The organism is Planomonospora alba (assembly GCF_039534085.1).
GTDB lineage: Bacteria > Actinomycetota > Actinomycetes > Streptosporangiales > Streptosporangiaceae > Planomonospora_B > Planomonospora_B alba.
In genome coordinates, this window is sequence record NZ_BAAAUT010000042.1 from 1 (window position 1) to 57,671 (window position 57,671).

General features: G+C 73.9%; 49 protein-coding genes (1 of these 49 running past the window's edge). 32 read left to right on the plus strand and 17 right to left on the minus strand.

Annotation, left to right across the window (positions count from 1 at the left end):
• The 9 genes from ABD823_RS23710 to tsaD form a co-directional block, all read left to right on the plus strand.
• Positions 1–1,305: NAD(P)H-hydrate dehydratase (locus ABD823_RS23710; RefSeq protein WP_344863135.1), on the plus strand; the 1,305-nt coding region annotated here is incomplete at its 5' end.
• Positions 1,302–2,429: an alanine racemase gene (alr, locus tag ABD823_RS23715; RefSeq protein WP_344863137.1), complete on the plus strand. Its 1,128-nt coding sequence runs from the start codon at positions 1,302–1,304 to the stop codon at positions 2,427–2,429. The genes ABD823_RS23710 and alr, both read left to right, overlap by 4 nt.
• A 12-nt stretch (positions 2,430–2,441) precedes the next feature.
• Positions 2,442–3,506: an alpha/beta fold hydrolase gene (locus ABD823_RS23720; protein ID WP_344863139.1), complete on the plus strand. Its 1,065-nt coding sequence runs from the start codon at positions 2,442–2,444 to the stop codon at positions 3,504–3,506.
• Between the two features lie 91 nt (positions 3,507–3,597).
• The gene (gene tsaE / locus ABD823_RS23725) at positions 3,598–4,053 is read left to right on the plus strand and encodes a tRNA (adenosine(37)-N6)-threonylcarbamoyltransferase complex ATPase subunit type 1 TsaE (RefSeq protein WP_344863141.1); all 456 of its coding nucleotides are present in this window, start codon (positions 3,598–3,600) and stop codon (positions 4,051–4,053) included.
• A 124-nt stretch (positions 4,054–4,177) separates the two neighbouring features.
• Entirely contained in the window at positions 4,178–4,816 is a 639-nt protein-coding gene (locus ABD823_RS23730) for a hypothetical protein (protein ID WP_344863143.1), read from the plus strand.
• A gap of 5 nt (positions 4,817–4,821) precedes the next feature.
• On the plus strand, positions 4,822–5,388 hold the full coding sequence (locus ABD823_RS23735) for a class F sortase (protein WP_344863145.1): 567 nt from the start codon (positions 4,822–4,824) through the stop codon (positions 5,386–5,388).
• 166 nt (positions 5,389–5,554) lie between these two features.
• Positions 5,555–6,238, plus strand: a complete 684-nt coding sequence (gene tsaB, locus ABD823_RS23740) for a tRNA (adenosine(37)-N6)-threonylcarbamoyltransferase complex dimerization subunit type 1 TsaB (RefSeq protein ID WP_344863235.1) — start codon at positions 5,555–5,557, stop codon at positions 6,236–6,238.
• A gap of 62 nt (positions 6,239–6,300) precedes the next feature.
• The gene (rimI, locus tag ABD823_RS23745) at positions 6,301–6,732 is read left to right on the plus strand and encodes a ribosomal protein S18-alanine N-acetyltransferase (protein WP_344863237.1); all 432 of its coding nucleotides are present in this window, start codon (positions 6,301–6,303) and stop codon (positions 6,730–6,732) included.
• Positions 6,725–7,756, plus strand: coding sequence for a tRNA (adenosine(37)-N6)-threonylcarbamoyltransferase complex transferase subunit TsaD (gene tsaD, locus ABD823_RS23750; protein WP_344863146.1), 1,032 nt, complete (start codon positions 6,725–6,727; stop codon positions 7,754–7,756). Before rimI ends, tsaD begins: the two co-directional genes overlap by 8 nt.
• Positions 7,757–7,846: 90 nt before the next feature.
• On the opposite strand, the gene ABD823_RS23755 is transcribed toward tsaD, so the two are convergent.
• On the minus strand, positions 7,847–8,917 hold the full coding sequence (locus ABD823_RS23755; protein WP_344863148.1) for an alkene reductase: 1,071 nt from the start codon (positions 8,915–8,917) through the stop codon (positions 7,847–7,849).
• A gap of 107 nt (positions 8,918–9,024) precedes the next feature.
• On the opposite strand from ABD823_RS23755, the gene ABD823_RS23760 reads away from it, so the two are divergent.
• The gene (locus ABD823_RS23760) at positions 9,025–9,531 is read left to right on the plus strand and encodes a MarR family winged helix-turn-helix transcriptional regulator (RefSeq protein ID WP_344863150.1); all 507 of its coding nucleotides are present in this window, start codon (positions 9,025–9,027) and stop codon (positions 9,529–9,531) included.
• Between the two features lie 215 nt (positions 9,532–9,746).
• Here ABD823_RS23760 and ABD823_RS23765 read toward each other — a convergent pair whose 3' ends face one another.
• From ABD823_RS23765 to ABD823_RS23775, 3 genes are all read right to left on the minus strand, one after another.
• On the minus strand, positions 9,747–11,201 hold the full coding sequence (locus ABD823_RS23765) for a hypothetical protein (RefSeq protein WP_344863151.1): 1,455 nt from the start codon (positions 11,199–11,201) through the stop codon (positions 9,747–9,749).
• A gap of 193 nt (positions 11,202–11,394) precedes the next feature.
• Positions 11,395–12,561 (minus strand): class I SAM-dependent methyltransferase, encoded by a 1,167-nt coding sequence (locus ABD823_RS23770; protein WP_344863153.1) that lies wholly within the window; start codon positions 12,559–12,561, stop codon positions 11,395–11,397.
• A gap of 46 nt (positions 12,562–12,607) precedes the next feature.
• Complete coding sequence (locus ABD823_RS23775) at positions 12,608–13,429, minus strand: Uma2 family endonuclease (RefSeq protein WP_344863239.1); 822 nt, start codon at positions 13,427–13,429, stop codon at positions 12,608–12,610.
• A 497-nt stretch (positions 13,430–13,926) separates the two neighbouring features.
• Here ABD823_RS23775 and groES point away from each other — a divergent pair, with 497 nt between their 5' ends.
• The 4 genes from groES to ABD823_RS23795 all read left to right on the plus strand — a co-directional run bounded on the left by groES (position 13,927) and on the right by ABD823_RS23795 (position 17,073).
• Positions 13,927–14,238 (plus strand): co-chaperone GroES, encoded by a 312-nt coding sequence (gene groES, locus ABD823_RS23780; protein WP_344863155.1) that lies wholly within the window; start codon positions 13,927–13,929, stop codon positions 14,236–14,238.
• Between the two features lie 95 nt (positions 14,239–14,333).
• A complete protein-coding gene (gene groL, locus ABD823_RS23785; RefSeq protein ID WP_344863157.1) occupies positions 14,334–15,956 on the plus strand; it encodes a chaperonin GroEL in 1,623 nt (540 codons plus the stop codon).
• A 350-nt stretch (positions 15,957–16,306) separates the two neighbouring features.
• On the plus strand, positions 16,307–16,873 hold the full coding sequence (locus tag ABD823_RS23790) for a sigma-70 family RNA polymerase sigma factor (RefSeq protein WP_344863241.1): 567 nt from the start codon (positions 16,307–16,309) through the stop codon (positions 16,871–16,873).
• A 56-nt stretch (positions 16,874–16,929) separates the two neighbouring features.
• A complete protein-coding gene (locus ABD823_RS23795; protein ID WP_344863159.1) occupies positions 16,930–17,073 on the plus strand; it encodes a hypothetical protein in 144 nt (47 codons plus the stop codon).
• On the opposite strand, the gene ABD823_RS23800 is transcribed toward ABD823_RS23795, so the two are convergent.
• Positions 17,034–17,411: a DUF5319 family protein gene (locus ABD823_RS23800; protein WP_344863161.1), complete on the minus strand. Its 378-nt coding sequence runs from the start codon at positions 17,409–17,411 to the stop codon at positions 17,034–17,036. The two genes, ABD823_RS23795 and ABD823_RS23800, sit on opposite strands and share 40 nt — an antisense overlap.
• 49 nt (positions 17,412–17,460) lie before the next feature.
• Positions 17,461–18,462: a helix-turn-helix transcriptional regulator gene (locus ABD823_RS23805; protein WP_344863164.1), complete on the minus strand. Its 1,002-nt coding sequence runs from the start codon at positions 18,460–18,462 to the stop codon at positions 17,461–17,463.
• Between the two features lie 532 nt (positions 18,463–18,994).
• Here ABD823_RS23805 and guaB point away from each other — a divergent pair.
• Complete coding sequence (guaB, locus tag ABD823_RS23810) at positions 18,995–20,476, plus strand: IMP dehydrogenase (protein ID WP_344863166.1); 1,482 nt, start codon at positions 18,995–18,997, stop codon at positions 20,474–20,476.
• Positions 20,477–20,576: 100 nt separating this feature from the next.
• On the plus strand, positions 20,577–21,686 hold the full coding sequence (locus tag ABD823_RS23815; protein ID WP_344863243.1) for a GuaB3 family IMP dehydrogenase-related protein: 1,110 nt from the start codon (positions 20,577–20,579) through the stop codon (positions 21,684–21,686).
• A gap of 43 nt (positions 21,687–21,729) precedes the next feature.
• On the opposite strand, the gene ABD823_RS23820 is transcribed toward ABD823_RS23815, so the two are convergent.
• The 4 genes from ABD823_RS23820 to ABD823_RS23835 form a co-directional block, all read right to left on the minus strand.
• The gene (locus ABD823_RS23820) at positions 21,730–22,554 is read right to left on the minus strand and encodes a class II fructose-bisphosphate aldolase (RefSeq protein WP_344863168.1); all 825 of its coding nucleotides are present in this window, start codon (positions 22,552–22,554) and stop codon (positions 21,730–21,732) included.
• A 154-nt stretch (positions 22,555–22,708) separates the two neighbouring features.
• On the minus strand, positions 22,709–23,689 hold the full coding sequence (locus tag ABD823_RS23825) for a 1-phosphofructokinase family hexose kinase (RefSeq protein WP_344863170.1): 981 nt from the start codon (positions 23,687–23,689) through the stop codon (positions 22,709–22,711).
• A complete protein-coding gene (nagA, locus tag ABD823_RS23830) occupies positions 23,690–24,835 on the minus strand; it encodes an N-acetylglucosamine-6-phosphate deacetylase (protein WP_344863172.1) in 1,146 nt (381 codons plus the stop codon).
• A 35-nt stretch (positions 24,836–24,870) separates the two neighbouring features.
• Positions 24,871–25,755 (minus strand): SIS domain-containing protein, encoded by an 885-nt coding sequence (locus tag ABD823_RS23835; protein WP_344863174.1) that lies wholly within the window; start codon positions 25,753–25,755, stop codon positions 24,871–24,873.
• Positions 25,756–25,855: 100 nt separating this feature from the next.
• Between ABD823_RS23835 and ABD823_RS23840 the strand changes: the two genes are divergently transcribed.
• The 4 genes from ABD823_RS23840 to ABD823_RS23855 all read left to right on the plus strand — a co-directional run bounded on the left by ABD823_RS23840 (position 25,856) and on the right by ABD823_RS23855 (position 29,324).
• Positions 25,856–26,626, plus strand: a complete 771-nt coding sequence (locus ABD823_RS23840; protein ID WP_344863176.1) for a DeoR/GlpR family DNA-binding transcription regulator — start codon at positions 25,856–25,858, stop codon at positions 26,624–26,626.
• Positions 26,627–26,835: 209 nt separating this feature from the next.
• Complete coding sequence (locus ABD823_RS23845; RefSeq protein ID WP_344863178.1) at positions 26,836–28,578, plus strand: glycerol-3-phosphate dehydrogenase/oxidase; 1,743 nt, start codon at positions 26,836–26,838, stop codon at positions 28,576–28,578.
• 120 nt (positions 28,579–28,698) lie between these two features.
• The gene (locus ABD823_RS23850) at positions 28,699–28,932 is read left to right on the plus strand and encodes a FitA-like ribbon-helix-helix domain-containing protein (protein ID WP_344863180.1); all 234 of its coding nucleotides are present in this window, start codon (positions 28,699–28,701) and stop codon (positions 28,930–28,932) included.
• Positions 28,929–29,324: a type II toxin-antitoxin system VapC family toxin gene (locus ABD823_RS23855; protein ID WP_344863182.1), complete on the plus strand. Its 396-nt coding sequence runs from the start codon at positions 28,929–28,931 to the stop codon at positions 29,322–29,324. The genes ABD823_RS23850 and ABD823_RS23855 overlap by 4 nt, the downstream gene beginning before the upstream one ends.
• 52 nt (positions 29,325–29,376) lie before the next feature.
• On the opposite strand, the gene ABD823_RS23860 is transcribed toward ABD823_RS23855, so the two are convergent.
• Both ABD823_RS23860 and ABD823_RS23865 read right to left on the minus strand, forming a co-directional pair.
• Positions 29,377–32,301, minus strand: coding sequence for a M36 family metallopeptidase (locus ABD823_RS23860; RefSeq protein WP_344863184.1), 2,925 nt, complete (start codon positions 32,299–32,301; stop codon positions 29,377–29,379).
• A 213-nt stretch (positions 32,302–32,514) separates the two neighbouring features.
• Positions 32,515–34,686: a beta-propeller domain-containing protein gene (locus ABD823_RS23865; protein ID WP_344863186.1), complete on the minus strand. Its 2,172-nt coding sequence runs from the start codon at positions 34,684–34,686 to the stop codon at positions 32,515–32,517.
• 87 nt (positions 34,687–34,773) lie between these two features.
• Here ABD823_RS23865 and ABD823_RS23870 point away from each other — a divergent pair, with 87 nt between their 5' ends.
• From ABD823_RS23870 to ABD823_RS23880, 3 genes are all read left to right on the plus strand, one after another.
• Positions 34,774–36,339, plus strand: coding sequence for a succinic semialdehyde dehydrogenase (locus ABD823_RS23870; RefSeq protein ID WP_344863188.1), 1,566 nt, complete (start codon positions 34,774–34,776; stop codon positions 36,337–36,339).
• A gap of 85 nt (positions 36,340–36,424) precedes the next feature.
• Entirely contained in the window at positions 36,425–38,146 is a 1,722-nt protein-coding gene (locus ABD823_RS23875) for a GMC oxidoreductase (protein ID WP_344863190.1), read from the plus strand.
• Positions 38,147–38,198: 52 nt separating this feature from the next.
• Positions 38,199–39,629, plus strand: coding sequence for a pyridoxal phosphate-dependent decarboxylase family protein (locus ABD823_RS23880; protein WP_344863192.1), 1,431 nt, complete (start codon positions 38,199–38,201; stop codon positions 39,627–39,629).
• Positions 39,630–39,744: 115 nt separating this feature from the next.
• On the opposite strand, the gene ABD823_RS23885 is transcribed toward ABD823_RS23880, so the two are convergent.
• Together ABD823_RS23885 and ABD823_RS23890 are read right to left on the minus strand one after the other, a co-directional pair.
• Positions 39,745–40,497 carry an N-acetyltransferase gene (locus ABD823_RS23885; protein WP_344863194.1) on the minus strand — a complete coding sequence of 251 codons (753 nt, stop codon included), beginning with the start codon at positions 40,495–40,497 and terminating at the stop codon, positions 39,745–39,747.
• Between the two features lie 157 nt (positions 40,498–40,654).
• Positions 40,655–41,725 (minus strand): DNA alkylation repair protein, encoded by a 1,071-nt coding sequence (locus ABD823_RS23890; protein ID WP_344863196.1) that lies wholly within the window; start codon positions 41,723–41,725, stop codon positions 40,655–40,657.
• A 143-nt stretch (positions 41,726–41,868) separates the two neighbouring features.
• Here ABD823_RS23890 and ABD823_RS23895 point away from each other — a divergent pair, with 143 nt between their 5' ends.
• Positions 41,869–43,383 (plus strand): DUF885 family protein, encoded by a 1,515-nt coding sequence (locus ABD823_RS23895; RefSeq protein ID WP_344863197.1) that lies wholly within the window; start codon positions 41,869–41,871, stop codon positions 43,381–43,383.
• A 124-nt stretch (positions 43,384–43,507) separates the two neighbouring features.
• On the opposite strand, the gene ABD823_RS23900 is transcribed toward ABD823_RS23895, so the two are convergent.
• Complete coding sequence (locus ABD823_RS23900; RefSeq protein WP_344863199.1) at positions 43,508–47,170, minus strand: response regulator; 3,663 nt, start codon at positions 47,168–47,170, stop codon at positions 43,508–43,510.
• A 298-nt stretch (positions 47,171–47,468) separates the two neighbouring features.
• Between ABD823_RS23900 and guaA the strand changes: the two genes are divergently transcribed.
• Positions 47,469–49,031 (plus strand): glutamine-hydrolyzing GMP synthase, encoded by a 1,563-nt coding sequence (guaA, locus tag ABD823_RS23905; protein WP_425566650.1) that lies wholly within the window; start codon positions 47,469–47,471, stop codon positions 49,029–49,031.
• Positions 49,032–49,152: 121 nt separating this feature from the next.
• Positions 49,153–50,394, plus strand: a complete 1,242-nt coding sequence (locus ABD823_RS23910; RefSeq protein ID WP_344863203.1) for an acyltransferase family protein — start codon at positions 49,153–49,155, stop codon at positions 50,392–50,394.
• A gap of 68 nt (positions 50,395–50,462) precedes the next feature.
• On the opposite strand, the gene ABD823_RS23915 is transcribed toward ABD823_RS23910, so the two are convergent.
• Positions 50,463–51,326: a polysaccharide deacetylase family protein gene (locus ABD823_RS23915; RefSeq protein WP_344863205.1), complete on the minus strand. Its 864-nt coding sequence runs from the start codon at positions 51,324–51,326 to the stop codon at positions 50,463–50,465.
• A 263-nt stretch (positions 51,327–51,589) separates the two neighbouring features.
• Here ABD823_RS23915 and rffA point away from each other — a divergent pair, with 263 nt between their 5' ends.
• Positions 51,590–52,786, plus strand: coding sequence for a dTDP-4-amino-4,6-dideoxygalactose transaminase (gene rffA, locus ABD823_RS23920; protein ID WP_425566651.1), 1,197 nt, complete (start codon positions 51,590–51,592; stop codon positions 52,784–52,786).
• Positions 52,786–53,652: a GNAT family N-acetyltransferase gene (locus ABD823_RS23925; protein WP_344863209.1), complete on the plus strand. Its 867-nt coding sequence runs from the start codon at positions 52,786–52,788 to the stop codon at positions 53,650–53,652. Before rffA ends, ABD823_RS23925 begins: the two co-directional genes overlap by 1 nt.
• Here the strand turns inward: ABD823_RS23925 and ABD823_RS23930 are convergent.
• Complete coding sequence (locus ABD823_RS23930) at positions 53,576–54,583, minus strand: glycosyltransferase family 2 protein (RefSeq protein ID WP_344863211.1); 1,008 nt, start codon at positions 54,581–54,583, stop codon at positions 53,576–53,578. The two genes, ABD823_RS23925 and ABD823_RS23930, sit on opposite strands and share 77 nt — an antisense overlap.
• Before the next feature lie 102 nt (positions 54,584–54,685).
• Between ABD823_RS23930 and ABD823_RS23935 the strand changes: the two genes are divergently transcribed.
• The 4 genes from ABD823_RS23935 to ABD823_RS23950 form a co-directional block, all read left to right on the plus strand.
• Positions 54,686–55,159: a GtrA family protein gene (locus ABD823_RS23935; RefSeq protein WP_344863213.1), complete on the plus strand. Its 474-nt coding sequence runs from the start codon at positions 54,686–54,688 to the stop codon at positions 55,157–55,159.
• A gap of 143 nt (positions 55,160–55,302) precedes the next feature.
• Positions 55,303–56,370: a glucose-1-phosphate thymidylyltransferase gene (locus tag ABD823_RS23940; protein WP_344863215.1), complete on the plus strand. Its 1,068-nt coding sequence runs from the start codon at positions 55,303–55,305 to the stop codon at positions 56,368–56,370.
• Positions 56,367–57,401 (plus strand): dTDP-glucose 4,6-dehydratase, encoded by a 1,035-nt coding sequence (rfbB, locus tag ABD823_RS23945; protein WP_344863217.1) that lies wholly within the window; start codon positions 56,367–56,369, stop codon positions 57,399–57,401. Before ABD823_RS23940 ends, rfbB begins: the two co-directional genes overlap by 4 nt.
• Positions 57,377–57,671, plus strand: partial view of a class I SAM-dependent methyltransferase gene (locus ABD823_RS23950; RefSeq protein WP_344863219.1) — the start only. 401 nt of this gene lie beyond the right edge of the window; 295 of the gene's 696 nt are visible here — the first part of the coding sequence; the start codon lies at positions 57,377–57,379; its stop codon lies beyond the right edge, outside the window. Before rfbB ends, ABD823_RS23950 begins: the two co-directional genes overlap by 25 nt.

Below are 57,671 nucleotides of genomic sequence, written 5' to 3' on the forward strand. Positions count from 1 at the left end.
GGCGGCCGGGTGCTGGAACCGCGGGGCGGCGCCGCGCCGGACGGCGCCGCGCGGAACGGCGCGGCCGGCGGCGGTACGGCGGGCGGTCCCGCGGGCCGGGCCGGGGTGCCCGCCGAGGTCGCCCGGCTGGTCGCCGCCGCCGACCTGGTCGTGGACGGGCTGGTCGGCATCGGTGGCTCCGGCGCCCTGCGCGAGCCGTACGCGGCGCTGGCGCGGATCGCCGCGGACGCGCCCTGCGACGTGGTCGCGGTGGACGTGCCGAGCGGGGTGGACGCGAGCGACGGGCGGGTCGAGGGCGCGGCGGTGCGGGCGGACGTCACGGTCACCTTCGGGGCGCTCAAGACGGGGCTGCTGGTCGACCCGGGCGCGGAGCGCGCGGGCCGGGTGGAGTTCGTCGACATCGGGCTGGGGCCGTACCTGCCGGACCCCGACGTGGCCGCCCTGACCGATGAGGACGCGGCGCTGCTGCTGCCGCGGCCGGACGCCCGCTCCGACAAGTACCGCCGGGGGGTCGTCGGCGTCGTGGCGGGCAGCCGCCGCTACACCGGTGCGGCGGTGCTGTGCGTGGGCGGAGCGGTCCGGGGCGGGGCGGGCATGGTGCGTTACGCGGGGGTCGCCGAGCCGGTGGCGGGGGTGCGGGCCCGCTGGCCGGAGGCCGTGGTCACCGAGCTGGCGCCGGGCGAGGGGGTCGGCGGGGTCGGTCGGGTGCAGGCGTGGGTGCTCGGCCCGGGCCTCGGCACCGACGCGGACGCGTTCGCGCTGGCCCGCTCGGTGCTGTCGAGCGATCTGCCGGTGCTCGTGGACGCCGACGGCCTGACGCTGGCCGCCGAGGACCGGTCGCTGCTGCGGCGCGCCGCGCCGACGCTGCTGACCCCGCACGCGGGCGAGCTGGCCCGGCTGCTGGGCGTGAGCCGGGCGCGGATCGAGGCGCGGCGGCTGGAGCACGTACGGCGGGCGGCGCGGGAGCTGGGCGCGACCGTGCTGCTGAAGGGCTCGACGACGCTGGTCGCGGAGGAGGGGCGGCCGGTGCGGGTCAACCCCACGGGCAGCCCCTGGCTGGCGACCGGGGGGACCGGGGACGTGCTGGCCGGGCTGGCGGGCGCGCTGCTGGCCGCCGGGCTGAGCTGCTACGACGCGGCCTCCTGCGCGGCGTACGTGCACGGGCTGGCCGGCCGGGAGGGCCCGGTGTCCGCCGGGGACGTCGCCGAGGCGCTGCCCGCGGCCGCCAGGGCGGTGGTCGGGGCGGTGGTCGGGGCGGCGGACCGGCTCCGGCACGACGGCGGAGCTGCCAGACTGGGAGGATGAGCTCCCCGATGACCCCCGCCGAGGCACGAGTCGACCTGTCCGCGATCAGGGAGAACGCCGCGCTGCTGCGGGAGCGCGCGTCCGGTGCCCTGGTCATGGCCACGGTGAAGGCCGACGGGTACGGGCACGGGATCGTCCCGGCCGCGCGCGCCGCCCTGGAGGGCGGGGCCGACCGGCTCGGCACCGCCTACGTGCGCGAGGCCCTGACCCTGCGGGCCGCGGGGGTCACCGCGCCGGTCCTGTCGTGGCTCATCCCGCCGGGCGAGCCGCTGGAGGAGGCCGTCGCCCGCGACGTGGAGCTGGCGGCCGGGGCGCCGTGGCTGGTGGACGAGATCGCCGGGGCGGCGGGCCGGGCCGGGCGCCCGGCCCGGGTGCACCTGAAGATCGACACCGGCAACGGGCGCGGCGGCGCGACCGCCGCGGACTGGCCGGCCCTGCTGGACCGGGCGCTGGCCCGGCAGGCGGAGGGGACGGTCGAGGTCGCCGGGCTCTGGTCGCACCTCGCCTGCGCGGACATCCCCGGCCACCCGTCCGTCGAGGCGCAGCTCGACGCCTTCGACGAGGCGGTGGCCGTCGCGGAGAAGATGGGCGCCGGGGGTCCCGGCGTGCTCCGGCACATCGCCAACTCCGCCGCGACCCTGGCGGTCCCGCGGGCCCGTTACGACATGGTGCGGCCGGGCATCGCGCTCTACGGGCTGAGCCCGGTCCCGCAGCTGGGGGGTTTCGGGCTGCGCCCGGCGATGACGCTGGTGGCGCGGGTCGCGCTGACCAAGCGGGTTCCGGCGGGTTCCGGAGTGTCCTATGGACACCTTTATGTCACAGATTGTGAAACAACGCTTGCTCTTGTCCCTCTCGGGTATGCGGACGGCATCCCCCGGCACGCCACCAACCAGGCGGAGGTGCTGGCGGGAGGCCACCGCCGGCGCATCGCCGGCCGCGTCTGCATGGACCAGTTCGTGATCGACGTGGGGGACGACCCGCTGACGGAGGGAGACGAGGTGATCCTGTTCGGTGACGGCTCACACAATGAGCCGACCGCGCAGGAATGGGCGGATTCCCTCGGCACGATCACGTATGAGATCGTGACCGGGATCGGTTCGCGCGTACCACGCGTTTACCGGTAAAGGGGGTACGCGATGGCTACTACGACACGGCGCAAGGTGGGGATCGCGAGCGCGGTCTTCGGCGCGGCGTCCGCCGGAGTCGCGGCCGCGACCTTCGCCAAGCGGTACGCCGTGGGCCGGATCAGGCTCCGCCCGGATCTGGAGGCGAGCGAGCCGCTGGGCGAGCTGCGCGGACGCCCGCACACGGTCAGGACCTCGGACGGAGTCTCCCTGCACGTCGAGGTGGACGGCCCGGAGGACGCCGCGCTGACCGTGGTGCTCTGCCACGGTTACACGCTCAACCTGGACTCCTGGCACTACCAGCGGCGCGACCTGCGCGACTCCTACCGCCTGGTGCTGTGGGACCAGCGCTCGCACGGCCGCTCCCAGCGCATCAAGGTCGACGACTCCACGATCGACCGGCTCGGCGAGGACCTGTACGAGGTGCTCCAGGAGCTGGTCCCCGGGCCGTGCGTGCTCGTCGGGCACTCCATGGGCGGCATGACGATCATGGCGCTCGCGGACCGGCACCCCGAGCTCTTCGGTGACCGGGTCAAGGGCGTCGCCCTCATCTCCACCTCCGCCGGGAAGCTGGCCGAGGTCTCCCTGGGCCTGCCCGCCCTGCTCTCCAAGGCCGTGCACATGATCACGCCGGGGACGGTGGCGATGCTCGGCCGCCGGGGCGCCCTGGTGGACAAGGGGCGCCAGGCCGGCAGCGACGTGGCCTTCCTGGTCCTGCGCCACCTGGGGTTCGGCGACTCCGAGAACGTCAGCCCCACCGTGGTGGACTTCGTCGAGTCGATGATCCGCTCCACCCCCTTCGAAGTGATCGCGGACTTCTACCCGGCGCTGATGTCGCACGACAAGCTGAGCGCGCTGGGCGTGCTGGACGGTGTGCCCACCTCCATCGTGGTCGGCGACGGCGACTGGCTGACCCCGGTCGAGCACAGCAAGGCGATGGCCGCGGCCCTGCCGCGCGCGTGGTACACCGAGGTGCCGGACAGCTCGCACCTGGTCCAGCTGGAGCGGCCGGGCGCGGTCAACGACGCCCTGCGCGACCTGCTGAAGCGGGTGGCGGCCGACGCCGCCGGGGAGTGAGGATGGGCGGCGGCGGGCGCCGGGACGCGCGGGCGGCGGAAGCGTGCGGTGAGGGCGGCGGCGGCCGCCGGTGAGCGAAGGTGAGCGGGCAGTGAGAACGGTGGCGACCGCCGAGGAGATGCGGGAGCTGGGCGCGGAGCTGGCCGGGCTGCTGCGCCCGGGCGACCTGGCGGTGCTCTCCGGGCCCCTGGGCGCGGGCAAGACGACCCTGGTCCAGGGCATCGCCGAAGGGCTCAAGGTGCGCGGCCCCATCACCTCGCCGACCTTCGTGATCGCCCGGGTGCACCCCTCGCTGGTGGGCGGCCCCGCGCTGGTGCACGTGGACGCCTACCGGCTCGGCGGCGGCCTGGAGGTCGACGACCTGGACCTGGACGCCTCCCTGGAGGAGTCGGTCACCCTGGTGGAGTGGGGCGAGGGCCTGGTCGAGGGCCTCGTCGAGGACCGGCTGGAGATCCGCATCGACCGGGGAGCCGCGGGCGAGGAGCGCACCGTACGGCTCCGCGGGGTCGGTGCCCGGTGGGAGACGATTCCCCCGCACTTGGTATAGATCATCTTTACCGATGATCGACTCTGGCGGCCTTGCCCATGTTTAATGGGGAACAGGCGGGAAGTCGTGTCGGCCGAGGGTCGTCGGTCGGGCTGCGGAGTGGGGTGCGACGGTGCCAAAGGTCATGCGTGTCGCTGCTGTCGGGGCCATCGCCCTGATCGGGATGACCGGTTGCACGGCGGAGCCGGAGGCGGAGAACGCCGCGGCGACCTCCTCGCCCGCCGCCTCCACCACGGCGGTCGGCCGGGCCGACATCGAGGTCCAGCTCCAGCCGGCCCGGGCGAGGGCCGGGGAGAAGGTCTGGGTGCTGGCCAACTGCCCGATCCCGCAGGGCGGTCCCGAGCACCGGGGCACGGCCTCCTCGGAGGTCTTCCGCACCCCCGTCACCCTCGACCCGATCCTGGCGACGCCCACCCCCTCTGCCCCCGGCACCGCCACGCCCACGCCGCGCCCGTGGGTGCGCGGGCAGGCCACGGTCGCCGACGGCGTCAAGCCCGGCGTCTACGACATCAACGCCCGCTGCGACGGGACCAACGACACCGGTACGGCGAGCCTGCGGGTGGTGGCCGACAGCACGCCCAGCGCCCGGCCGACCACGACCCGCACCCCGGTCAGCACCAAGGCCCCGCACACCGGCGGCGGCGGCACCGCGGCCGGCGGTCCGGCGGACTCGGGTGCGCCGATCGGCACGGCCGGGATCCTGCTGGCGGCGGCCCTGGCGGGCGGCGTCGGCTTCGCGGTCGTACGGCGCCGCCGCCCGTAGTCCCGATGGCCGAGTCCCCCCGCTGGTCGCGCGTGGTCGTGGCCGGAGTGCTCACCGGTGCCGCCATGGTGGTCTTCGGCCAGGGCGGAGACCGGGACGCCGGTCCCGTCCGGTCCCGGGTGGTGCCGGAGCGCATCGACATCCCGTCGCTGGGCCTCAAGGCGCCCCTGATGAGGCTGGACGTGAAGGACGGCGAGGTGGAGCTGCCGCCGTACGACGAGCCGGACGTGGCGGGCTGGGTGGAGGGCACCGCGGTCCCCGGCGACGAGGGGCCCGCCGTCATCCTGGGGCACGTCGACACCAAGGACGCCCCGGCGGTCTTCTACAAGCTCAAGACCATGCGTGAGGGCCAGGTCATCAAGGTCGCGCGCAGCGACGGCAAGGTCGCCCAGTACCGGGTGGACGCCATCGAGCAGGTGTCCAAGGACAGCTTCCCCGCGGACAAGGTCTACGTGGAGGACGGGCTGCGCCTGGTCACCTGCGGCGGGGAGTTCGACTGGGACAGGAACCAGTACGACGACAACGTGATCGTCTACGCCACGCTGGTGAAGCCCGCCGACTCCGCGGCCTGACCGGCGGGCGCGCCGCCCGCGTGGTCCCGGCCCGGACGGTCGCGTCCCGCCGGCCGCCCCGCCCGCGGCGGAGCCCGCTGCGCGGGGTGCGCACCGGGTTCCCGGCGCGGTCCGCACCGAAAGCCCGGTGCGGTCCGCACCGTCCGACGGACTAGGCTTGACGACCGTGCTGGTCCTGGCCTTTGACACCGCCACCCCCGCCGTCACCGCAGCGCTGCACGACGGCACGAGGGTCCTCGCCGAGTCGACCACCGTGGACGCGCGCCGCCACGGAGAGCTGCTCGTGCCCGCGATCGAGCGGGTCACGGGCGAGGCGGGGGTCGCGCTCGCGGACGTCACGGTGATCGCCGTGGGCGCGGGCCCCGGTCCCTACACCGGCCTGCGGGTCGGCCTGGTGACCGCGCAGGCCCTGGCCACCACGCTCGGCGTGCCCGCCTACGGCGTCTGCACGCTCGACGCCCTCGCCTACGGCAGCGGCCTGGCGGGGCCGTTCCTGGCCGCCACCGACGCCCGGCGCAAGGAGGTCTTCTGGGCCCACTACGCCGACGCGCGGACCCGGCTGTCCGGCCCCGCGGTGGACAAGCCCCAGGACCTGCCCGCGGACCTGCCGGTCGTCGGGGCGGGCGGGCGGATGTACGCCGAGGTCGTCGGCGCCTCCCGGCAGGCGGACGCGCCGGACCTGCCGAGCGCGGGGGCGCTGGCCGCGCTCGCCGTCGAGCAACTGGCGCAGCCCGACGTGGCGGAGGTCGTGGCGAGCGGCACGCATCCCGTGCTGAGCCTGCCCCGTCCGATCTACCTGCGCCGTCCCGACGCCCAGGTGCCCGCCGCGCCGAAGAAGGTCACCCGGTGAGCGGCCCGGCGGACGCCCGGCCGACCGGGGGGAACGGCGCCGCGCCGGTCGTGCTGCGCCTGATGACCGAGGGCGACCTGCCCGAGGTGATGGAGCTGGAGCGGGCGACCTTCCCCGCCGACGCGTGGAGCGAGGGCATGCTCCGCGGTGAGCTGGCCGACCAGCCCAGGACCCGGCACTACGTGGTGGCCGTGGCCGACGGCCGCATCGTCGGTTACGCCGGTCTGGCCGCGGCCGGAGACCAGGCCGACGTGCAGACCATCGCCGTGGCGGCGGGCCGCCGCCGGGCCGGGATCGGCGGCGCCATGCTCTCCGAGCTGCTGGCGGAGGCGCGGCGGCGGGGTGCCCGGTCGGTCTTCCTGGAGGTCCGGGCCGACAACCCGGACGCCCAGGCGGTCTACGACCGGTTCGGCTTCGAGCGCATCGGCCTGCGCCGGGCCTACTACGCCGACGGCATCGACGCGATCATCATGAAGAAGGATCTCAATGCGTGACGAACCGCTGGTCCTGGGGATCGAGACCTCCTGCGACGAGACCGGGGTCGGCATCGTCCGGGGCCACACCCTGCTGGCCAACACGATCGCGTCCAGCGTCGAGGAGCACGCCCGCTTCGGCGGGGTGGTCCCCGAGGTGGCCTCGCGGGCGCACCTGGAGGCGATGGCCCCGACCGTCGAGCGCGCCCTGGAGCAGGCGGGGCTGCGCCTGTCGGACATCGACGCGGTCGCCGTGACCGCGGGCCCCGGCCTGGCCGGGGCGCTGCTGGTGGGCGTGGCGGCGGCCAAGGCCTACGCGCTGGGCCTGGGGGTGCCGCTCTACGGGGTCAACCACCTGGCCGCCCACGTGGCCGTGGACCAGCTGGAGCACGGCGCCCTGCCCAAGCCGTGCATCGCCATGCTCGTCTCGGGCGGGCACTCCTCGCTGCTGCTGGTGCCGGACGTGGCGCGGGAGGTCGTCCCGCTCGGCTCGACGGTGGACGACGCGGCGGGCGAGGCGTTCGACAAGGTGGCCCGGGTGCTCGGCCTGCCCTTCCCGGGAGGCCCGCACATCGACCGGGTGGCCGCGGAGGGCTCCGGCACCGCGGTGGCCTTCCCCCGGGGCAAGTACGACGACGGGACGCTGGACTTCTCGTTCTCGGGGCTGAAGACGGCCGTGGCGCGGTGGGTCGAGGCCCGGGAGAAGGCGGGCGAGCCGATCCACGTGCCCGATGTGGCCGCCTCGTTCCAGGAGGCCGTGGTCGACGTGCTGACCCGCAAGGCCCTGGCGGCCTGCCGGGAGCACGGGGTCTCCGACCTGCTGATCGGCGGTGGGGTGGCCGCCAACTCCCGGTTGCGGGCGCTGGCCGCCGAGCGCTGCGAGGCGGCCGGGGTCCGGCTGCGCGTCCCCCGGCCGGGCCTGTGCACCGACAACGGCGCGATGGTCGCCACGCTCGGGTCCGACCTGGTCGCCGCGGGCGTGGCCCCGTCCCCGCTGGACATCCCGGCCGACTCCTCCCTGCCCGTCACCGCCGTCCACATGTGATCGGCCCCGCCCCCGTGGCGGGCCGCCGGCCGGGGGCGCCGCCGGGTGCGCTCCCTCCGCGCGGTTCCCGGTCCTCGGCGTGGCCCGTGCTCAGACGGCTTCCGCGACCGGGTGCAGGGAGAGGGCGGGGTAGTCGGTGTAGCCGCGGTGGTCGCCGCCGAAGGCCGTGCCGAAGTCGGGTTCGTTGAGCGGCGCGCCGAGGCGGAGCCGGAGCGGCAGGTCGGGGTTGGCCAGGAAGTACTTGCCCAGCGCGACCAGGTCGGCGCCCCGGCCCAGCCACCGCTCGACGGCCTCGTCCGGATGGCCGGCCGACGGGTCGTTGACGATGAGCGTGCCCGGCCACAGGTCCCGGATCCGCCCGTCGAGCTCGGCGGAGCCGCCCGCCACGACGTGCACGTAGGCCGGGCCGATCCCGGCGAGGGCGGACAGCAGCGCGGGGTAGACCTCGTCCGCGTCGTCCTCGACGAGGTCCTGGGCGCCGGTGGCGGGGGAGATGCGGATGCCGACCCGGTCGGGGCCGATCGCCTCCGCCACCGCCCGGGCGGTCTCCACGGCGAACCGGATCCTGCCCTCGACGGACCCGCCGTAGCGGTCGTCGCGCAGGTTGGCGTTGCGGGACAGGAACTGGTGGATGAGGTAGCCGTTCGCGCCGTGCAGCTCGACGCCGTCGAAGCCGGCCTCCACGGCCCGCCGGGCGGCGTCCGCGAAGTCCCGTACGGTCGCCTCGACCTCGGCGGTGGACAGCTCCACCGGGACGGGGACGTCCTGCAGGCCGGTCGGGGTGAAGATCTGCGCCGCCGGCCGTACGGCGGAGGGCGCGACGGGGGCCAGCCCGGTGTTGTCCGGGTGGCCGATCCGGCCGGCGTGCATGATCTGGGCGAAGATCCGGCCGCCGGCCGAGTGCACGGCGTCGGTCACCTCGCGCCAGCCGGCGACCTGCGCGTCGGTGTGGAGGCCGGGCGTGTCCATGTAGCCCTTGCCGGCCGGGCTGGGCTGGACGCCCTCGCTGACGATCAGCCCGGCGGAGGCGCGCTGGGCGTAGTAGAGGGCGGTCAGGGTGGAGGGGATCCCGTCCACGTAGGCGCGCGACCGGGTCATCGGGGCCATCACGAGCCGGTTGGGCAGGCGCAGGCGGCCGAGCTCGAACGGGGTGAACGGCATGACTCGCTCCTTTCTTGGCTAACCAACTTGGTTGGCCAACGGAGACAGTTCTACAACTTGGTCGGCCAATATGCAAGGGGTAGGCTGGCTCCGAAGGGAGGGCGGAGATGACGGAGACGATGTCGCGGGCGGAGGAGACCTGGGCGGACCCGTGCGGTGCGGGGGACCCCTACGACCTGAGCTGCCTGATGGCGCAGGCGTCACGCGGTCACCGGGTGCTGCTGGCGTCCCTCCTCGCGGAGATCGACCTCTACCCCGGGCAGGACCGCGCGCTATACATGCTCTGGGAGCACGGCCCCCAGTCGCAGAACGCCCTGGCGCGGCTCCTGGGCATCGACGTGTCCACGATGACCAAGATGCTGCAGCGCCTGGAGCGGAGCGGGTTCGTCAGCCGGAGCCCGTCCCCCGTCAACCGGCGGATCAGCATCGTGAGCACGACGCCGGCGGGCGACGCCCTCCGGCCGGCGCTGGACCGGGTCGGGACGGAGCTGCACGCCCGGATGACCCGGGGGTTGACCCCCGAGCAGGTGGGGACGCTGGTCGGCCTGCTCGGCGCGGTGCGGGGCAACCTCTGCCGTGAGGCGGGCGCCGGCGACGACTCCTGCGGCGTCTAGCGGGGAGCCCGCCGAGGGGTCTCCCGCCGAGGGGTCTCCCGCCGGGGAGCCCGCGGAGGGCCTGCTGCCGAGGAGTCCGGAGGGGTCTCCTGCGGAGGGCCTGCTGCCGGGTGCGGCGCACGGCAGGACCCCGGTCTCGGATGAGGGCCGGGGTCCGGGAGCGGCGGGGCCGGCGGACCCGCGGGGCCGTCCCCGCGGGCACCGCCCGGCGCTCGTCAGTCCTTCGCGCGCGTGGGGCGCAGCAGCGCCTCGGCGAGGGCGAGCATGGTCTCCTCCAGTGCGCCGAGCCTGCGGGTGAGGTCGCTGCGGACGGGGTCCACGACCTCGCCGAGCGCCTCGGCGAGCTGCTCGCGGTCCGGCTGGGCGCGGAGCATGTCGGCCAGCGGCGCGAGGGCGGCCTCGGCCCGGGCGAGACGCTCGTCCAGGGTGTCGAAGCGCCTGCCCTGGTCGTCGCTCTGGCCCGCGATGAGCTCGCCGACGCGCTGGTGCACCTCGCCGAGGTTGAGGGCGGCGGGGAGCTGGCCGACGCGCCGGTTGACGGCCTCGACGTGGTCGTCCACGGCGTCGAGCCGCTCGCTGGCCTTCTCCGCCCGGCTGTCCAGCGAGCACAGCCGGGCGTCGATGACGTCGATCCGGGTCGTGACGCGGCCCTCGATGTCGTCGAGGCGCTCGTCCAGGCCGTCGAACCGGCCGTCCTGCCGGGTGGCGACGTCGCCGATGCGGGTGTTCAGCCCGCCGATGCGCGCCTCCACGCCGCCCAGGCGGGTCTCGACGCCGCTCATCCGGCTGTCGATGTCGGCCAGGCAGCCGTCGGCGGTCTCGATGCGCCCGTCCACCGCGGCCAGATGGGTGTTGACGCCGGTCAGATGGGTGTCCACCCGGTCGAGACGGCTCTCGATGCCGTCCACGCGGTCGTCCATCCGGACCACCGCCTGGTCGATCTTCTCGTTCACCTGCCCGACGGCGCCGATCAGCAGGTCGGCCGCGGTGTCCACCGCCTCCCGCACGCCCGCGGGCAGCTCCTGCAGACCGCTCTCCAGGCGCTCGGCGCGCTGGGAGAGCTCGGCCACGGCCTTGTCCAGACGGGTGAAGCGGCCGGCCGCGGCCTCCATGCCCTCCTGGAAGCGCTCCAGGCAGCGGGCGAACTCGTCCATCCGCTGGCCGACGCCCCGGGTGCCGTCCAGGAGCGACTGGAGGCGGGTGAGCGCCTCGTCCATGTTCTCGCCGACGGTACCGAGGTCGGCCCAGAGGCTCGGCAGCTCCCCGACGGGGGTGACCCGCTCCCCGACGGTGTCGACGCGCCGGCCCAGCGAGTCGACGCTCTGACCGACCGAGCCGATGTGCTCGCCGACGGCGTCGACGTGCTCGCGCACGGCCTCGACGTGCTGGGCGAGGCCCTCGGCCCAGGCCGGGGCCCGCACGGCGAGGTCGTCCAGCCTGCCGTGGACGGACTCCAGCGTGCCGTTCAGCCCGCCGAGCTCGCGCTCCCTGACCTCCCGGAGCAGCCACTCCATCCCTTCGAGCCGCTGGCGGATCTCGTCCAGCACGGCCCCCTGGGTGCGCTGCTCGTAGACGTGGTCCTGCGCGGCGCGGGCGAGGAGCTCCCGCATCCGGTCCGAGATGGCGGTCTGGCCGCCGGGCTGCAGCAGGGTCTGATTGGAGTGGTCCACCGAAAAGCTCCTTCACTCGCCGACGGTCCGCCGCGCGGTGGGATTGGTCCGGTATTGCTGATGAACGCGGTTGAACCGCAGACGGGAACGACTCCCGGGCGGTAACCATAGCGGCCGGGGCAACGCCCTCAGAATACGGATTTGAAAAGATCGCGATTGGCGACGGATTTCCAGAATCGGCGGTTAGGACAGATCAGCACGGGTCGCAAACGAGGGCAAACGGTCTGTCGATGACCCGCGTGAGAATAACCGTTGTGGATTTCTTTCCTGAAAGCCGGAGGTCTTTCCTGAGCCGTTCGACGTCGACCGCGGAGCCGCGCTTCTTGATCGTCACGTTCCCCGCGCCGCGCTCGCGGAGCGCCGCCCGCAGCCGCTTGAGCGAGAACGGCAGCACCTCGTGGACCTCGTAGCAGGCCGCCCAGGGGGTCCGCGCGGGGGAGTCGGAGGTGATGTAGGCGATGTGCGGGTCGATCAGGCGCCCGCCGACCAGCGCGGCGACCTCGGCGACCAGGTGGGCGCGGATCGCCGCGCCGTCCGGCTCGTGGACGTAGCGGCCGACGGGACCCGCCTCGGCCGGGCCGAGACCGGGGTCGGGCGTCAGCGTCAGGCCCGACGGGAGCATCGTGGCCCGCCGCTCCGGCCCGCCGGCCAACGCGCCCGCCCAGATCACCGCCTCCTTGACGTCCCCCCGGTGGGAGACCCACTCGGCCTCGGCCCCGGCCGGGATGAACTCGTACGGGATGCCGGGCGCGACCTTCAGGCAGGCGGCCCCGGCCCGGTCCACCATGTCCAGCACCTCGGGCCAGGCGGGGGAGTAGGCCAGCGGGTCGAAGGTCCGGCCGCGCGCCGTACGGCGGGCCGGGTCGGCGAACAGCACGTCGAAGGCGGCGGGGTCCACGGTGTCGGCGCCCGCGGCGCGGACCGAGACGCGCTCGCCGAAGCCGAGCGCCTCGGCGTTGGCCCGGGCGACGGCGGCGGTGAGCGGGTCGGCGTCCACCGCCTCCACCGTGCAGCCCGCCCGGGCCAGGGCGAGCAGGTCCCCGCCGATGCCGCAGCAGACGTCGGCGACGCGGGAGCCCGCGGGGATGCGGCGGGCGCGGTGGTCGGCGACCTCGCGGCGGGTGGCCTGCTCCAGTCCGTCCGGGGTGAAGTACATCAGGTCGGCGTCGGCGCCGAACTTCTCCCGCGCGCGCCGCCGGAGCCCGGCCTGGGTGAGCGCCGCGGAGGTGAGGCCGGCGTCGTAGGTCTTCCTGAGCCGGGTCACGGCCGCCACGGGGTCGTCGGCGGTCAGCTCGGCCGCGGCGGCGAGGGCCTCCTGGCCGCGCGGCGTCAGCAGCTCCCGGAATGCGTCGAGGTCCACGCCGCCCGACGCTACCGCCTGGCGCCGGACCGGACGGACCCGCCGGTCACCGTGCGGCGCCGCCCCGGCCCAGCAGGTCGTTCAGATCGATCTCGGCGTGGAACGGCGCATCGACGGAGATCCGCCCGTGGTGGATGCCGGTGGGAGCGTACAACCGGGTGGCGGGGTCGGGTTCGTACACGTACACGACGGGCTCGTCCCCCTCCGCCTCGATACGCCAGAAGTGGATGAGCCCTGCTGACGCGTAGCGCTCGGGCTCGACCTTGCGGTCGCGGAACCCCGACTCGGGTGAAACCACCTCCACCACCGGGTGGACCTCGGCGGGGGCACAGGAGGTCCGACTGTTGTCGTCCGCGACGTCGGCGTCGATGACCAGGACGTCCGGGCGGGGCCGCTGGAACCTGCCGATCCTGACGTCCATCTGGCTGACGGCGGCCAGACGCTCGGGGGCCTGGTCGTCGAGGAGGTCCGTGAGCCCGCGGATCGGCCGTTCGCGGAGAGGCGTCCGGGGGGACAGGAAGCTGAGGGCTCCGCCGGGGAGTCCGACGCGTTCGAAGAAGTCCGGCTCGCCGTTCGGACCGCCCTGGGGGAGCAGGCCGAGGTCGTCGGCCGTCCACCCGCCGGGCGGGGGTAGGGCCAGCCGGCGAGCGGGTCGCGGCGGTTCTCCGCGGCGGTCTCCCCGCCCGTCCCCGCGGCGCGGCCGGAGCGGGGTGCCTCGCGCCGGTGCGGGCGGGCGGTTTTCCCGGGTCGTTTCCCGGTCCGCTCCGAAGTATTGTGCGGCCGCCTCGGCGTCCTTTTGCCGGGAACGGGGAAAAGGAATGCCCGGTGATGGGCCGCGGCCGCCCTCCCCGGCACCTCGGGGGTGAATTCACGGGTGAACCGCGGCCCGGTGTTCGCGAATGCTTTATCCGCGGAAGCCGTCCGCTCGGCCGTACCGTGAACGGACGCCGGCGGGCCGGGGCGGGTGCGGAGGAGGGGTGCCGGGCCGGGACGGCGATGAGGCGGGGGCGGGTGCGGAGGGAGGGCCCGGGCCGGGACGGCGGGGGCCGGTGACGGCGGGGGCGGGTCGGTAACGGGCCGGCGTGGGCCGGCGGCGGAGTGGCGGGCCTCTCCCGGACGCCGGGCGGGAGGCGGGGCCGGCGGGATCCGGCGGGGTCCGTCGCCGCACGTCGGGCGGGGGCGAGTTCGCTCCGGGCGCAGAAAGGCGCTTCGTGTTGACTGTCAAGCCCTCCTTGCATACTGTTCCGTATTGGCACTCTCCCGGTGAGAGTGCCAACACACGCGACGAGGTCAGGTCTGGCACCCGCGACGGCAGACCGCTGGTCGCCTCTTCTAGATCATTCAAATCAGAAGGGGAGGTCCGACGTGACGACCGCCACCAAGGTTCCCGTTAAGCCGCTCGGCGACCGCATCGTGGTCCAGCCGCTCGAGGCGGAGCAGACCACCGCTTCCGGTCTGGTCATCCCTGACACCGCCAAGGAGAAGCCCCAGGAGGGCCGAGTCCTCGCGGTCGGCCCCGGCAACTGGGACGACGAGGGCAGCAAGCGCATCCCGCTCGACGTCAACGAGGGCGACATCGTCCTCTACAGCAAGTACGGCGGCACCGAGGTGAAGTACGGCGGCGAGGAGTACCTCGTGCTCTCCGCCCGTGACGTGCTCGCGATCATCGAGAAGTAGTCAACGCTTCACCGACGATGTGACGTATCGAGCCCCGGGCCGCGCTCAGCGCCCGGGGCTCTGATGCGCCGACGTGCTTTTCAGAGAGGACTGTCATGCCCAAGATCCTGTCCTTCGAGGAGGACGCGCGCCGCGCTCTCGAGCGTGGGGTGAACGCCCTCGCGGACGCCGTCAAGGTGACCCTCGGCCCGCGGGGCCGCAACGTCGTCATCGACAAGAAGTTCGGCGCGCCGACCATCACCAACGACGGTGTCACCATCGCGCGTGAGATCGAGCTGGAGGGCGCCTACGAGAACCTCGGCGCCCAGCTGGCCAAGGAAGTCGCCACCAAGACCAACGACATCGCCGGTGACGGCACGACCACCGCGACCGTCCTCGCCCAGGCGATGGTCCGCGAGGGTCTGCGCAACGTCGCCGCCGGCGCCCAGCCGCTCGCGCTCAAGCGCGGCATCGACCAGGCCGCCAAGGCGGTCAGCGACAAGCTGCTGGAGTCCGCCCGCCCGGTCGCGGACAAGAAGGAGATCGCGCACGTCGCGACGATCTCCGCGCAGGACGCCAGGATCGGCGACCTGATCGCCGAGGCGTTCGACAAGGTGGGCAAGGACGGTGTCATCACCGTCGAGGAGTCCAACTCCATGGGCATGGAGCTGGAGTTCACCGAGGGTCTCCAGTTCGACAAGGGCTACCTGTCGCCCTACATGGTGACCGACCAGGAGCGGATGGAGGCGGTCCTGGAGGACCCCTACATCCTGATCCACCAGGCCAAGGTCTCCTCCGTGGCGGACTTCCTGCCGCTGCTGGAGAAGGTCGCCCAGACCAAGAAGCCGCTGCTGGTCATCGCCGAGGACGTCGAGGGCGAGGCCCTCGCGGTCCTGGTCACGAACAAGATCCGCGGCACCTTCACCTCCGTCGCCGTCAAGGCGCCGGGCTTCGGCGACCGCCGCAAGGCGATGCTGCAGGACATGGCCATCCTGACCGGCGGCCAGGTCGTCAGCGAGGAGGTCGGCCTCAAGCTGGAGCACGTCGGCCTCGAGGTGCTCGGCACGGCCCGCCGCGTCGTGATCACCAAGGACACCACCACCATCGTGGACGGCGCCGGCGACGCGCAGGCGATCGCGGACCGCGTCAAGGAGATCAAGCTCGCCATCGAGCAGTCCGACTCCGACTGGGACCGCGAGAAGCTCCAGGAGCGCCTGGCCAAGCTCTCCGGCGGCGTGTGCGTGCTGCGGGTCGGCGCGGCCACCGAGGTGGAGCTCAAGGAGAAGAAGCACCGCCTCGAGGACGCGATCTCCGCGACCCGCGCCGCGATCGAGGAGGGCATCGTCTCCGGCGGCGGCTCCGCGCTCGTGCACGTCTCCAAGGCCCTGGACGACCTGAGCCTCACCGGTGACGAGGCGACCGGTGTCGCCGTGGTCCGCAAGGCGCTCGTCGAGCCGGCCCGCTGGATCGCCGAGAACGCCGGCCTGGAGGGCTACGTCGTGACCTCCAAGGTCACCGACCTGCCCGTCGGCCACGGCCTCAACGCCGCCACCGGCGAGTACGGCGACCTGATCGCCCAGGGTGTCATCGACCCGGTCAAGGTCACCCGCTCGGCCGTGCAGAACGCCGCCTCCATCGCCGGCATGCTGCTGACGACCGAGGCCCTCGTGGTGGACAAGCCCGAGGAGGAGGCCCCGGCCACCGGTGGTCACGGCCACGGCCACGGCCACGGTCACTGATCCCCGTCCGGATCTCCGGTACGGCCCGCACCCCGCCGGGGTGCGGGCCGTACGCGTTTCGCAGGAATGTGAAAGAGATCGCAAAGCACCTCGGTCGGTACGGGCCACCATCGATGGTGATTTATCACGAATAGAAGAACGCATTCCGCAATTGCGCGAAATATCTGACGGCCCGGGAAATCCCAGTGTCATCGTCCGATTACACTCCGCCGATCTCGCCTCAATGTGACCAATCCGTAGCCGTTTGCCATGACGACAGGTCGGATCAGTGCGGGCATCATGCCTACGTGACCGAGGGATGCGTCGCCGACGCCAAAAGTGGGGTAAGGCTTGCGACGAGATCTGACGGGATCGTCCACAAGGACGATCTCAAGGATCTGACAAGCCTCGCCGTTCAGGGGGATCGCAGCGCGATCGAATCCTTGCTCGCGCAGTTGCGCCCGATGGTGGTGCGCTATTGCCGCGCCCGCCTCGGGCGGTTTTCCGGCCAATATCACATTGCGGACGACGTGGCGCAGGAAGTGTGCATCGCGGTTCTGGCCGCCCTGCCCCGCTACCGGGACATGGGGCGCCCGTTCGCGTCGTTCGTCTTCGGCATCGCCTCCCACAAGGTGGCCGACGCGCTGCGCAGCTCCGTGCGCTCCGCCGTGCCCACCCAGGACCTGCCGGACGGGCCGGACGAGGGGCCGGGCCCGGAGGAGACCGTGGTGCGCTACGTCGAGGCCGAGCACGCGCGCCGGTTGCTCTCCCGGCTCCCCGACAACCAGCGTGAACTGCTGATGCTCCGGGTGGTGTCGGGACTGTCGGCGGAGGAGACCGGTAATGTACTCGGTATGTCACCAGGTGCGGTTCGCGTCGCCCAGCATCGGGCGCTCGCCAGGCTGCGGGCGCTGGCGGAGCTGGAGTCGATAGCTTGACGGCGCTCCATCCACGGTGCCCGACGCGGCGGTGCGGGCCGGAGAAGGACCCGGCCGTGGCCGAGACCGACGCCGTGCTGCAGGCGCTCGCCCGGAGGGAGCCCGTCCCCGGGCCGGACCCCGCAGTCCGGCTGCTCGCGGCGCTGGTCGAGGACGTCGATCAGTGCCTGTCCTCGGTGTCGATCACACCGTCGGCGTAGCCCTGCGCGTAGTCCCAGCTCACGTAGTCCGTGGGGTTGGGCTGGTAGGCGGGCTCGTGGACCTGGGGCCTGCCGTTCTCGATCATCTGCCGGAGGTTGCCCCGGAGCAGCTCCCAGTTGAAATAGTGCTGCTCGCCGCACTCCGGGCAGTCGAGGACCAGGCCGAAGACCCCCTGCGGCTCCAGCAGGGAACGGAAGACCTCCACGTCGGCGAGGTCGGTGACGGCCTCGTCGCGCTCGGCCTGCGTCAGAGGCTCGGGGTCGTCGACACCGCCCAGCGCCGCCGCCGGGTCGTCGGGGTCGTCCGCGAACGGATCGCGGGGGACGTCTTCCAGCACGATTCCACTTTATGGCCTCGCCCCGGGGATCAGGGGGCGAACCCGGGCGTTACGCGAGCCAGCCCCGGCGTGCGGCCTCCACGCCCGCCTGGAACCGGGAGTGCGTGCCCAGCGCGGCCATCGCGTCGGCGAAGCGGGCGCGGACCGTCCGGACCGAGACGCCGAGCTGCCGCGCGATCGCCTCGTCGGACACGCCCTGGGCGGCCAGCCGGAGCACCTGGACCACGCCGTCGCCCGCGCGCGCCCACGGCAGCGGGGTGGCGCGCGCCCACAGCTCCTCGAACAGCGCGCGCAGCGCCTCCACCACGACGCAGGCGCGGACCAGCGTGAAGCGGTAGGCGCTCTCCGCCAGGGTCCCGCCCCACTGCGCGGGCAGGCCCGCGACCTCGCTCCCGGCGACGAGGAACCAGCTCGGCACGGACGGGACGGTGCGGACCCGCGCCCCGGCGCGCTCGAACCGGACGAGCTTGTCCCGCAGGCCGGGCATCTGGAGCAGGTCCACCGGGATGAGGGCCCGGCAGGAGAGCAGGCCGCGGCGCTGGGCCGCGATCCACGGGTCGGCGTAGCGCTCGGTGAAGTCGCTCATCGTCCGCTGGTCAGGGACGGCGGTGAGCAGGCCCAGCGGCGGCGCCTGGACCGCCATGCCGATCACGCTCTCGTAGAGCTCGTCGGCCCCGCCGACCAGCTCGACCGGGAACCGGCCGGTCTGGTGGTCGCGGCCGGCGTCGTACTGGTGGATGAGGTGGCGGATCGAGCCGAGGACCCGGTCGATCCGCCGGCTCTCCTCGGCGAGGCGGTCCAGCCGGTCGGCGATCAGGTGACCGAGCGCGGCGGCCGGGTGCCGGGCGAGGTACTCACCGGCCTGCTCGTCGACCACCCCCATCCGGACCAGGGCCGCCAGCTCGCGGGCGAGCAGCTCGGGCGAGTCGCCGGTGGCCTCGGCCAGCTTGGCGCAGGTGGCCCGGTGCAGCCGGAGCACCGCGGTGTAGAGCGAGGTCTGGGCCGGAGTCAGACCCAGGGCGGCGAGCGGCTCGGAGGTGTCGGCAGGCATCGACGGGGGCTCCCGGGACGGGCAGGACGTGACGCGAGGATAGCCCGCCGGCCCGCTCCTGTCCGGGGCTTGGCGCGACCGGTGGTCCGGCGCCCGGTACGGCAGGGGCGGCGGTCGCGGGACGGGCTGCAACTTCGTGCAGTTGCAGCTTCGACCATTGCGCGTCGCCGAGCGTGAGGACACCATGACAGGGCGTCGGTATCTCGATACGAGAAGCGTCGCCGCCCGGACGCGGAGGGGGGTCCGGCGGCATCGGGCGCCTCGTGGTGTTGCCGGTGACGGGAGGCCGAGCGGGTCACCGACCGCTCGGCCTCCCGGGGACCCGCCGCCCGTCCGCCGCTTCTCCGGGTCCGCCCGGACCCTGCGGCGCCCGGCGTGCCCCCGCCCGGAGGCCGCCCGGACCGCGCCGGGTGCTCCGCCGCCTCCGGCGGAACCCCTGCCGTCCGCCGCGGGCGGGCCCAGACCCTAAACTGTGCGGGGGGCTGGCGCCTTTCCCCACCCAGAGCGCGCCGTGGCAGGAGGTTGCACGACAATGGCCAAGTTCACCGAGCCGGGGCTGACGTTCGACGACGTGCTCCTCGTTCCGGCCTACTCCGATCTGCAGCCCGGTGAGGCCGACACGACCACGCGTCTCTCGCGCGGGATCACCCTGCGCATCCCGCTCGTCTCGGCGGCGATGGACACGGTCACCGAGGCGCGGATGGCGGTCGCCATGGCCCGCCAGGGCGGCATCGGCATCCTGCACCGCAACCTCTCCGTCGAGGAGCAGGCCGAGCAGGTCGACCTGGTCAAGCGCTCCGAGGCGGGGATGGTCACCAACCCGATCACCTGCTCGCCGGACGACACCCTGGCCGACGTCGAGCGCCTGTGCGCGACCTACCGGATCTCCGGCGTCCCGGTGACGGACGCCGACGGCGTGCTGGTCGGCATCGTCACCAACCGCGACATGCGCTTCGAGACCGACCAGCGCCGCCCCGTGCGCGAGGTCATGACGCCGATGCCGCTGGTCACCGCGCCGGTGGGGGTCTCCAAGGACGAGGCGTTCGCGCTGCTGCGGAAGAACAAGATCGAGAAGCTCCCGCTGGTCGACGCCGCCGGGCGGCTGCACGGCCTGATCACCGTCAAGGACTTCACCAAGAGCGAGCAGTACCCGCTCGCCACCAAGGACGCCGACGGCCGGCTCGTCGTGGGGGCGGCCATCGGCGTCGGCGGGGACGCCGAGCAGCGGGCGGCGGCCCTGATCGAGGCCGGAGTCGACGTGATCGTCGTGGACGTGGCGCACGGCCACTCCAAGGGCCTCGCCGACATGATCGCCAAGGTCAAGGCCAACAGCCGGATCGAGGTGATCGGCGGGAACATCGCCACCCGGGCGGGTGCGCAGATGCTGGTCGACGCGGGCGCCGACGCGGTCAAGGTCGGTGTCGGCCCCGGCTCCATCTGCACCACCCGCGTGGTCGCCGGCGTCGGTGCCCCGCAGGTGACGGCCATCCACGAGGCCTCGCTGGCGTGCGGCCCCGCCGGGGTCCCGGTGATCGGCGACGGCGGTCTGCAGTACTCCGGCGACATCGTCAAGGCGATCGCGGCCGGGGCCGACACGGTGATGCTGGGCTCGCTGCTGGCCGGCTGCGAGGAGTCGCCGGGCGAGCTGATCTTCATCAACGGCAAGCAGTTCAAGTCCTACCGGGGCATGGGCTCGCTCGGCGCGGTCCGCAACCGCGAGCGCGGCGGCGCCTCCTTCAGCAAGGACCGCTACGCCCAGGCCGACGTCGGCGGCGAGGACAAGTACATCCCCGAGGGCATCGAGGGCCAGGTGCCCTACCGCGGTCCGGTGGCCGCGGTGGCCCACCAGCTCGTCGGCGGCCTGCGCCAGGGCATGTGGTACTCCGGATGCCGCACGGTGGAGGAGATGCACGCCAAGTGCGAGCTCATGCCGATCACGGCCGCGGGCCTGAAGGAGAGCCACCCGCACGACATCCAGATGACGGTCGAGGCGCCGAACTACCACCGCCGCTGACACCGGGCCGTGCGGACCGGTCGGACACACAGGTACGGCCCGCGCCACCAGGCGTGGGCCGTACGCGCGTGAGATGGGAAAGACATAGCACATGACTCAGGTGGAGATCGGCCGCGGCAAGAACGGACGCCGTGCCTACGCGCTGGACGAGATCGGCATCGTCCCCTCCCGGCGGACCCGCGACCCCGAGGAGGTCTCGATCTCCTGGCAGATCGACGCCTACCGGTTCGACCTGCCGCTCGTGGTGAGCCCCATGGACAGCGTGGTCTCGCCGAGGACCGCGATCGAGGTCGGCCGGCTCGGCGGTCTGGCGGTGCTGGACCTGGAGGGCCTGTGGACTCGCTACGAGGACCCGGAGCCGCTGCTGGAGGAGGTGGCCTCGCTCCACGGCGAGGCGGCCACCAGGCGCCTGCAGCAGATCTACGCCGAGCCGATCAAGGAGGAGCTGATCGGCCGCCGGATCGAGGAGATCCGCGAGGCGGGGGTCACCACGGCGGTCCGGCTCTCCCCGCAGCGCACGGTCCAGCACCACAAGGCCGTCATCGACGCGGGTGTGGACATCTTCGTGATCCGCGGCACCACGGTCTCGGCCGAGCACGTCTCGGGCCGGGCCGAGCCGCTCAACCTCAAGCAGTTCATCTACGAGCTGGACGTCCCGGTGATCGTCGGCGGTTGCGCCACCTACACCGCGGCGCTGCACCTGATGCGGACCGGCGCGGCGGGCGTGCTCGTCGGCTTCGGCGGCGGGGCCTCGCACACCACCCGCACGGTGCTGGGCGTGGCGGTGCCGATGGCCACCGCGATCTCCGACGTGGCGGCGGCGCGCCGCGACTACATGGACGAGTCCGGCGGCCGGTACGTGCACGTCATCGCGGACGGCGGCATGGGCACCTCCGGTGACATCGCCAAGGCCATCGCCTGCGGGGCCGACGCGGTCATGGTCGGCTCGCCGCTGGCCCGCGCGGCCGAGGCGCCCGGCCGGGGCTTCCACTGGGGCTCGGAGGCCCAGCACCCCGAGCTGCCGCGCGGCAAGCGGGTCCACTTCGGCACGATCGGCACGCTGGAGCAGATCCTGCACGGCCCGTCCTCGGTGGCCGACGGCTCGATGAACCTCATGGGTGCGCTCAAGCGCACGATGGCCACGGCGGGCTACTCCGACCTGAAGGAGTTCCAGCGGGTCGAGGTGGTCGTCGCCCCGCAGCAGTCCTGATCCGGTGAACCCGGCCCCCGCCCGGTGCGGGGGCCGGCGCGCATCAGCCCCGGAGCACGCCGAGCAGGTGGGCGACCTCGGCGGCGACGGCGGCCCGGCCCTCCTTCACGTACACGCGGGGATCGACGACCTTCTCGTCGGCGGCCAGCCGGTCGCGGATCGCCCGGGTGAACGCCCTGTTCAGGTGCGTGGCGATGTTGATCTTCTTCATGCCGTGCCGTACGGCGGCGCGCAGGGTCTCGTCGGGCACGCCGGAGGAGCCGTGCAGCACGAGCGGCACCGGGACGGCCCGGCGCAGCTCGGCGATCAGGGCGAGGTCGAGGACGGCGTCGCGCGTCGTCATGGCGTGCGAGCTGCCGACGGCGACGGCCAGGGCGTCGACACCGGTGCGGGCCACGTAGCCGGCGGCCTCGTGCGGCCTGGTCCGCGCCCCGGGCGCGTGCACGCCGTCCTTGCCGCCGATCTCGCCGAGCTCGGCCTCCACCCACACCCCCCGGTCGTGGCACCAGGCGGCCACCTCGGCGGTGAGCGCGGCGTTCTCCTCGTCGGGCAGCGCCGAGGCGTCGAACATGACCGACCCGATGCCCAGCTCCACGGCCTCCTCGACGAGCGCGCGGTCGCAGGCGTGGTCGAGGTGGACGGCCACCTCCACCGAGGAGGCCCGGGCGAGGGCGAGCGCGGCGGCGGCGATCGGAGCGAGGGCGCCGTGGTAGCGCACGCAGTTCTCGCTGATCTGCAGCACGACGGGGGCGCCGGCGGCCTCCGCCCCGGCGACGATCGCCTCGGCGTGTTCGAGCTGGACGACGTTGAAGGCGCCGACGCCCGCGGGGGCGTCGCGGACGATGTCGCCGATTCCGACGAGGGGCATGACGGGGCCTTTCACGGGGTGAACGGGTGCGTGCGCGGTGGCTCCGGACGGGCCGGGGAGCCCGCGCGGGTGCGGCTCCGCCGGGGAGCGGGCCGGGATCAGGGGTCCACGGGCGGGGAAGGGCCGGGGCCAGGGGTCCACGGGCGGGCCGGGATCAGGGGTCCACGGGTTCGATCCGGATCCGCGGGCGGACGTCCTGGAAGACCTCGGGGTCGACGTCCCCGGCGACGGGAGCGGCCACCGCCGCCGCCCCCAGCGCCGCCGCGCGGCGGAGCCGCTCCGGCCAGGGCGTGCCCTCCACCAGGCCCAGGGCCAGCCCGGCGACCAGGGCGTCCCCGGCGCCGGTCGGGTTCCCCTCCACCCGGTACGGCATGGCGGCCCGCCAGCGGCCCTCGGGCGTCACGGCCAGCAGCCCGCCGGCGCCGAGTGAGACGACGACCGCCCCGGCCCCGGCGGCCCGGAGCGCCTCGGCGCCGCGGAGCACGTCCCCGTCCGGGAGCCCGCCCTCCCCGGTGGCGGCCAGGGCGCGGGCGAGCTCCTCGGCGTTGGGCTTGACGATCTCCGGGCGGCCGGCCGGGGAGCGCCGGAGCACCTCGCCGTCGGCGTCCACGATCACCGGGACGCCCCGGTCGCGGGCCCGGGCGGCGAGGACGGCGTAGAAGTCGGCGGGGACGCCGCGGGGCAGGCTCCCGGAGACCACCACGGCCGCGGCCGATCCGAGCCGGGCGTCGAAGCCGTCGAGGAAGGCGGCCAGCTCCCCGGCGGAGACGACGGGGCCGGGCTCGTTGAACAGGGCCGTCCGCCGGGGCCCGGACGGGGCGGTGTCGCAGACGGCGAGGGTGGTGCGGGACTCCCCGGCGATGCGGGTGAGCGCGGCGGGCAGCCCGGCCGCGGCGAGCTCCGCCTCGGCGGCCCGGCCGCCCGGGCCGCCGGACAGGCCGGTGACGAGGACGTCGCGGCCGAGCCAGGCGAGCACCCGGGCGACGTTGACCCCTTTGCCCCCCGCCCGGCGGTGCACGGTCCGCACCCGGTTGACGCCGTCCCAGTCGACGCCGTCGGCGGTGTAGGTGACGTCGAGGGCGAGGTTCAGCGTGACGGTCAGGACCGTGCCGCGGGGGGAGGGGGGAGAGGGCATCTAGGGTTCCGTGATCCAGGTTCCGTGTCTCATGACGCCGGCGACCTCCAGGTCGTCGGTGAGGACCACCAGGTCCGCCTGCTTGCCGACGGCGACGGAGCCGACGCGGTCGCCGAGGCCGAGCACCCGGGCGGGGGTGAGCGAGGTGACCTCGGCGGCCTCGGGCAGGGACAGGCCGAGCTCGCGGACGGCGCGCCGGAAGGCGACGTCCATGGTCAGGGTGGAGCCCGCGATGGAGCCGAGCCCGCCGTCGCCGTCGACGAGCCGGGCGACGCCGCCGGTCACGTCCACCTTCAGCGCGCCGAGGTCGTAGGTCCCGTCGCCCGCGCCGGCCGCCGCCATCGCGTCGGTGACGAGCGCGGTACGGCCCGGCCCCGCCGCGCGGCAGGCGAGGCGGAGCATCGCCGGGTGGACGTGCACGCCGTCGTTGACCAGCTCCACCGTGACGCGCTCGTCCTCCAGCAGCGCCGCGATCGGGCCGGGGGCGCGGTGGCCGAGCTGCGGCATGGCGTTGTAGAGGTGGGTGGCGACGCGGGCGCCCGCCTCGATGCCCGCGACCGTCTGCCCGTAGTCCGCGTCGCTGTGCCCGAGGGCGGCGAGCACGCCGCTCGCGACCGCCTCCCGGATGGTGTCCGGCGCGCCCGGCAGCTCGGCGGCGATGGTGAGCATCCGCACGTGCCCGCGCCCGGCCTTGACCAGGCGGGCGAGCTCCTGCGGGGAGGGCTCGCGGAGCAGGGCGGGGTCGTGCGCGCCGCAGCGGGAGGCGGCGATGTAGGGGCCCTCCAGGTGGATCCCGGCCAGCAGGCCGTCCTCGCACAGGTCGGCGAGGGCGGACACGGCCCTGGTCAGGTGGTCCAGGGGCGCGGTGACCAGGCTGGCCACGAGCGTGGTGGTGCCGTGCCGGGCGTGCAGGGCCGCGGCCCGGTGCGCCTGCCCGGGGTCGCCGGTGGGGAAGGAGGCGCCCGCCCCGCCGTGGTTGTGGATGTCGACGAAGCCGGGCACGACGTACCTGCCGCCGAGGCCGAGACCCGGACCCGGGGCGGTCCCCCGGCCGACGTGGGTGATGCGGCCGTCTTCGATGGTCAGCCAGCCGTCGTGGACACCGCCGGGGGTGACGACGCGGGCGTCGGCGAGTGTGATGCTCATGGCCTCATCCTCCCCCTCCGGCCGCAGGGGGGCGATCATCGGGTTTCCGGGGCGGGGAGGATCACCGAGCGGGTCAGATGGAGCGGCCGGTCCGGGTCGAGGCCCTGCGCCAGGGCCCTGGCCACCGCCACCCGCTGGACGCGCACCAGCTCGGCCATCGGGTCCAGGCCGCCGGCCAGGAACGTGCCGCCGGTCGCCTCCACCTCCTCGCGCAGCCCGCCGGGGGCGTCGCCGAGCATCCAGGTGATCCGGCCGGGCCCGGCGATGCTGATCGGGCCGTGCCGGTACTCCATGGCGGGGTAGGCCTCGGTCCAGGCGCGGCAGGCCTCGCGCATCTTCAGCCCCGCCTCCAGGGCCAGGCCGTAGCTCCAGCCGCGGCCCAGGAAGGTGAACTGCTCGGCGGCCGTCAGCTCGGGGGCGAGCGGTTCGGCGAGCGCGCGCTCGGCGTCGGCGATCGCGGCGGTCAGGTCCTCGCCGAGGTGGGCGCGGAGCAGGGCGAGCTGGGTGGTGGCGAAGCGGGTCTGCACGACCGAGGCCTCGTCGGCGAAGTCGAGCACGACGACCCGGTCGGCCAGGGTCATGACCGGCGTGTCCGGGTCGGCGGTGATCGCGGTGGTCCGGGTGCCCGCGCTCCTCAGCAGCTCCAGCACCTCGGTGGTGGTGCCGGAGCGGGTCAGTGCGAGCACCCGGTCGTAGGAGCGGCCGGACGGCGCCTCGGACGCGGCGAAGGCGTCGGTCTCGCCGTGCCCGGCGCGTTCGCGCAGCACGGCGTAGGCCTGGGCGATGAACCAGGACGTGCCGCAGCCGACCACGGCCACCCGCTCACCCGGCTGCGGGAGGGCGTCCGCCGGGACCGCGCCGACGGCCCGGCGCCAGCAGTCCGGCTGGGACGCGATCTCTGCTTCGGTGTGGGTGGTCACGGCGGCCTCCGGTTCGGTCCATTTGTGAGTGATTTATAGCAGAAATGAGCATGATTGTGCAGAGATGGGTTTTGATCCGGTGGTGTGACAGGCTGATGCCGTGAGCAGGTACGAGCGCTGGAACGCGATCCTGGAGTTGCTCGCGCGGGAGGGCCGCCTGAGCGTGGAGCGGGCCGCCGAGGCGCTGGACGTCTCCGCCGCGACGATCCGGCGCGACTTCGACCAGCTGGCCCAGCAGCAGATGCTCATGCGCACGCGGGGCGGGGCGGTCGCGCAGAGCGTCAGCTACGACCTGCCGCTGCGCTACAAGACCGCGCGCCACGCCGACGAGAAGCAGCGCATCGCCGAGGCGGCCGCCGCGCTGGTCGCGCCCGGGGCGATCGTCGGGATGAACGGCGGCACGACCACCTCGGAGGTCGCGCGCGCCCTGGCGGTCCGGGCCGATCCGGAGGCGGGCTTCACCATCGTCACCAACGCCCTGAACATCGCCGCCGAGCTGACCGTGCGCCAGAACGTCAAGATCGTCGTGACGGGCGGGGTGGCGCGGCCGCAGTCCTACGAGCTGATCGGCCCGCTGGCCTCGGAGGTGCTGGAGCGGGTCACGCTGGACATCGCGTTCCTGGGCGTGGACGCGATCGACGCCGACGGCGGCGCCTGGGCCCACCACGAGGGCGAGGCGAGCGTCAACCACCTGCTGATCCGCCGGGCCGCCGAGGTCGTCGTGGTCGCGGACGCCTCCAAGATCGGACGGCGCGCCTTCGCCCGGATCTGCACGCTGGACGCCGTCGGCACCCTGGTCACCGACGAGGGCCTCTCCGACGAGGCCGCGGCCCGCTTCACCGACGCGGGGGTCAAGGTCGTCCGCGCCTGACGGCCCCGCGCCGTGCCGCAGCTCCGCCGTCCGCCGTACCGCGCCGTGCCGCCCTGCGGCGCGCGGGACCGCCGGGACCGCCGGGGCGGCGGGTCCGGTCGTGGCGCGAATCACCATGAGCAGGACTACCCGCTGGTAGTGATACACACAGTGCAGGGGTACATATCCCGGACAAGACGAAGGTTCGCGTACCCCGGGGGGAAGGCAGCATGACGGCGCGCATGGGCACCGCACGGCTCGGCCCGGCCGAGAGGTCCGCCGCACTGGCGAAGATGGCGTCCGCCGAGCTCGACGTGGTGGTGATCGGCGGCGGGGTCGTCGGCGCCGGGGTCGCGCTCGACGCGACGACCCGCGGGCTCAGCGTCGGGCTCCTGGAGGCGCGCGACTTCGCCTCGGGCACCTCGTCCCGCTCCTCCAAGCTGATCCACGGCGGCCTGCGCTATCTGGAGCAGCTCAACTTCGACCTGGTCAGGGAGGCGCTGCAGGAGCGCGCCCTGCTGCTGCAGCGGATCGCCCCGCACCTGGTGCGGCCGGTGCCGTTCCTGTTCCCGCTCACCCACTTCGGCTGGGAGCGGCCGTACGTCGGCACCGGCCTGGTGATGTACGACACGCTGGGCTACTCCGCCGGGCTCACCCGCGGCGTGCCCGGCCACCGCCACCTGTCGCGCAGGCGCGCGCTCCGGCTGGCCCCCGCGCTGCGCCGTACGGCCTTCTCCGGCGCGGTGCAGTACTGGGACGCACAGGTGGACGACGCCCGCTACGTGATGACCATGCTCCGGACCGCCGCGGGGTACGGCGCGCACGTCGCCTCGCGGGCGCAGGTGACGGGTTTCCTGCGGGAGGGGGAGCGGGTCACCGGGGTCCGGGTGCGCGACCTGGAGAGCGGGACCGACCTGCGGGTGCGGGCCCGGCAGGTGGTCAACGCCACCGGGGTGTGGACCGACGAGATCCAGGAGCTGGTCGGCGGGCGGGGGCAGATCCACGTGCGCGCCTCCAAGGGCGTGCACCTGGTCGTGCCGCGCGACCGGATCCACTCGCTCACCGGGATCATCCTGCGGACCGAGAAGTCGGTGCTGTTCGTGATCCCCTGGGGCCGGCACTGGATCATCGGCACCACCGACACCCGCTGGGACCTGGACAAGGCCCACCCCGCGGCCTCCCGCTCCGACATCGACTACGTCCTGGAGCACGTCAACGCGGTGCTGTCGGTCCCGCTCACCCGCGACGACGTCGAGGGCGTCTACGCGGGCCTGCGGCCGCTGCTGTCGGGGGAGTCGGAGGAGACCTCCAAGCTCTCCCGCGAGCACGTGGTGGCCCACCCGGTGCCCGGGCTGGTCATGGTGGCCGGCGGCAAGTACACCACCTACCGGGTCATGGCCAAGGACGCGGTGGACGCGGTCGCGCACGGCCTGCACCAGCGGGTCCCGCCCTCCTGCACCGACCGCATCCCGCTGGCCGGCGCGGAGGGCTACCAGGCCCTGTGGAACTCCCGGGAGCGGCTGGCCCGCTCCTCCGGGCTGCACGTGGCGCGGATCGAGCACCTGCTCCAGCGGTACGGTTCCATGATCGACGAGGTGCTGGCGCTGATCGAGGAGGATCCGGCGCTCGGCCACCCGCTGACCGGGGCCGACGACTACCTGCGGGCCGAGGTCGTCTACGCCGCCACCCACGAGGGCGCCCGGCACCTCAACGACGTGCTGACCCGGCGCACCCACATCTCCATCGAGACCTTCCACCGCGGCCTGGCCGTGGCGGAGGAGGCGGCCGGGCTGCTCGCCGGTCCGCTGGAGTGGGACGACGAGCAGGTCAAGAGGGAGATCGAGCACTACACCAAGCGGGTGGAGGCCGAGCGGCTCTCCCAGGAGCAGGATACCGACCACGAGGCCGACGCCATCCGCCTCGGCGCCCCCGACATCGTCCCCGTCGCGGCCCCGGAGACGAGCACGGCGTGATCCGGCGGGTCTTCCGGACGACGGGCGGGCGCCGGTAGAGGAACCGGACCTCCGGGGTCAGCGGTCCCGTGATGTCCCCGTTTCGCTCGTGGGATGCATACAAATGCATACCATGGGGTCATGGCACTGCTACAGGTACGTGATGTTCCCGAAGCGACGGTCCGGGCGCTCAAAGAGCAGGCGGCTGAGCGTGGTCTCACCCTGGCGGCCTATCTCCGTACGGAACTGGAGCGCATGGCCGCCCGCCCGACGAACGCCGAGATCGCCGCGCGTCTGGCGCGGCGGAACCGCACCGGTGGCCCGACCGCGGAAGAGACCGTGAACGAGATCAGGCGTATCCGAGAGGCATCGTGATCGTCATCGACTCCTCCGCCGTGGTGGAGGCGCTCGTGGGCGATCCCGTCAACTCCGATCTGCTGACCGTCATCGCGGAGGAGGAGCTTCACGCACCCGCGCTGCTGGATTTCGAAGTCTCCGGCGCGCTGAGAGGTCTCGTCCTGGGCAAGAAACTCGACGAGCGGAGATTGGACGAAGCCGTCGAGGACTTCGGCCTGCTGCACATCCGGCGTTACCAGATGACCGAGCTCCTGGGCCACGTGCTCGGGCTCCGCGAGAACTTCACGACATACGACGCGGCCTACGTGGTGCTCGCCCAGGCGTTGGACGCGTCGCTCGTGACATCCGACACGGAGATGAGGGAAGCGGAGAAGTTCGGCGTCGACGTGCGCGTACTGCGGCCGGAATGATCCGCCGTGCGGCTCCCGCCCCGGACGGGGCGGGAGCCGCAGGTGACGGCCGTCAGCGGGTGAAGGCCTGGAACTCGGCGGCGCGCACCTGGTCGCGGGCGGGGCTCGCGGTGGCGCAGTCGGTGGCCGAGCGCGGGTCGGCGTCCTGCTCACCGGCGTAGCGCGGGTTGCCGGTGCACTGGGTGGAGACGGCGCGCAGGGCCAGGTGGGTGGCCTTCGTGGTCGGGATCCTGAAGGACTCGATCAGCAGGTCGGCGCCCCGGGGGCGGGGCAGCCGGGTGTCGAACGCGTCGGCCGGGCTGGTGTAGACGACCGAGAAGGACTCCGGCTTCGAGCAGTCCTTCTGCGTGGCGTCGCAGGCCAGGACCTCGAAGGCGCGCAGGGCGCTGAAGCGGTTCTGGCCGCCCGGGTCGGCGGGGTCGTTCACGTTGGGCCGGAGCATGGCGCTGACCTGCACCCGGCGGACCTTCACCGGCTCGGTCCCGGCCAGGTCCACGGTCACGGTCTTCCCGGCGACCGGCCCGGTCAGCGAGGCCCAGTTCGTGGCCTCGGTCTCGTCGATCAGCTTGTCGTGGTTGACGCCGTCGCCCGTGGCCGTGGCGCCCCGCGCCGCCGAGGCGACGTTCTCCGCCGGTGCGAGCGGGAGCGGGAGCGTCACGCCGGGCAGCACCGCGGACCTCACCCGGGTGTGGCCGTGGCCCGCGCCGACGACCAGGAAGTCGTAGACGCCCGGGGTCATCTCCACGGTGTCGCCGAGCTCGGTGGCCGGGTCGGTGTCGGCGACCGGTACGGCACGGCCCTCGTAGTGGCCGACGTAGAGCCGGAGCGCGGCCTTCTTCGCCTCGCCGAGCGGCGTGAGCCTGAGCGTGCCGTTCTTCCCGACCGGGTCGGCGAAGCCCGGCGTCGGGTCGGGGTCGTTCTGGTTCAGGCTGGCCGCGCCCTCGCCGAGGCCGTGCCGGGCGAACGCCCGCCACATGATGTCCTGGTTCTTCCCGCCGAAGCGGATGGCGTCGGCGGCCAGCAGCGCGTCGCGGTGGTCGACGTAGCTGACCGCGCCGGAGGCCATCAGCAGCAGCGCGTCGAAGGACAGCTGCGCCCAGCGGCGGTTGCCGGGGCACTTGTGCACCGGGGTCCTCCCGTCGGCGCACGCCCGCTGGAGGGCCGCGGTGCCCTTGCCGTACCGCTTGAGGAACGCCTCGCGCACGGAGAACTGGGCGGCGCTCCAGATCTCGCCGTCGGCGTGGACCTGCTGCCCGACGAGGTCGTAGCCGATGTCGCTGTAGTTCAGCGGGGACTTCGACATGTCGTAGTTGCGGATGCCGGCCTTCTTGTCGCCGGTGACGTAGCCGCCGGTCACGTACGGCGTCTCGCCCGCGGGGCGGAAGCCGTACTCGTAGAGGTACTCCATGGCCAGCAGGTCGGAGGTGCTCTCGTTCATGGCGCCGGGCTGGGCACCGCTCCACCCGGCGTTCGGGCCGGCGATCATGCGGCCGGAGATCGCGTGCGTGTACTCGTGGCCGATCACCGACATGTCGTAGTCGCCGTCCACGCAGGGCGCGTAGAACGAGCCCGCGATCGGCTGCCAGAGGTACATGTTGGTGATCGGGGCGACGCCGTCGGGGCCGGTGATCTGGTTGGCGTTGTCGCGCACGTCGGCGTGGCGCGCCCCGGCCTGGGCGTTGCCCTGCTCGGGGTCGCCGCCGAGGCCGCCGCGCTCGCCGTTCTCGTCCTGCATGTTCCAGGCCGTCTCGGTGAAGCCGAGCCGGTAGGACCAGTCGTGCATGCGGTTGTGCATGGCGTGCAGGTTGGCGATCGCGGCCTCCAGGTCGGCCTCGCCCGGCCGGTCGAGGACGGCGGGGTCGCACTTGGCGGTGTACCAGGCGTTGGTCCAGGGGTAGGCGTAGTTCCGGTCCGGGGTGGCGGCGTTGCCGCGGGTGCCGACCGCGTAGGGGTTGTCGCTCGCGCGGTTCTCCACCGTCCTGGCCGCGTTGCCGGAGCTGGTGCCGGTGGGGGCGTCCGCGGCGTGGTCGACGTCCCACGCCTTGCCGGTGGCCGGGTCGCCGCCCACGACGAGGTCGCAGCCGGGGCCGGCGGCGGCGCACCACCGCGAGCGGGTGTCGGCGGAGGAGTAGTCGGCGGGCGGGTTGGCCGGGAAGACCTCCCACTGCGGGCCGTCCGGCTCGGCGTGGTGGTCCACCAGGTTCTCGCGGGTCAGGATCTCACCGCTGACCGCGTCCACGTGGGTGGTGTAGGCGGCCGGCTCGCCCTCGCCGCCGCCGATCAGGACCACCTGGTAGGCCCGGTGCGTGCCGTCGGGCGCGGGCACGGCCACCGGCGCGGCCCGCTTGACGGTCGCGGTGGCCAGGTCGATGCCGCCGTCGCGGGCGGCGATCTCCAGGGCCTGCTGCTCGGTGAGCGCGGCGGCGGGGGGAGCGGCGGCGGAGCGGGACAGGGTCGAGGTGACGTGGTGGACCCTGCCGCCGGCCACGCCGACCACGACCTGGCCGTCCACGCCCGCGGGCAGGTCGCCGAAGCGCTGCCGGAGCAGGACGGCGTGGCCGTCCCCGATCGGGTTGACCGCGACCTTCTCCAGCGCGTCCACGGCCTCGGGGGACAGGCCGAAGAGGTTCTCGTTGGCCTTCAGGTAGGCGCGGGCGGCCTGCTCGGGGTCGTCGCCGAGCCCTTCGGCGAGCGGGGCGGGGCCGGTGACGACGGCCGGGGTGCCGAGGGCGTTCCAGCGGATCGTCGCGGCGCCCGCCTTCTTGGCGAGCGCGGCGGCCGGGGGCGCGACGGTGCCGCGCCGGTTGTCGACGTCGGGCTTGCCGTGCTGCTCGGCCTGGAAGTCGTGCAGGTCGGAGGAGCGGTCGGCCGGGCCGCTCCGGGCGGCTCCGGGGAGGGGGAGGGCGAGGGACGGGAGTGCGAGGGACGCCGTCGCGGCGGCGATGACGGTGAGACGTGACCAGGATTTGGTCGACACCGGGCCTCCTGCGGGGGGTCGGCCGTCGTTGGCCGTGCCACGCGTGGATCACGTGCGCTGCGCAAGAGGTAACACCGGTTCACATCTTCTGACAAGATCTTGTAAAGGGTGAGATGTCGGTGTTATAGAGGTTTACGGCGCCGGGTGCCGCCCGGCGCGGCCACCGTACGGCGCGGCCCCGGCCTGGGAGCGGGGCCGCGCCGTGCGGCGGGGTCAGTCGAACGGGATCCAGTCCCGCTCCGCCAGGCCGTCCAGGGAGTGGACCGCCAGGCCGAGCTCGGAGACCGTCCACAGGTCGCCGCCGATCACGACCGAGCGGCGGATGCCCGGGTCGTAGGGGGCGAAGCGGGTGCTGTCGACCGGCTTCGGCCTGGGGTGGACGACCGTGCCGGCCTCGGTGACGGCGGAGTCGCCGATCTTCAGCACCAGCGCGGCCCCGGTGGTCTGCCCGGTGCCGTCCCAGGTGCTCAGCGGCAGGACGGCGGTGCCCGCCGGCGCCCAGTAGAGGAAGGCGTGCGGGTCCCACTCGGCCTCGGAGCCGGAGTCCTTCTGGAAGAACCGCGCCAGCCGGCGCGGGGCGGCCGGGTCGGAGACGTCGAAGAGGGAGACCTGGGTGCCGAGCGTGCGGCCCTGCTCGCTCGCCTCCTGGCCGATGCCGATCAGCCGCCCGTCGCCCGCCGGGTGCAGGTAGGCGGAGTAGCCGGTGATCTTCAGCTCGCCGGTCCTCTTCGGCGCGGCCGGGTCGCGCAGGTCGAGCACGTAGAGCGGGTCCACCTGCCGGAACGTCACCACGTAGCCGACGGGGCCGAGGAAGCGGACCGAGTAGATGCGCTCGCCCTCGCCCAGGCCGCCGACCTCGCCGACCTTCGCCAGGGTGTCGGCGCGCAGCACGTAGACGGCGCTGGAGCTGCTCCTGTCCGTCTCCGAGGTGGTCGCGACCCGCAGGTGCCCCTCGTGCTCGGACAGCGAGTACTGGTTGAGCAGCCGGCCCGGGACCCTGCCCGAGGCGACGTAGCGGGGCGCGCCGGGCGCGGTGACGTCGAACCGGTGGATCTCGGTCTCCTCCGGGGGCGGGGCCGGGGCGACGGGCGCCTCGGACGCGGCGGGGGGCTCGGTGGCGGGCGGGACGGCCGTCGGGGTGGCCGCCCCGGTGGCGGCCGGGGACGCGGCGGCCGTGGCGGCGGGGGACACGGTGGCCGTGATCTCCACCGGGCCGCCCGGGGTGGCCGTGCTCTCCACCGGGAGCGGGACGGTGGCCTCGGCCGGGGTCGGCTCGTCCCTCGGCGCGGCCACCCGCCCCGGCCGGGGCTCCGGGGCCTCGTCGACGATCACGTCGACCGGCCGCGCCGACCACCAGTGCGGGTTGCTGGTCACGTACAGGCTGGAGCCGGTGCCGTAGACGGTGTCGCCGTCGGCGACCAGGCTGATCGGAGCGCTCCCGTCCAGGGCCCGCGCCCCGGCGCCCAGGTCGAGGCTGTGCACGGTCAGCAGCGAGGTCCCGGTGTACTCCGCCGGGTGGCTGACCCGCGCGCAGTCGACCGTGCGCTTCTCCGTCCGGCCGTCCGCCCCCGTCACCTCGTACGTCGGCAGCCACGCCTCGATGGGCGCGTTCCGCACGGCCTCGGCGTTCCTGCGGGTCCGCTCGGCGTCGCCGGCGTCGGGACCGGCGTCCGGGAAGGTGATCGCGGGCTGGCTGCGGACCACGAGCCGGACCGTCGAGCCGACCATGCGCGCGTCCACGTGCGCGCCGTCCGGGGTGATCGAGCCGATCACCTCCGGCTCGCCGGACAGGTCGACGAGCACGTAGCGCGGTCCCGGGCTCGGGGCGATCTTGGCGGTCGCGCCGTACGGGATGATCCCGCCGCCGGAGAACAGCACCAGCGCCCTGTCCCCGCTGACCAGCAGGTCGGCGGGGGCCCACGCCTGCTCCCGGTCGGTCAGCCGGAGCGTGCCGGTCACCTTCCGGGTGGCGGCGTCCACCACGCGCAGCACGCCCCGGCTCACCGTGATCACGCGCCTGCCGTCGGTCTTGACCAGGTCGGGCTCGTCGACCCCGGCCTCGTGGGTGTTGGTGGTGGAGTGCCCGGGCGCGGCCTGCTGCTTGGCGGCGCCGGCGTCGGCGCGCGCCTCGGCCGCCGCGAACGGGACCGGCCCGCCCAGTCCCCACGGCCCGACGCGCCCGGCCGCCGCGGCGCGCAGCCCGGCGAGCATGTCGTCGCAGCCGTCGTAGGCGACCAGCCGCACGTCGCCCAGCTCCACCGGCGCCGTACGGCCCGCGCCGGAGCCCGCCGGGGCCGAGGTGCACGCCGCGGCGACCAGGACGGCCGCCAGGGCGGCCGCACCGGCGCTCGCCCGGGCGCCGGCCGTACGAATCGATGTCCTCATGCCCCTGTGAACGGATCGGGGGCGGGGCAGGTTCAGTCTCCTACCGACCGGTAGCCGCACGCCGTCCCACCGAATACTCTTCGGTCCATGGCTGTCACTCTCGGAGCGACCCGGACCCTCGACCCCCGCATGATCGAGCGTGTGGTCCGGCAGGTGACCTCCGGCGGGAAGACCCACCGGATCACCGCCCCCTTCACCGAGGAACCCCTCGCCGAGCTGCCGATCTCGACCGCGGCGGACGTCCGCGAGGCCCACGCCCGGGCCCGGGAGGCGCAGCGGGCCTGGGCCGGGCTGCCCGCCCGGGAGCGGGCCCGGCCCTTCCTGGCGCTGCACGACGCGATCCTGGACCGCCGCGAGGAGATCCTCGACATCGTCCAGTGGGAGACCGGCAAGGCCCGCAGGCACGCCTTCGAGGAGGTCTGCGACGTCGCGGGCTGCACCCTCTACTACGCGCGGCGCGCCCCCGGCCTGCTGGAGACCAAGCGGCGCTCGGGGCTGTTCCCGCTGGCCACCCGGGTCACCGAGACCCGCCACCCCAAGGGGGTCGTGGCGCTGGTCTCGCCCTGGAACTACCCGCTCTCGCTCGGCGTGACCGACGTCGTCCCGGCCCTGCTCGCCGGGAACGCCGTGGTCCACAAGCCCGACACCCAGACCGCCCTGTCCGCCCTGTGGACGATCGACCTGCTGGCCGAGCTCGGCATGCCCCGCGAGATCTGGCAGGTCGTGCTCGGCGACCCCGCCGAGATCGGCGACCCGCTGCTCGACGGCGCCGACTACGTGGCCTTCACCGGCTCCACCCGGACCGGCCGCCGGATCGCCGAGGAGGCCGCCAAGCGGCTCATCGGCTGCTCCCTGGAGCTCGGCGGGAAGAACCCCATGATCGTCCTGGACGACGCCGACCTCGACGTGGCCGCCCAGGGCGCGCTGCGCGCCTGCTTCAGCAACGCCGGGCAGCTGTGCATCTCCATCGAGCGGCTCTACGTCCACGACAGCGTGTACGACGCGTTCACCGAGAAGTTCGTCCGGCTGGTGAAGAACATGAAGCTCGGCGCGGGCCTCGACTGGGACGTGCAGATGGGCTCGCTGACCTCCCGCCGCCAGCTGGAGGCGGTCACCGCCCACGTGGACGACGCCGTGGCCAAGGGCGCCCGCGTGCTGGCCGGCGGCAGGCCCCGCCCCGGGGCCGGGCCGCTGTTCTACGAGCCGACCGTCCTGGCCGACGTGGACGAGAGCATGGACCTGTGCCGGGAGGAGACCTTCGGGCCGGTCGTCTCGCTCTACCGCTTCTCCACCGACGACGAGGCCGTCCGCCGGGCCAACGACACCGTCTACGGCCTCAACGCCTCGATCTGGACGCGGAACCCGGCGCGCGGCCGGGCGCTGGCCGCCCGGATCAAGGCCGGGACCGTCAACGTCAACGAGGGGTACGGCGCCGCCTTCGCCTCCTACGACGCGCCCATGGGCGGCATGAAGTCCTCCGGCCTGGGCCGCAGGCACGGGGCGGAGGGGCTGCTGAAGTACACCGAGGCGCAGACAGTCGCCGCCCAGGCCACCTGGCTGGGCCTCGAACCGCTGCCCGGGATGACCTACGAGAGGTACGCCGAGGTCGTCACGACGCTGCTGAAGACGTTGAAGAGGGTCCGCCTCAAGTGACCGCCCCGCCCCGGCCCGTGCGGGCCGGGGCGGGGCGGCAGCCCGGCGGGGGCCGGCGCAGATCGACGAGGGTCCGCGAGGACCGGTGAAGGGAGTCCCCGGGGTGTTCGACTACGACGTGCTGGTGATCGGGTCGGGGTTCGGCGGGAGCGTCACCGCGCTCCGCCTGACGGAGAAGGGCTACCGGGTCGGCGTCCTGGAGGCCGGGCGGCGCTTCGACGAGCGCACGCTGCCGAAGACCTCCTGGCGGGTCCGCGACTTCCTGTGGGCGCCCGCCCTCGGCTGCACGGGCATCCAGCGCATCCACGTGCTGCGCGGCGTCAAGGGCACCGGCGTCATGGTGCTGGCCGGAGCCGGGGTCGGCGGCGGCTCCCTGGTCTACGCCAACACCCTCTACGAGCCGCTGGAGCCGTTCTTCGCCGACCCCCAGTGGGCGGGCATCACCGACTGGAAGGCCGAGCTGGGGCCGTACTACGACCAGGCCAGGCGCATGCTCGGCGTGGTCGTCAACCCGACCCTCACCCGCGCCGACGAGATCATGCAGAAGGTCGCCGACCGGATGGGCGTGGGCGGCACCTTCCACCGGGCGCCGGTCGGCGTCTTCTTCGGCACGCCCGGCCAGGAGGTGGACGACCCCTACTTCGGCGGAGCCGGGCCGCGCCGCCGGGGCTGCACCGAGTGCGGCGAGTGCATGACCGGCTGCCGGCACGGCGCCAAGAACATGCTGACCAAGAACTACCTCCACCTCGCCGAGAAGGCGGGGGCGAAGGTCCACCCGGAGACCACGGTCACCGGGGTCCGGCCCCTCGGGAAGGGCCGCCGCGGGTACGCCGTCGAGGTCAGGAAGACCGGCGCGCCGTGGCGGCGCCGCACGCTCACCGCCGAGCAGGTGGTCCTCGCCGCCGGCACGTACGGCACGCAGCGCCTGCTCCACCGGATGAAGGCCACCGGTGCGCTGCCCCGCCTGTCCGACCGGCTCGGCACGCTGACCAGGACCAACTCCGAGGCGCTGCTCGGCTTCGAACGGCTGGGCGTCACGGGGGACAAGCTCAACCGCGGCGTGGCGATCACCTCCTCCATCCACCCCGACGCGCACACGCACATCGAGCCCGTCCGCTACGGCGACGGCTCCAACGCGATGGGCATGCTCCGCACCCTGCTCATCGACGGCGGCGGGGCGCCGCGCTGGCTGAAGTTCCTCGGCGAGGCCGCCAGGCGCCCCCACCTGCTCCCGCGCCTGTTCGACCACCGCAGGTGGTCCGAGCGCACGATCATCGCCCTGGTCATGCAGGCCAAGGACAACTCCATCACCCTGTCGGCCCGCAGGGGCCTGCTCGGCGGCTGGAAGCTGCGCTCCCGGCCCGGCCACGGCGAGCCCAACCCCACCTGGATCCCGGCCGGGCACACCTTCGTCCGGCACGCCGCCGAGGAGATCGGCGGCATGCCCGGCGGCTCCTGGCTCGACCTGTTCGACATCCCCGCCACCGCGCACTTCCTGGGCGGCTGCGCCATCGGGGACTCGCCGGAGACCGGGGTGATCGACCCCTACCACCGCGTCTACGGCCACGAGGGCCTGCACGTCGTCGACGGCTCGGCGGTCTCCGCCAACCCGGGCGTCAACCCCTCGCTGACCATCACCGCCCAGGCCGAGCGCGCCATGGCCCTGTGGCCCAACCGCGGCGAGGCCGACCCCCGCCCGGCCCTCGGCTCCCCCTACGCGCGGCTGACACCCGTCGCCCCGAGAAACCCCGTCGTCCCCGCGGCCGCCCCCGGCGCCCTGCGCCTGCCGATCGTCGGCATCAGCTGACGCCCCGGCACCCCCGTGCCGGCGCCGCCGGGGAGTCCGGCACAATCCCGGTGTGATCTGGGACGTCGAGGAGTTCACCCGGGCCGCGGAGGCCACCGTCGGGCGGCTGGCCGCCTACGTGGAGGAGAGCCAGTGCGGCCTGCCGCCGGTCATCCGCCGCAGGCCCCCGCGGGAGCTGGCCGAGCGGCTCGGACTCGCCCGCTGGATCCGCGAGGGCGGGATGACGCCGCAGACCCACGCGGAGTTCCTCGCCGCCTACCTGGAGGAGGGGACCCGGATGCACCACCCCGCCTCCCTCGGCCACCAGATCGCCTCGCCGGACTTCCCCGCCGCGCTCGCCGACCTCGTGCACGGCGCGGCCAACAACCCGATGGCGGTCTACGAGATGGGCGCCGCCGCCGCGACCGTCGAGCTGGAGGTCGTGCGCTGGATGCTGGAGAAGACCGGGTACGGCGCGGCGGGCGGCGGCGTGCTCACCCACGGCGGCTCGCTGGCCAACCTCACCGCGCTGCTCGCCGCGCGGGCGGCCGCCGCGCCGGACGCCTGGGACGGAGGCGTGCCCGGCGACCTCGCCCTGCTCGCCCCCGCCGCGGCGCACTACTCGCTCGCCCGCGCCGCGGCCGTCCTCGGCCTGGGCGCGCGGGCCGTGGTGCCGCTGGAGACCGACCCGCTCGGCCGGATCGACGTCGCGGCCCTGCCGGAGGCCCTGGACCGGGTGCGCCGGGCCGGGCGGCGGCCGATGGCCCTGGTGGCGAACGCCTGCGCGACCGCGACCGGCCTCTACGACGACCTGCGCGCGGTCGGGGAGTTCTGCGCCTCCCACGGCGTCTGGTTCCACGTGGACGGCGCCCACGGCGCCTCGGCGCTGCTCAGCCCGGAGCACCGGCACCTGCTGGACGGCGTGGAGCTGGCCGACTCGCTGATCTGGGACGCGCACAAGATGCTGCGCACCTCCAGCCTGGCCGCCGCCGTGCTGACCCGGCGGGCGGCCGACCTGGACGCGGCCTTCCGCCAGGAGGCGAGCTACCTGTTCTACGGCGACCGGGACCCGGACGCGCACGAGGACCCCTCCGGCGCCGGGCCGGGTGCCGCCCCGGGCATCGACTCGATCGGCAGGACCGTGGAGTGCAGCAAGGCCGAGCTGGGCCTGAAGATCTTCCTGAACCTCGCCTGGCGGGGCGAGCGCGGCCTGGGCGCGTACGTGGCGCGGCAGTACGCCGCCGCCCGCCGGCTGTGGGAGCTGGGCCGCGACCGGCCGGGCTTCACATTCCCCTACGAGCCGGAGAGCAACATCGTCTGCTTCCGGTACGGCACGGGCGACCAGCCGGCGATCCGCGAGCGGCTGATGACCGAGGGGACCTTCCACCTGACCTCGGCCGAGATCGGCGGCGTCCGCCACCTGCGCGCCACCGTCATGGCCCCGGCCACCGACGACAAGACGCTGGAGGCCCTGCTCGACGCGGTCGCCGGGGGCGCGGGCTGACCCGTCGCCGGGCGCCTTCGGGGATCCCGCCCGGCACGGACGCCGCGCGGCCCCGGGCAAGGGGCACGGACACCGGGAAGGCCCTGCGGCCCGGCACCGGGACCCGGCCGGTGGGTCAGGTCAGCCGGTGCCGCACCCAGACGTTGGGCTCGACGTAGACGGCGTGGTCCTGGTCAGGGTCGCAGTGGACCGGGACCAGGGCGCCGGGGACCTCCACCGGGCCGGGCGCGTCGAACGGCAGGCCGGTCCACCCCCGCCACTCGGCCAGCGTGCCGGAGATCGTCATCGACCGGGGCGCGACCTTGACGATCTCACCGCCCGCCCGGACGTGCACCCGCAGCCACGGGTCGGCAGGGAGCCCGTCGGGCCGGGTGCGCGAGACGTACTCCGCCATCGGAGTGCGCGGCTCCAGGTGCTTGGCGTTGGGCCGCACCGGGGCCAGCAGCTCGGTGAAACCGAGGCGGCCGGCGTTCTCCCGGAGCGCGGCCAGCATGACCGGGGACAGGCCGGTGCCGAGCAGGTCGGGCCGGACGGCGATCTCCAGCGCGGTGACCGTGTCCGGCTTCTCGCCGGTCCGCCGGGCGCGCCAGGCCCGCAGGATCGCGGTGTCCCACCCGCCGTCCGGCAGCTCCTCACGACCCCAGGCGAACGGCACGCTGAACCCCTTGGCCACCGGCCGCCCCGGTTCGGCGTCGTCCTCGGCCACCAGCACGAACTCCGGGTAGGAGTGTACGCAGACGTCGTAGTAGAGGGCGGCCGCCGGGTCGTGGAGCATGAACGCGGGCCAGGAGTCGTCCATCGCCCAGAGGGCGTCGGCGAGCTCCGGCCGTTCGGCGAGGGTGCTGATGCGCAGGGTCACCCGGGTCATCCTTCCCGCTCGGACCTCCGCGTTTCGATCGGTTTTTCCGGCGTCGCCCGGGCCGGCGGGCGGGATCGGCGGCGCCGTCCGGGCGGCGGCTCGCGGCGCACGCCGCGGACGACCCGCCCGGGACGACCCGCCCGGGAGGGCGCGCGAGCGGACAGGGTCAGGACTCGGTCAGGGTGAAGGGGGCGGTCGCCCGGACGGCGCCGTTGACGACGATCTCCAGGACGCGCGGGCCGGGCGGCTCGGTCCTGGTGGTCACCGGCCGGAACGAGTGGGACTTGGCCACCGTGACCGCCTGCCCCGGAGCGGAGACCAGCCGCTCGCCGAGGTGGAAGACGCGGCGGGAGCCGTCGCGCCGGACGGCGTACCGGAGCACGAGCGGGCCGGGGGAGTCGGCCGAGACCGTGACCGTGAAGCGGAGCCGGTCGCCGACCGCCACCCGGTCGGCCTCCAGCGCCAGCGTCTCGACCGCGCCGCCGCCGGGGGCGGCGCCCATCAGCTCCAGCGCGCCGGGGTGCCCGGCGCGCAGCAGGCCGCGCACCGCGTGGCGCAGCACCCGCTCGACGTGCGAGCCGCCCTCCGCCCGCCAGCGGGCCAGCAGCTCCACCGCCGCCTCGGGGTGGTCCTTGGCGATGTCGTTGACGTGGTTGGCCACCGAACGGCGGACGTACTCGGAGGGGTCGTCGCGGAGCCGGTCGAGGATCGGCAGCGCGGGCCCGGGCTCCATCAGCCACCGAACCCGCGCCCCCCACGGCAGCCGGGGCCGGGAGCCCTCCGAGGCCAGCCGGCGCAGGTGCTCGTCGTCCGACTCCGCCCAGCCGTGCATGATCTCCATGGCGTCGTCGCGGTGGTGCTCCAGGTAGGGGCGGACCGCGAACTCCCCCGTGGCGTACGGCGTGAGCACGCCGAGCGTCGCCATGGCCTCGTCCAGGTGGTCGAGACCGCAGGCCGCGACGTACTCGGTGGCGGGCCAGCCGCTCCACATGTCCAGCCGGACGCGGGCGGCGGCCCGGCGCAGGATCTCCGCGGCGCGGGGGAAGTCCGGCGGCAGCGCGGCGCCGAGCGCCCGCGCGACGTGCCGGACGCGGTCCTTGAGCTCCAGGCCGTCCAGCCCGTCGAGGGCCTCCGCGGCGAACCGGTCCCGGGGGAACGCGCCCCAGGCCGCGGCCACGCCGCCGGCGAGCGAACCGACGGAGGCGGGGTTGATCATCTCTTTGAGGGGCTGCGCCATGGCCGGTACGGTGCCACACCCCACCGACGTTTCCGGGGCGGCGGACAGCCGGGCGGGGCCTCGCGCGCCTCCGCCGGCGATCCGTCCCGGCTGCTGAGATTCCGGTCCTGATCATCGGGTTCCGGGTGGGATAGCGTCGGTTCATGAGCGAACTCGACTCCCGCCTGCGGGCGGTGTGCGACCTTTCCGTCGCCGGTGTCCGGGAGATGGCCGGCCGGCACGAGTACGACGGGCGGATCCAGGACCTGTCGCCCGAGGGCGTGCGCGCCGGGCTGGCCGCGCTGGGGCGGGGACCGCTCCCGGACGACCCCTACGACGCCGCCCACCTGGAGATCTTCGAGGAGCACGCCCGGGTCGTGTTCGGGGAGCTGGAGCTGTACCGGCGCAGCCCGATGGAGCACCTGGAGAACATGGACCTGGCCTGCTACGACCGGGAGTACGCCCCGGAGGCGGAGCGGGCCGCGGCCCGGCGGGCCCACCTGGCCCGCTGGCCCGAGGCCGTGGACAACGCGGTCGCCGCGCTCGACCGGCTGAGCGCGCCGGTCGCCACCGCGCTGCTCGGCACCGTCCGGGGCCTGGCCGCCGGGATCCCCGCGGACGCCGATGACACCACGCGGGAGGCGGCGCTGAAGGCGCACGCCCGCCTGGTCGAGCACGTCGAGCGGGCCGCGCGCTCCGGCGACCCGGACGCCTCCCTCGGCGCCGAGGGGCTGGCCCGGCTGATGGGCGCGGGCGAGGGGCTCCCGGTGGACCTGGGCAGGCTGGCCGAGCGGGCCGACGCCGAGCGCGACCGGCTCACGGAGCGGCTGGCCGAGGCGTGCGCGCGGCTGGGCCACGCGGGCCGGCCGCCGCTGGACGTCGCGCGCGAGCTGGTCCGCGACCACCCCGGCATCGACGGGGTGGTCGACGCCGCCCGCGAGGGCACCGAGCGGGCCATCGCCTTCACCCGGGAGAAGGACCTCGTCCCCTACCACGACGGCGAGTGCCGGGTGGGGCTCGCGCCCGAGTCGCGCCGCTGGGCGATGGCGATGATGAGCTGGGCCGCGCCCGGCGAGCCCGAGGGCCCGTCATGGTACCACATCACCCCGCCCGAGCCCACCTGGCCGGAGCAGGAGATCGAGGAGTGGCTGGAGGTCTTCAGCGCCACCACGCTGCCCGCCATCAACGTGCACGAGGTCGCCCCCGGGCACTTCTCGCACGGCCGGGCCCTGCGCCACGCGCCGTCGGCGGTGCGCCGGACGCTGATGTCCCTGGCCTTCTGCGAGGGCTGGGCGCACTACGCCGAGGAGCTCTGCGTCGAGGAGGGCTTCGCCCCCGACGACCCGCGCTTCGAGATCGGCGTCTGGCTGGAGGCGCTGATCCGGGTGACCCGGCTGGCCTGCGCGATCGGCGTGCACACCGGGGCGATGACGGTCGAGGAGGGCGCGCGCCGCTTCGAGGGCGACACCCACCTCGCCGGTCCGGCCGCGCTCTCGGAGGCCCGGCGGGCCACCTTCGACCCGACTTACGGCCGCTACACCTGGGGCAAGCTGGAGATCCTGGACCTGCGCGAGCGGGCCAGGACCGAGTGGGGCGCGGGCTTCACGCTCAAGCGCTTCCACACCGCCATGCTCGACCTCGGCTCCCCGCCGCTGGGCCTGCTCGGCCACGCGCTCTGACCTCCCGGGCCGGCGCGGGCCCCGGGGGCCGCGCGCCCGCTCCGCGCCGGAGGGCTCTCCCTCCGCTCCCGGCACCCGGGCGGCGGGGTCCCGCCCGGCGTCCGGGCGGGGGCCCTGCCGCGGCTCAGCGCTCGGGTGCCAGCGTGGCGACCAGGGCGCGGGAGGTCGCGTCGGCCTGGCGGGCGAGCGTGGCGGCCAGGGCCGCGGTGCTCTCGGCGTCCCCGGCGTTGGCGACCTGCTCCAGGGCGGTGCAGGTCGCCGAGAGGCGCCGCCCGGCGAAGGCGGCGCTGCTGCCCCGCAGTTTGTGGGCGAGCCGGGCCACCTCCTGCAGGTCCCGGCGCTCGGCCGCGGCGACGATGGCGGTGGTGGCCGTCGAGGAGTTGTGCAGGTAGGACGGGAGGAACTTCTCGGTGAGCTTGGGCCCGATGTCGCGCAGCTCGTCGAGCACGTCCGGGTCGAGCAGTTCCTCGGCCTCCGCGGGGTCCCCGGCTCCGGCGGGGGACGCCTCCCGGCCCTCGGAGCCGACGCCGGCGGACCGTCCGGTCCCGGTGCCGGTTTCCTGCGGCGCCGCGCCGGCGCCGCCCGCCCCGGGAGCCCCGGCGCCGGGTCCCCGGCCGGCGCGGCCGGCCAGGGCCCTGCGGAGGGCGGCGTCCAGCTGCTGCTTGCGCAGCGGTTTGGGGATGAACGCGTCCATGCCCGCAGCCAGGCAGCGCTGCTCGTCGGAGGCCAGGGCGGAGGCGGTCAGCGCGATGATCGGGACATCGCTCAGCGGCCCCGGCATCCGCCGGATCCGCTCGGTGGCCTGGTATCCATCGAGCCGCGGCATCTGGCAGTCCATCAGCACGGCGTCGTACCGGCCCGTCCGCACCATGCGCAGCGCCTCCTCGCCGTCACCGGCGACCTCGGCGGTGTAGCCGAGAGCGGCGAGCATCTCGGTGACGACCTGCTGGTTGACCTCGTTGTCCTCGGCCACCAGGATCCGGGCTCCGCCCCCGCCGCCCACCGGGGGCGGCACCGCGGCCGCGGCGGGAGCCGGCGTACCGGTGGCGTCCGCCGTACCGGTGGCGTCCGCCGTGCCGGTGGCGTCCGCCGTGCCGGTGGCCTCCGGCGTACCCGCCGGCGGGCGGACGGGCGCGTGGCCGAGCAGCTGGAGCAGGACGGCGCGCAACTGGGCGGCGCGCACCGGCTTGGTCAGGTAGACCTCGATGCCGCACGCCCGGGCGGTCTGCGCCTCCCCCGCGTGGTTGGTGGAGGTCAGCATGGCCAGCCGGGTACGGCGCAGCACCGGATCGGAGGAGACGGCCCGGGCCAGCTCCAGGCCGTCGAGGCCGGGCATGCGCATGTCGAGCAGGGCGACGGTGAAGGGGTCGCCCACCGCGGCGGCCTCACGCAGGAGCTCCAGGGCGCGCAGGCCGTCCGGTGCGGTGTGCGCCCGCATGCCCCAGCCGGCCAGCAGGTTCCGGACCACCGTGCGGTTGGTGCGGTTGTCGTCGACGACCAGCACGCGGGCCCCTCCCAGGTCCGCGGGGGAGGGCGGCGCGGCCGGCGGCGCGCTCGCGCCGGGCAGCGGCAGGGTGAAGTGGAAGCGGCTGCCCTCGCCGACCGTGCTGGTCATCCCGATCGTGCCGTCCATCAGCTCGACGAGCTGCCGGCTGATGGTCAGCCCCAGCCCGCTGCCGCCGTAGCGGCGGGTGGTGGAGGTGTCGGCCTGGGTGAAGGCCTCGAAGAGGATGTCCTGCCGGTCGGCGGGGATGCCGATGCCGGTGTCGGTGACGGCGAAGAGCACCTGCCGGATGCCGGAGTCGTCCTCGGCGGGACCGACCCGGGCCTCGACGACGACCTCGCCCCGCTCGGTGAACTTGACGGCGTTGGAGACCAGGTTGGTCAGCACCTGGCGGATGCGGTGCACGTCGCCGCGGAGCGCCGGCGGGATGGCCGGCTCCACCACCGCGGCGATCTCCAGTCCCTTGGCCTGCGCGGTGGCCGCCATCAGGCTCACCACGTCCTCGACCAGCACCCGCACGTCGAAGTCGACGGGGTCGATTTCGAGCTTGCCCGCCTCGATCTTGGAGAAGTCGAGGATGTCGTTGATCACGTTGAGCAGGGCGTCGGCGGAGTTCTGCACCGTGGTCAGGTAGTCGCGCTGCCGGGCGTCGAGCCTGGTGTCCAGCAGCAGGGCGGCCATGCCGATCACGCCGTTCAGCGGGGTGCGGATCTCGTGGCTCATGTTGGCCACGAACTCCGACTTCATCCGCGAGGCCGCCAGCGCCGCGTCGCGGGCCTCGGCCAGCTCGGCCTGGGCGCGCTTGCGTTCGGTGATGTCGCGGATGAAGGTGTTGAAGGTCACGCCGTCGGCGGTCGAGGACGACCAGATGGTCATCTCGGCGGGGAAGACCGTGCCGTCGCGGCGGAGGGCCTTGATCTCCCGGCGGCGGCCCTCCGGGGGCATCTCACCGCCGGCGAGCACCCGCTTCATCGCCGCGGCGTTGTCCGCGCGCTGCTCCTCGGCGACCAGGAGGCCGACCGGCTCCGCGCCCAGGGCCTCCTCGGCCGACCAGCCGAAGATCGCCTCGGCCTGGGAGTTCCACCGGATGATCCGGCCGGTCCGGTCGACGGAGACGAACGCGTCGCTGGCCGCGTCGAGGGTGGCGCTGACCTGCTCCTCCCGCTGGGCCAGGTCGTCCTCGGCGGCGCGCCGGCGCCGCTCGGCGTACGCGCTCATCACCAGTCCGCCCATCAGGATCTGCGCCACCAGCAGGGCGGCGGCCGTCATCCGGCCGGTGAAGGCGGCGGCGGGGGCGAACGCCTCGCCGGTCGGGATCTCGGCGGTGACCGCCCAGTTCAGCTCCGGGATCGGCCGGTAGGCCACCTCATGGCCGTCGCCGTCGTGCATGTGCCGTCCGGTCCCGCTGCGCCCGGCCAGCGCGGCCCAGATGTGCTCGTCCCGGGTCCCGGTGAGCAGCCCGGACCGGTCGTCGCCGCCGGACAGCAGCGTGCCCTTCTGGTCGGCCAGCGTCAGCCTGACCTTCTGCACGGCGGCGAGCCGGTCGATGAACTGGGTCAGCGCCTCCACCGGGTAGCCGGTGGCGACGACCCCGGTGATCCGGCCCCCGCCGTCCGTCACCGGCGCGGCGACCGCCACCACGCGGCGGTTGTCCGCCACCGTGGAGGCGAACGCCTCCGACACGTACGGCCTGCCGGTCCGCAGCACACCCTGCAGGTAGTCGCGGCCGGAGAAGTCCGCGCCGACGACCGAGGGATCGGCCGGGCTGATCGCCAGCAGCGTGCCGTCCCGGTTCAGCGCCCACGCGGCGGCGAGCGCCCGGTCGTGCGCGTGCAGTTCGGCCAGGTGCCGGACGAGGCCGTCTCCGTCTCCCGCGACGGCCTCGTCCAGGGAGGCTCGCAGCGACGGCCGCTGGGCGTAGGAGGAGACCAGCTCCAGCGTCCCGTCCATCCGGCTGCCGATGTAGCGGGCGCTGACGTCGGCACCGGTGTTCAGCCGCCTGTCGACCTCGGCGCGGATCGTGTCGGCGTTCTGCTGCGTCGACAGGTACGCCAGGCCGGTCAGCGGCAGCAGTGCCAGCAGCACGACGCCGGCGGTCAGCCGGATGATCGAGGTGCGCAGCGCCCTGCGGGCGGCGGGGCACTTGAAGGCGCGCCCGGAGGAGCGGGCGAGGCGCGTCAGCACGGCCGCGGTCAGCGCGCACGAGGCCACGGCGACCGGCTGGAGGTAGTCGGAGGAGGAGCGCACCGCCTGCACCAGCGGCACCGCTACCAGCACCGCCACCACGAAGATCAATGACAGTCGGAGAAAACGCCTCACCCGCAGGGACCCTCCGTGCTCGTCGGCTGTCATCACGCCCTCATCGGCAGGGGCCCGCCGGCCTTTAGAGACCCCGGCGACGTGGGCATACTCTTACCCTTATATCCCCGCTTATACCCGTTTCGCCGTTTTTTACGTGACCGTCGGGTGTGGACCCCCGCGGCCCCGCGGCACCGGCCGCCTGCGGTGATCACCGGAGCGGGCACCGCAGGCGGCGAGGCCGGACGGCGCCGATAGACTGGGCGCACCGCTGTGGTTTCCTTTGGGGGTCTTGGTGTCAGAGTTCGACACGGTCCTGGTCGTCGACTTCGGCGCGCAGTACGCGCAGCTGATCGCGCGACGGGTGCGTGAGTGCCACGTCTACTCCGAGATCGTCCCCTCGACGATGCCGGTGGAGGAGATGATGGCCAAGAAGCCCAAGGCCATCATCCTGTCCGGCGGTCCCTCCTCGGTCTACGCCGAAGGCGCCCCCGCCGTCCCGCACGGCCTGTTCGACACCGGCGTGCCGACCTTCGGCATCTGCTACGGATTCCAGGCCATGGCCCAGGCCCTCGGCGGCACGGTGGCCCGGACCGGCGTCGCCGAGTACGGCGGAACCCCGCTGGAGGTGACCCGGGAGGGCGTGCTCTTCGCGGGCCTGCCGGCCCGGCAGTCGGTCTGGATGTCCCACGGCGACAGCGTCGCCGCCGCCCCCGACGGCTTCGACGTCACCGCCTCCACCCCCGAGACCCCCGTCGCCGCCTTCGAGCACCCCGCCCGCGGCCTGTACGGCGTGCAGTTCCACCCCGAGGTGCTCCACTCCGAGCACGGCCAGGCCGTCCTCAAGCACTTCCTCGACGCCGCGGGCTGCCGCCCCTCCTGGACGATGCTCAACATCGTCGAGGACGCCGTGGAGGCGGTCCGCGCCCAGATCGGCCCCGAGGGCCGCGCGATCTGCGGCCTGTCCGGCGGGGTGGACTCCGCGGTCGCCGCCGCGATCGTGCAGCGCGCCATCGGCGACCGCCTGACCTGCGTCTTCGTCGACCACGGCCTGCTGCGCAAGGGCGAGGCCGAGCAGGTCGAGCGCGACTTCGTCGCCGCCACCGGCGTCAGGCTCCGCGTCGTCGACGCCGCCGAGCGCTTCCTCAAGGCGCTCGACGGGGTCACCGACCCCGAGGAGAAGCGCAAGATCATCGGCCGGGAGTTCATCCGGGTCTTCGAGGACGAGCAGCGCGCCATCCTCGCCGACGGCCCCGTCGACTTCCTGGTGCAGGGCACCCTCTACCCGGACGTGGTCGAGTCCGGCGGCGGCACCGGCACCGCCAACATCAAGTCCCACCACAACGTCGGCGGCCTCCCCGACGACCTGCGGTTCCAGCTGGTCGAGCCGCTCCGCGCGCTCTTCAAGGACGAGGTCCGCCGGGCGGGCGAGGAGCTCGGCCTGCCCGCCGCCATGGTCTGGCGCCAGCCGTTCCCCGGCCCGGGGCTCGGCATCCGCATCGTCGGCGCGGTCACCCGCGAGCGCCTGGAGATCCTGCGCGAGGCCGACGCCATCGCCCGCGAGGAGCTCACCCGCGCCGGGCTCGACCGGGAGATCTGGCAGTGCCCGGTCGTGCTGCTGGCCGACGTGCGCTCGGTGGGCGTGCAGGGTGACGGCCGCACCTACGGGCACCCGGTCGTGCTCCGCCCGGTCTCCAGCGAGGACGCGATGACCGCCGACTGGTCGCGCGTGCCGTACGACGTGCTGGCCCGCATCTCCACCCGGATCACCAACGAGGTCCGCGAGGTCAACCGCGTGGTGCTGGACGTGACGAGCAAGCCGCCGGGCACCATCGAGTGGGAGTAGGCGCAGGCGACGGCTCCGGGGTGGTCCTCCCCGGGGCCGTCGGCGCGTGCGGACGGTCACCTCTCATCAAATAGGGGGATACCTCCCGTTAACACGGCCTCCGCCCGGTAAGTTGGGGCGGGTGTCGACGACCCTCGCCAGCACCCGGCCCGCCCGCTCCGGGGCCTCCACCCGGCTGGCCTGGCTGGACGCGCTGCGCGGGATCGGCGCGACGGCGGTGCTGCTGGAGCACGCGCTGCCCTGGTTCCTGCCGGGACTGCGGCCCCACTGGTTCAACCTCGGGATGTACGGCGTCCTGGTGTTCTTCCTGGTCAGCGGGTACATCATCCCCGCCTCGCTGGAGGGGCGCGGGGACGTGCGGGCCTTCTGGATCAGCCGCGTCTTCCGGCTGTACCCGATCTACCTGCTGGTCGCGGCCGGCGTCCTGGTGATGGCCCTGTGGCTGCCGGTCCGGCGGGAGGTGCCGCGCGACCCCGCCTCGGTCTCCGCGCACCTGACGATGCTGCTGGACGTCGTCCACCTGGGCGGCCTGGCCGACACCATGTGGACGCTCTCCTACGAGATGGTCTTCTACCTGCTGGTCACCGCGCTGTTCACGGCCGGGCTGCACCTGCGGAGCGGGGCGTTCGCGGTCGGCTCCGGCGCCCTCGCCGTCGGGACCGGGCTGGTGCTCACCGGGCCGCTGCTGACCGGCTTGTGGCCCGCCCACGTCTCGGGCGCGCTGTTCGCCGCCGGCATGGCCTGCCTGCTGACCGGGCGGCTGCGCCGGACGGCCGCCTACGCGCTCGGCGCGATGGCCGCCGTGCTGCTGCTGTTCGGCAGCTTCGTGCCGTGGTTCGGGGCGGCGATCCTCGCGGTGATGTTCGCCGGGACCGCGATCCGCCGCTGGGAGCAGGGCACCGGCACCCTCTGGCCGGTGGCCGCCACCGCCGTGCTGGTCGCCCTCGCCCCGATCTGGGCGCCCCAGGCGGGCTGGTGGTGGGTCCAGCGGGACGTGTGGATCACCACGATGGCCCTGGCCGGTGCGACGTTCGCGGCCGCGATGGCCCTGCGCGGGCGCCGCTTCCCCCGCTTCCTGGTCTGGCTCGGCCTGATCAGCTACTCGGTCTACCTGCTGCACCACCCGCTGCTGCGGGCCGTGCACGCGGCGGTGGGGGACGCGGCCCCGCTGCCGGCGGCGGCGCGGGCGGCGCTGCTGGCGGCGTTCACGGCGGGGACGCTGGGCCTGAGCTGGCTCACCTACCGCTACGTCGAGCTGCCGATGCAGAACCTCGGCCGGCGGGTCGCCCGCGGGGCGCACCGGCCGGAGCGGCGGAGACGGGCATCCGGAGCACAGGCGAGGCCGGACGCCGAGGCCGCCTGAGGACACCTCCAGGACACCGGCGGCCCGGCACCCCGCGGGGCCCGGGCCGCCGATGACGGGCGGCGTCCTCAGCTGCCGTCGGCGGGGGACTCGGCGAAGTCGTCCGGGTCGCCGGTGGGCGAGTCGGCGGACAGGTCCTTGTCCTCGGCGGCGCCCGCCGGGAAGACGTCGGCCGGCTTGAGGGTCTTCGCGCCGGGCAGCGAGGAGACGGCCACGACGTGGTAGCCCTGCTTCTGCAGCGCGGTCAGGAGCTTCGGCATCACCGTGACGGTCTGCGCCACCCAGTCGTGCATGAGGATGACCCCGTCACGCTTGGCGTTCTTGAGTACCTCGTCGTAGATGGCCTTCTCGCTCCTGGTCGCCCAGTCGCGGGAGCCGCCGTTCCACAGGACGATCGGCATCTTCATCTCGGCGGCGACCGTCTTGGTGTCGTCGTCGAGCAGGCCGTACGGCGGGCGGATCGTCGTCGGGTACTTGCCGGTGACCTTCTTGACGATGTCCTGGGTCTTCTTGAGCTCCTCGCGGATCCCGTCGATGGAGATCTCGGTGAACCTCGGGTGGGTGTAGCTGTGGTTGCCGATGTCGTGGCCCTCGTCGACCATCTGCTTGGCGAACGCGGGCCGGGACTTCACGTACTGGCCCTCGAGGAAGAACGTGGCCTTGGCGTTGTGCTTCTTGAGGGTGGCCAGCAGCTTGTCGGCGTACTTGCCGGGGCCGTCGTCGAAGGTGAGCGCGATGCACTTGACCTTCGTGCAGTCCACCGGCTTGGGCTTCGCGGCCGGCTTCGCCGTGGGCTTGGCGCTGGGCTTGGCGGTGGCGGTCGGCTTGGGGGCGGCCGCCGTCCTGTGCTGCTCCGCCCATGCGGCGGTCGGCGCCGACAGCAGGCCCAGGGCGCAGCTGCCCGCGAGGACGATTCGGATGGGGGACTTCATGAGGGATGCTCCGGGTCAAATCGACATCGGTCGAGGGAGCATCCTACCGAGACGGATGATGCCTGTCGGGGCTGAAGTGTCACGATGCTCTGTGAGAGTCGGGCCGGCTCCGGGACGCCGCGGCACGGCGGGGCGGCATCGGGATCTTCCTCGATGGATCCTCCGCGAGGCGACCGACGGGCGCCCGCCGGACGATCTCCCGGCCGGGAACGGGGCGGTCCGCGGCGGCTCGCGCGTGCCGATGAGAAGTTAAAGAATTGGCGATGCGGCGTGCGGGGGAATGGCCGCCGCTGTTCGCTGCGGATATGAGTGTAAAAAATCTTCAGACGATTCCTTTCAATCGTCCACATGTTTCACAAAACGAACTCGATTACCTCGGCGAGGTGCTGAACGGAGGCCTCACCTCAGGGGACGGCCCGTTCACCCGCAGGGCGAGCGGACTGCTGGAGGAGATGACGGGCGCCGGAAAGGCCCTGCTGACCACCTCCTGCACGCACGCCCTGGAGATGGCGGCGCTCCTGCTCGACCTCCGGCCCGGCGACGAGGTGATCATGCCCTCGTTCACCTTCGTCTCGACGGCGAACGCGTTCGCCCTGCGCGGGGCGGTCCCGGTGTTCGCGGACTGCCGGCCCGACACCCTGAACCTCGACGAGCGGCTGGTCGAGGCCGCGGTGACGGAGCGGACGAGGGCCGTCGTGGTCGTCCACTACGCGGGGGTCGCCTGCGAGATGGACGGGATCGGCGCGGTCGCGCGGCGGCACGGGCTCGCCGTGATCGAGGACAACGCCCACGGCCTGGGCGGCTCCTACCGGGGCCGGCCGCTCGGGTCGTTCGGCGCCATGGCCGCGCAGAGCTTCCACGCGACGAAGAACGTCCAGTGCGGCGAGGGCGGTGCGCTGCTCCTGAACGACCCCGGCCTCGTCGCCCGCGCCGAGGTGATCCGGGAGAAGGGCACCAATCGCAGCCAGTTCTTCCGGGGGCAGGTCGACAAGTACCGGTGGGTCGACATCGGCTCCAGCTACCTGCCCTCCGACCTCCTCGCCGCGCAGTTGACGGCGCAGCTGGAGTCGTTCGACGTGATCCAGGCCCGTCGGCACGCGGTGTGGAACGCCTACCACGCGGGGCTGGCGGACTGGGCGGCGGCCAACGAGGTCGCGCAGCCGGTGGTCCCCGACGGCTGCGCCCACCCCGCGCACCTGTACTACCTGCTCCTGCCCGACCTGGGGAACCGGCAGGCGCTGATCGCGCACCTCGCGGAGCGGGGCGTGCAGGCCGCGTTCCACTACCAGCCGCTGCACGCGGCCCCCGCCGGCAGGCGGTACGGGCGGGTGGCGGCGCCGGGCTGCCCGGTCACGGAGCAGGTCGCGGACCGGCTGGTGCGCCTGCCCCTGTTCGCGGACCTGGACGAGGAGGGCACGGCACGGGTGATCGACGCCGTCCGCTCCTACGAGGTGGGCTGATGGGCCGGCACGGCGCGGCGGAGCCGCGGGCGGAGGCCTCGCCGCTGGAGTCGGCGAGGTTCGGCTGCTCGGTGGCGCGGCTGACGGTCCCGCCCGGGTACGGCTCCCTCGCGCCGGTGCGGGAGGCGCTGCGCGCCTCCGACGCCGACGTCGTGGTGCTGCGCTACCCGGCGGAGAACGTCGGCTGGTTCGCGCACCTGCTGTCGGACGACGGCCGGGTGCCGCTGTTCGCGGGCTCCCTGGTCTACTGGAGCCTGCCCGCCGGCCTGGGACGCCGCCCGGCGCCCCAGGCCGGGCTCCGCACGGCGGCGCTGGAGGACCGGGAGACGGCCTCCGCCCTGGTCGCCGGGATATTCGCCGAGTACGGCAACCACTACGCGGCCAACCCGCTCTTCGACGGGGCCGCGGCGCTCGCGGGATACCGGCAGTGGGCCGCCGGCTCCGCCGAGCAGGGCCGCTGCCTGGCGCTGTGGGCCGACGGGGCCTGCGGGGCCGATCGGGCCGTCGGGGCCACGCCTGCGGACGCCGCCGCGGGTACGGCGGGCGGCGGGCGCGGGGAGATCCTGGGCCTGGCCACGGTGGCCGACGACGGCCCGCGCACGGAGATCCTGCTCGCGGGCATGGTCCCGGCGGCGCGGGGACGCGGTCTCTACGCGCACCTGCTGCGTGCGGTCGAGGACAGGGCGCTCGGCCGGGGCGCGGCGGAGGTGGTCATCTCCACCCAGGAGCACAACACGCGGGTGCAGCGGGCGTGGGCGCGCTACGGCTTCCGCCCGTCCCACGCCGTGCTCACGGTTCATATGGTCCGGAGCGGGCTGCTGAGTACGCCAGGCCGCCCGCAGCGCCCTGCTGCGCGGGAAGGCTGACGGAGGCGGGCGGCCCGGTGCGCTCGCGCACCACGTACGTGGGCCGCCCGAGTCCGCCGCCGTGGATGCGGCCGATGTACTCGCCCAGCACCCCGATGGAGATCAGCTGGGCGGAGGAGAAGATCGCGACCATCGAGGCGACCGTGGTGAAGCCCGCCACGGTCGTGTCGCCGACGGCGAAGTTCCACAGGACCACGACCCCCAGCACCAGCCCGATCAGGCCGGTGGCGAAGCCGAGGTAACTCGCCACCCGCAGGGGCGCGCTGCTGTAGCCGAGCATCATGTTGACCGCGTGCCGCAGGAGCAGCCGCGGCGTGTAGTTGGACCGGCCGTGCGCGCGCTCGTCCATGCGCACCTTGACCGCGCCGACCTTGGTGGTGCTCCAGGACAGCGCCACGTCGACGGAGGCGTGCGGCCCGGAGAGCGCCTCGAAGCCGTCGCGCAGACAGGTCCGGAACGCCCGGAATGCGCTGATCTTCTGCGCGTTGCGGACCCCCAGGGCGAAGGCCATGCCGGTCTTGACCGAGCGGGACGCGAGGCTGCGCAGGAACCCGTGCTCCTCCTCGTACGGGACGCCGTACACCAGGTCCAGCCGGTCGCCTTCGAGCGCGGCCAGCAGCAGCGGGATCTGCTCCGGGGGATGCTGCAGGTCGTCGTCCATCGTGACGACCACGTCGAACCGCGCCTCCCTGATGCCGGCGACCAGCGCGTTGTGCTGGCCGTAGTTCCGGGACAGGCGGATCGCGCGGACGGAGTCGATCCGGCGGGCCAGCGAGCACGCCACGTCCCAGGTGCGATCGGGGCTCCCGTCGACGACGAGCACCACCTCGTGCGGCACCCCGGCCTCACGTAAAACAGGAACGATCCTGTCCACCAGGGCCGGCAATGTTTTCGCCGATCGGTAACACGGGACGACCACAGAAACTGACACTTGATTCTCCTGACTGTCGGCCGCGCTGCTCCCCGGCCCGTTCCGATTTCCCGGATTTCGCCGGACGGCCACCCGGCAATCGTTCAACGGAGGTGTCGCCGAATGACCCAGCTGGATGTGCGGACCGTTTCCACCGGCAGATCGGATCTGCGAACGCATGCTCTGACATCGGTCCTTCGTGGACAGCGCACCACATATTTGATCGGAGGTGCCGTGACGGTCGCGGTCTATTCCGGTCTTCTTGCCCTGGGCTTACTGATCCTTGAAGGCAGGGTCCCCTACCTTTTTCTGGTGGCGGTCAGCCATCTGCTGGCCGTGGTCATCGTCTATCCCTGGTACCGCCTGGTGGTGTTCCGGGTCTCCCGCGACCCGTGGATCACGGGATGCCTGCGCTTCTACGCCGTGGGGCTGAGCTTCCTGGCCGCGTCCCTGGCCGGGCTCCCGCTCCTCGTGGAGCTCGCCGGGATCCCGATCCTCCTCGCGCAGCTCCTCGTCCTCCCGGCGAGCACAGTGCTGAGCTATGCGATCAACCGGTCGTGGGCCTTCCGCGGCCGGGCGCGGGCAAAGCGTTGGTAACGGCCGGGGCGCCGGGATGCAAAAGCGGGGGGTGAAGCGAATTCGGCCCTTCCACACTCGGTACGGCAATGGCCGTCGCGGCCGGTCGTGCTCACCGGAGCCCCGCCGGATCCGCCTTACCGGAGCCAAGGGAGCTGAGAAGGGTGAAAGCGCTCGTCCTGGCGGGTGGCAGGGGTACGCGGTTGCGTCCGCTGACCCACACCTCCGCCAAACAGCTGGTCCCCGTCGCCAACAAACCGGTGCTCTACTACGGGCTGGAGGCGATCCGGGACGCGGGCATCACCAGCGTCGGGATCATCACCGGCGACACCGGTGCCGAGGTGAGGGAGGCGGTGGGCGACGGCTCGCGGTTCGGCCTCGACGTCACCTACATCCCCCAGGAGGCGCCGCTCGGTCTGGCGCACTGCGTGCTGATCGCGCGGGAGTTCCTCGCCGACGACCCCTTCGTGATGTACCTCGGTGACAACTTCCTCCTCGGCGGGATCTCCGGCCTGGTGGACGCGTTCCGCCGCGGTGGGTACGACGCGCAGATCCTGCTGACGAAGGTCGCCGAGCCGCAGTTCTACGGAGTCGCCGAGCTCGGCCCCGCGGGCGAGATCGTCGCCCTTCAGGAGAAGCCGGCGGACCCGCGCAGCGACCTGGCCATCGTGGGGGTCTACTCCTTCTCGCCCGCCATCCACGAGGCGGTCCGGGCGATCAGGCCGTCCGCGCGCGGCGAACTGGAGATCACGGACGCGGTCCAGTGGCTGATCGGGCAGGGCCGCTCCGTCCAGTCGCACATGGTCTCCGGCTACTGGAAGGACACCGGCCGGCTGCAGGACCTGCTGGAGTGCAACCGCATGGTCCTGGAGACCGTCGAACCCGTCAACCGGGGCACGGTCGACGGGCTGAGCGAGGTCACCGGGCGGGTCGTCATCGAGCCCGGAGCGGTCGTGGAGAACTCCGTGCTCCGCGGGCCGATCGTGGTCGGCGCCGACGCGAAGATCCAGTCCTCCTACGTCGGCCCCTTCACCTCGATCGGGCCGCGCTGCGTCGTGCAGGACGCGGAGGTCGAGTACTCGATCGTGCTCGACGACTCCTCCGTCCACGGGATCTCGCGGCTCGCCCACTCGCTCATCGGCCGCAACGTCGAGGTGAGCCGCGCGGAGGGCACGCCCAACACGTACGGGCTCATGGTCGGCGACCACAGCAGGATCCAGGTGCGCGCATGAGGGTCCTCGTCACCGGCGGAGCCGGATTCATCGGCTCCCACTACGCGCGGTCGCTGCTGCGGGGCGCCTATCCGGGCTGGGAGGACGCCCGCGTGACGGTCCTCGACAAGCTCACCTACGCCGGGAACCTCGCCAACCTCGCCCCCGTGGCAGACCACCGCGCCTACACCTTCATCCGCGGGGACATCGCCGACACCCGCCTCCTCGCCGAGGTCGTCCCCGGCCACGACGTGGTCGTGAACTTCGCCGCGGAGTCCCACGTCGACAGGTCCATCGCCGACGCCGGCGACTTCGTGACGACGAACGTGCTCGGCACGCAGCGGCTGCTGCAGGCGGCGCTGGAAGCCGGGGTCCGCACCTTCGTCCAGGTCTCCACGGACGAGGTGTACGGGTCGATCGCCGAGGGCTCGTGGGACGAGTCGCAGCCGCTGCTGCCCAACTCGCCCTACTCGGCGGCCAAGGCCTCCGGCGACCTGCTCTGCCGGGCGTACGCCCGCACCCACGGGCTCGACGTCCGCATCACCCGCTGCTCCAACAACTACGGCCCGTACCAGTACCCCGAGAAGGTCATCCCGCTCTTCGTCACCAACCTGATCGACGGCCGCCGCGTCCCCCTCTACGGGGACGGCCGGAACGTCCGCGAGTGGCTGCACGTCGACGACCACTGCCGGGGCGTCCAGCTCGTGCTGGAGAAGGGCTGCCCCGGTGAGGTCTACAACATCGGCGGCGGCGTCGAGCTCACCAACCTGGAGCTCACCGAGCGGCTGCTCGCGCTCTTCGGCGCGGGCTGGGACATGGTCGTGCGCGTCCCCGACCGGCTCGGGCACGACCAGCGCTACTCCGTGGACAGCACCAAGATCAGATCGATCGGCTACGAGCCCCGGGTGGACTTCGGCGAAGGGCTGGCCGAGGTCGTGCGGTGGTACCGCGACCACCAGGAGTGGTGGCGCCCGGCCCGGGGAGCCGCATCCGTGTCATCCGTACCCGAGTCCGACCAGGGGGAGCCGTGGACGCATCCGACATTCAGGTGACGACCGCGGTGGAGGACCGCCACTGGTGGTACCGGGAGCGCCGCGCCATCCTCGCCAGGCAGGTCCGGAGACTCGGCCGGCCCGGCCGGGCGGTGGACGTCGGCGCCGCCGGTGGAGGCAACACCCGGGTGCTGGTGGAGGAGGGCTGGGACGCGCTCGCGGTGGACTACTCCGAGACGGGCGTCGACATCGCCCGCGCCCGGGGCCTGAACGCGATCAGAGCCGACGCGCGGGACCTCCCGCTCGACTCGGGCGTGTGCGACCTGGCCG

Bases quoted from the DNA above. Each gene is read 5' to 3' on its own strand.
- ABD823_RS23925 (WP_344863209.1), top strand. From the start codon at position 52,786: ATGGGCCGGCACGGCGCGGCGGAGCCGCGGGCGGAGGCCTCGCCGCTG.
- tsaD (WP_344863146.1), top strand. From the start codon at position 6,725: ATGCGTGACGAACCGCTGGTCCTGGGGATCGAGACCTCCTGCGACGAG.
- ABD823_RS23805 (WP_344863164.1), bottom strand. From the start codon at position 18,462: ATGCCTGCCGACACCTCCGAGCCGCTCGCCGCCCTGGGTCTGACTCCG.
- ABD823_RS23870 (WP_344863188.1), top strand. From the start codon at position 34,774: ATGGCTGTCACTCTCGGAGCGACCCGGACCCTCGACCCCCGCATGATC.
- alr (WP_344863137.1), top strand. From the start codon at position 1,302: ATGAGCTCCCCGATGACCCCCGCCGAGGCACGAGTCGACCTGTCCGCG.
- nagA (WP_344863172.1), bottom strand. From the start codon at position 24,835: ATGAGCATCACACTCGCCGACGCCCGCGTCGTCACCCCCGGCGGTGTC.
- ABD823_RS23865 (WP_344863186.1), bottom strand. From the start codon at position 34,686: ATGAGGACATCGATTCGTACGGCCGGCGCCCGGGCGAGCGCCGGTGCG.
- rimI (WP_344863237.1), top strand. From the start codon at position 6,301: ATGACCGAGGGCGACCTGCCCGAGGTGATGGAGCTGGAGCGGGCGACC.
- groL (WP_344863157.1), top strand. From the start codon at position 14,334: ATGCCCAAGATCCTGTCCTTCGAGGAGGACGCGCGCCGCGCTCTCGAG.
- ABD823_RS23885 (WP_344863194.1), bottom strand. From the start codon at position 40,497: ATGACCCGGGTGACCCTGCGCATCAGCACCCTCGCCGAACGGCCGGAG.
- ABD823_RS23890 (WP_344863196.1), bottom strand. From the start codon at position 41,725: ATGGCGCAGCCCCTCAAAGAGATGATCAACCCCGCCTCCGTCGGTTCG.
- ABD823_RS23735 (WP_344863145.1), top strand. From the start codon at position 4,822: ATGGCCGAGTCCCCCCGCTGGTCGCGCGTGGTCGTGGCCGGAGTGCTC.
- ABD823_RS23760 (WP_344863150.1), top strand. From the start codon at position 9,025: ATGACGGAGACGATGTCGCGGGCGGAGGAGACCTGGGCGGACCCGTGC.
- ABD823_RS23825 (WP_344863170.1), bottom strand. From the start codon at position 23,689: ATGCCCTCTCCCCCCTCCCCCCGCGGCACGGTCCTGACCGTCACGCTG.
- rfbB (WP_344863217.1), top strand. From the start codon at position 56,367: ATGAGGGTCCTCGTCACCGGCGGAGCCGGATTCATCGGCTCCCACTAC.
- ABD823_RS23755 (WP_344863148.1), bottom strand. From the start codon at position 8,917: ATGCCGTTCACCCCGTTCGAGCTCGGCCGCCTGCGCCTGCCCAACCGG.
- guaB (WP_344863166.1), top strand. From the start codon at position 18,995: ATGGCCAAGTTCACCGAGCCGGGGCTGACGTTCGACGACGTGCTCCTC.
- ABD823_RS23845 (WP_344863178.1), top strand. From the start codon at position 26,836: ATGACGGCGCGCATGGGCACCGCACGGCTCGGCCCGGCCGAGAGGTCC.
- ABD823_RS23730 (WP_344863143.1), top strand. From the start codon at position 4,178: ATGCGTGTCGCTGCTGTCGGGGCCATCGCCCTGATCGGGATGACCGGT.
- ABD823_RS23820 (WP_344863168.1), bottom strand. From the start codon at position 22,554: ATGCCCCTCGTCGGAATCGGCGACATCGTCCGCGACGCCCCCGCGGGC.
- ABD823_RS23915 (WP_344863205.1), bottom strand. From the start codon at position 51,326: ATGAAGTCCCCCATCCGAATCGTCCTCGCGGGCAGCTGCGCCCTGGGC.
- rffA (WP_425566651.1), top strand. From the start codon at position 51,590: ATGCGGCGTGCGGGGGAATGGCCGCCGCTGTTCGCTGCGGATATGAGT.
- ABD823_RS23720 (WP_344863139.1), top strand. From the start codon at position 2,442: ATGGCTACTACGACACGGCGCAAGGTGGGGATCGCGAGCGCGGTCTTC.
- ABD823_RS23935 (WP_344863213.1), top strand. From the start codon at position 54,686: ATGACCCAGCTGGATGTGCGGACCGTTTCCACCGGCAGATCGGATCTG.
- ABD823_RS23895 (WP_344863197.1), top strand. From the start codon at position 41,869: ATGAGCGAACTCGACTCCCGCCTGCGGGCGGTGTGCGACCTTTCCGTC.
- ABD823_RS23850 (WP_344863180.1), top strand. From the start codon at position 28,699: ATGGCACTGCTACAGGTACGTGATGTTCCCGAAGCGACGGTCCGGGCG.